Annotated in this window: 41 protein-coding genes and 1 pseudogene (1 of these 42 cut by a window edge); 15 read left to right on the top strand and 27 right to left on the bottom strand. The window is 57.5% G+C overall.

Annotated elements, in window-relative coordinates:
- Together ACIPF8_RS17165 and ACIPF8_RS17160 are read right to left on the bottom strand one after the other, a co-directional pair.
- Nucleotides 1-4,226, bottom strand: a 4,226-nt coding sequence (locus ACIPF8_RS17165; protein WP_400423452.1) for a beta strand repeat-containing protein, incomplete at its 3' end; no start/stop codon positions are given.
- Between the two features lie 21 nt (nt 4,227-4,247).
- A pseudogene (locus tag ACIPF8_RS17160) lies at nt 4,248-4,658 on the bottom strand (ESPR-type extended signal peptide-containing protein); the annotation flags it as partial.
- Nucleotides 4,659-5,283: 625 nt separating this feature from the next.
- Between ACIPF8_RS17160 and ACIPF8_RS17155 the strand changes: the two are divergent.
- On the top strand, nt 5,284-5,742 hold the full coding sequence (locus ACIPF8_RS17155; protein WP_400423319.1) for a DUF4148 domain-containing protein: 459 nt from the start codon (nt 5,284-5,286) through the stop codon (nt 5,740-5,742).
- Nucleotides 5,743-5,791: 49 nt separating this feature from the next.
- Here ACIPF8_RS17155 and ACIPF8_RS17150 read toward each other — a convergent pair whose 3' ends face one another.
- Together ACIPF8_RS17150 and ACIPF8_RS17145 are read right to left on the bottom strand one after the other, a co-directional pair.
- A complete protein-coding gene (locus tag ACIPF8_RS17150) occupies nt 5,792-6,451 on the bottom strand; it encodes a class I SAM-dependent methyltransferase (protein WP_400423317.1) in 660 nt (219 codons plus the stop codon).
- 26 nt (nt 6,452-6,477) lie between these two features.
- On the bottom strand, nt 6,478-7,731 hold the full coding sequence (locus tag ACIPF8_RS17145) for an NADH:flavin oxidoreductase/NADH oxidase family protein (protein ID WP_400423315.1): 1,254 nt from the start codon (nt 7,729-7,731) through the stop codon (nt 6,478-6,480).
- Between the two features lie 69 nt (nt 7,732-7,800).
- Here ACIPF8_RS17145 and ACIPF8_RS17140 point away from each other — a divergent pair, with 69 nt between their 5' ends.
- Nucleotides 7,801-8,214 carry a MerR family transcriptional regulator gene (locus tag ACIPF8_RS17140; protein ID WP_400423314.1) on the top strand — a complete coding sequence of 138 codons (414 nt, stop codon included), beginning with the start codon at nt 7,801-7,803 and terminating at the stop codon, nt 8,212-8,214.
- 107 nt (nt 8,215-8,321) lie between these two features.
- Here ACIPF8_RS17140 and ACIPF8_RS17135 read toward each other — a convergent pair whose 3' ends face one another.
- Nucleotides 8,322-8,795: a GNAT family N-acetyltransferase gene (locus ACIPF8_RS17135; RefSeq protein WP_400423450.1), complete on the bottom strand. Its 474-nt coding sequence runs from the start codon at nt 8,793-8,795 to the stop codon at nt 8,322-8,324.
- Between the two features lie 220 nt (nt 8,796-9,015).
- On the opposite strand from ACIPF8_RS17135, the gene gcvA reads away from it, so the two are divergent.
- From gcvA to ACIPF8_RS17120, 3 genes are all read left to right on the top strand, one after another.
- Nucleotides 9,016-9,918: a transcriptional regulator GcvA gene (gene gcvA / locus ACIPF8_RS17130; protein ID WP_400423312.1), complete on the top strand. Its 903-nt coding sequence runs from the start codon at nt 9,016-9,018 to the stop codon at nt 9,916-9,918.
- Nucleotides 9,919-9,995: 77 nt separating this feature from the next.
- Entirely contained in the window at nt 9,996-10,823 is an 828-nt protein-coding gene (locus ACIPF8_RS17125) for an EamA family transporter (protein WP_400423311.1), read from the top strand.
- Nucleotides 10,824-10,929: 106 nt separating this feature from the next.
- Nucleotides 10,930-11,826, top strand: a complete 897-nt coding sequence (locus ACIPF8_RS17120) for an oxidoreductase (protein ID WP_400423309.1) — start codon at nt 10,930-10,932, stop codon at nt 11,824-11,826.
- A gap of 148 nt (nt 11,827-11,974) precedes the next feature.
- On the opposite strand, the gene ACIPF8_RS17115 is transcribed toward ACIPF8_RS17120, so the two are convergent.
- The 5 genes from ACIPF8_RS17115 to ACIPF8_RS17095 form a co-directional block, all read right to left on the bottom strand.
- Nucleotides 11,975-12,361: a DUF4440 domain-containing protein gene (locus ACIPF8_RS17115; protein ID WP_400423308.1), complete on the bottom strand. Its 387-nt coding sequence runs from the start codon at nt 12,359-12,361 to the stop codon at nt 11,975-11,977.
- A gap of 33 nt (nt 12,362-12,394) precedes the next feature.
- Nucleotides 12,395-13,084, bottom strand: coding sequence for a hypothetical protein (locus ACIPF8_RS17110; RefSeq protein ID WP_400423307.1), 690 nt, complete (start codon nt 13,082-13,084; stop codon nt 12,395-12,397).
- A gap of 307 nt (nt 13,085-13,391) precedes the next feature.
- Nucleotides 13,392-14,240, bottom strand: a complete 849-nt coding sequence (locus ACIPF8_RS17105; protein WP_400423306.1) for a LysR family transcriptional regulator — start codon at nt 14,238-14,240, stop codon at nt 13,392-13,394.
- Between the two features lie 72 nt (nt 14,241-14,312).
- Nucleotides 14,313-14,483, bottom strand: coding sequence for a hypothetical protein (locus tag ACIPF8_RS17100; RefSeq protein ID WP_400423304.1), 171 nt, complete (start codon nt 14,481-14,483; stop codon nt 14,313-14,315).
- Entirely contained in the window at nt 14,480-15,046 is a 567-nt protein-coding gene (locus ACIPF8_RS17095; protein WP_400423303.1) for a DUF4865 family protein, read from the bottom strand. Before ACIPF8_RS17095 ends, ACIPF8_RS17100 begins: the two co-directional genes overlap by 4 nt.
- A gap of 240 nt (nt 15,047-15,286) precedes the next feature.
- Here ACIPF8_RS17095 and ACIPF8_RS17090 point away from each other — a divergent pair, with 240 nt between their 5' ends.
- On the top strand, nt 15,287-16,249 hold the full coding sequence (locus ACIPF8_RS17090; protein ID WP_400423301.1) for a sulfonate ABC transporter substrate-binding protein: 963 nt from the start codon (nt 15,287-15,289) through the stop codon (nt 16,247-16,249).
- Between the two features lie 17 nt (nt 16,250-16,266).
- On the top strand, nt 16,267-17,574 hold the full coding sequence (locus ACIPF8_RS17085) for an LLM class flavin-dependent oxidoreductase (protein ID WP_400423299.1): 1,308 nt from the start codon (nt 16,267-16,269) through the stop codon (nt 17,572-17,574).
- A gap of 42 nt (nt 17,575-17,616) precedes the next feature.
- Here ACIPF8_RS17085 and ACIPF8_RS17080 read toward each other — a convergent pair whose 3' ends face one another.
- Nucleotides 17,617-23,340 carry a putative Ig domain-containing protein gene (locus ACIPF8_RS17080; RefSeq protein WP_400423297.1) on the bottom strand — a complete coding sequence of 1,908 codons (5,724 nt, stop codon included), beginning with the start codon at nt 23,338-23,340 and terminating at the stop codon, nt 17,617-17,619.
- Nucleotides 23,341-23,990: 650 nt separating this feature from the next.
- Between ACIPF8_RS17080 and ACIPF8_RS17075 the strand changes: the two genes are divergently transcribed.
- From ACIPF8_RS17075 to ACIPF8_RS17060, 4 genes are all read left to right on the top strand, one after another.
- The gene (locus ACIPF8_RS17075; RefSeq protein ID WP_400423296.1) at nt 23,991-24,497 is read left to right on the top strand and encodes a phage tail protein; all 507 of its coding nucleotides are present in this window, start codon (nt 23,991-23,993) and stop codon (nt 24,495-24,497) included.
- A 34-nt stretch (nt 24,498-24,531) separates the two neighbouring features.
- Nucleotides 24,532-25,065, top strand: a complete 534-nt coding sequence (locus tag ACIPF8_RS17070) for a phage tail protein (protein ID WP_400423294.1) — start codon at nt 24,532-24,534, stop codon at nt 25,063-25,065.
- Nucleotides 25,066-25,137: 72 nt separating this feature from the next.
- Entirely contained in the window at nt 25,138-25,671 is a 534-nt protein-coding gene (locus ACIPF8_RS17065; RefSeq protein ID WP_400423292.1) for a phage tail protein, read from the top strand.
- Nucleotides 25,664-26,263: a GNAT family N-acetyltransferase gene (locus ACIPF8_RS17060; RefSeq protein ID WP_400423290.1), complete on the top strand. Its 600-nt coding sequence runs from the start codon at nt 25,664-25,666 to the stop codon at nt 26,261-26,263. The genes ACIPF8_RS17065 and ACIPF8_RS17060 overlap by 8 nt, the downstream gene beginning before the upstream one ends.
- On the opposite strand, the gene ACIPF8_RS17055 is transcribed toward ACIPF8_RS17060, so the two are convergent.
- The 9 genes from ACIPF8_RS17055 to ACIPF8_RS17015 form a co-directional block, all read right to left on the bottom strand.
- A complete protein-coding gene (locus ACIPF8_RS17055) occupies nt 26,256-26,546 on the bottom strand; it encodes a DUF6916 family protein (RefSeq protein WP_400423288.1) in 291 nt (96 codons plus the stop codon). The two genes, ACIPF8_RS17060 and ACIPF8_RS17055, sit on opposite strands and share 8 nt — an antisense overlap.
- 248 nt (nt 26,547-26,794) lie before the next feature.
- Nucleotides 26,795-27,469: a phytanoyl-CoA dioxygenase family protein gene (locus ACIPF8_RS17050; protein ID WP_400423286.1), complete on the bottom strand. Its 675-nt coding sequence runs from the start codon at nt 27,467-27,469 to the stop codon at nt 26,795-26,797.
- A gap of 59 nt (nt 27,470-27,528) precedes the next feature.
- Nucleotides 27,529-28,251 carry an amino acid ABC transporter ATP-binding protein gene (locus ACIPF8_RS17045; RefSeq protein WP_061533333.1) on the bottom strand — a complete coding sequence of 241 codons (723 nt, stop codon included), beginning with the start codon at nt 28,249-28,251 and terminating at the stop codon, nt 27,529-27,531.
- Complete coding sequence (locus ACIPF8_RS17040) at nt 28,238-28,990, bottom strand: amino acid ABC transporter permease (protein ID WP_400423284.1); 753 nt, start codon at nt 28,988-28,990, stop codon at nt 28,238-28,240. Before ACIPF8_RS17040 ends, ACIPF8_RS17045 begins: the two co-directional genes overlap by 14 nt.
- 39 nt (nt 28,991-29,029) lie before the next feature.
- On the bottom strand, nt 29,030-29,809 hold the full coding sequence (locus ACIPF8_RS17035; protein ID WP_400423282.1) for a basic amino acid ABC transporter substrate-binding protein: 780 nt from the start codon (nt 29,807-29,809) through the stop codon (nt 29,030-29,032).
- A gap of 386 nt (nt 29,810-30,195) precedes the next feature.
- Nucleotides 30,196-31,434 (bottom strand): DUF1501 domain-containing protein, encoded by a 1,239-nt coding sequence (locus ACIPF8_RS17030; RefSeq protein ID WP_400423281.1) that lies wholly within the window; start codon nt 31,432-31,434, stop codon nt 30,196-30,198.
- 30 nt (nt 31,435-31,464) lie between these two features.
- Nucleotides 31,465-33,015: a DUF1800 domain-containing protein gene (locus tag ACIPF8_RS17025; RefSeq protein WP_400423279.1), complete on the bottom strand. Its 1,551-nt coding sequence runs from the start codon at nt 33,013-33,015 to the stop codon at nt 31,465-31,467.
- 220 nt (nt 33,016-33,235) lie between these two features.
- On the bottom strand, nt 33,236-33,529 hold the full coding sequence (locus tag ACIPF8_RS17020) for a putative quinol monooxygenase (RefSeq protein ID WP_400423277.1): 294 nt from the start codon (nt 33,527-33,529) through the stop codon (nt 33,236-33,238).
- Between the two features lie 121 nt (nt 33,530-33,650).
- On the bottom strand, nt 33,651-34,676 hold the full coding sequence (locus tag ACIPF8_RS17015; RefSeq protein ID WP_400423276.1) for an NADP-dependent oxidoreductase: 1,026 nt from the start codon (nt 34,674-34,676) through the stop codon (nt 33,651-33,653).
- Nucleotides 34,677-34,940: 264 nt separating this feature from the next.
- Here ACIPF8_RS17015 and ACIPF8_RS17010 point away from each other — a divergent pair, with 264 nt between their 5' ends.
- The 3 genes from ACIPF8_RS17010 (at nt 34,941) to ACIPF8_RS17000 (ending at nt 36,486) form a co-directional block, all read left to right on the top strand.
- Nucleotides 34,941-35,588, top strand: coding sequence for a GNAT family N-acetyltransferase (locus ACIPF8_RS17010; protein WP_400423274.1), 648 nt, complete (start codon nt 34,941-34,943; stop codon nt 35,586-35,588).
- A gap of 79 nt (nt 35,589-35,667) precedes the next feature.
- Nucleotides 35,668-35,988 (top strand): Dabb family protein, encoded by a 321-nt coding sequence (locus tag ACIPF8_RS17005; protein ID WP_400423273.1) that lies wholly within the window; start codon nt 35,668-35,670, stop codon nt 35,986-35,988.
- Between the two features lie 111 nt (nt 35,989-36,099).
- Entirely contained in the window at nt 36,100-36,486 is a 387-nt protein-coding gene (locus tag ACIPF8_RS17000) for a hypothetical protein (RefSeq protein ID WP_400423448.1), read from the top strand.
- A gap of 36 nt (nt 36,487-36,522) precedes the next feature.
- Here ACIPF8_RS17000 and ACIPF8_RS16995 read toward each other — a convergent pair whose 3' ends face one another.
- The 5 genes from ACIPF8_RS16995 to ACIPF8_RS16975 all read right to left on the bottom strand — a co-directional run bounded on the left by ACIPF8_RS16995 (nt 36,523) and on the right by ACIPF8_RS16975 (nt 41,990).
- Nucleotides 36,523-36,966, bottom strand: a complete 444-nt coding sequence (locus tag ACIPF8_RS16995) for a hypothetical protein (RefSeq protein ID WP_400423272.1) — start codon at nt 36,964-36,966, stop codon at nt 36,523-36,525.
- 323 nt (nt 36,967-37,289) lie between these two features.
- On the bottom strand, nt 37,290-38,861 hold the full coding sequence (locus ACIPF8_RS16990; RefSeq protein ID WP_400423271.1) for a serine hydrolase domain-containing protein: 1,572 nt from the start codon (nt 38,859-38,861) through the stop codon (nt 37,290-37,292).
- A 183-nt stretch (nt 38,862-39,044) separates the two neighbouring features.
- On the bottom strand, nt 39,045-39,677 hold the full coding sequence (gene leuD, locus ACIPF8_RS16985) for a 3-isopropylmalate dehydratase small subunit (RefSeq protein WP_400423269.1): 633 nt from the start codon (nt 39,675-39,677) through the stop codon (nt 39,045-39,047).
- The gene (leuC, locus tag ACIPF8_RS16980) at nt 39,670-41,094 is read right to left on the bottom strand and encodes a 3-isopropylmalate dehydratase large subunit (RefSeq protein ID WP_400423267.1); all 1,425 of its coding nucleotides are present in this window, start codon (nt 41,092-41,094) and stop codon (nt 39,670-39,672) included. The genes leuD and leuC overlap by 8 nt, the downstream gene beginning before the upstream one ends.
- 17 nt (nt 41,095-41,111) lie before the next feature.
- Nucleotides 41,112-41,990 carry an alpha/beta fold hydrolase gene (locus tag ACIPF8_RS16975; RefSeq protein WP_400423265.1) on the bottom strand — a complete coding sequence of 293 codons (879 nt, stop codon included), beginning with the start codon at nt 41,988-41,990 and terminating at the stop codon, nt 41,112-41,114.
- Between the two features lie 92 nt (nt 41,991-42,082).
- On the opposite strand from ACIPF8_RS16975, the gene ACIPF8_RS16970 reads away from it, so the two are divergent.
- Nucleotides 42,083-43,006, top strand: coding sequence for a LysR substrate-binding domain-containing protein (locus ACIPF8_RS16970; RefSeq protein ID WP_400423262.1), 924 nt, complete (start codon nt 42,083-42,085; stop codon nt 43,004-43,006).
- An 86-nt stretch (nt 43,007-43,092) separates the two neighbouring features.
- Here ACIPF8_RS16970 and ACIPF8_RS16965 read toward each other — a convergent pair whose 3' ends face one another.
- Both ACIPF8_RS16965 and ACIPF8_RS16960 read right to left on the bottom strand, forming a co-directional pair.
- On the bottom strand, nt 43,093-44,451 hold the full coding sequence (locus ACIPF8_RS16965) for an MFS transporter (RefSeq protein WP_400423259.1): 1,359 nt from the start codon (nt 44,449-44,451) through the stop codon (nt 43,093-43,095).
- A 139-nt stretch (nt 44,452-44,590) separates the two neighbouring features.
- On the bottom strand, nt 44,591-44,898 hold the 3' portion of the coding sequence (locus ACIPF8_RS16960) for a hypothetical protein (protein WP_400423256.1). The gene runs 400 nt beyond the window's last position; 308 of the gene's 708 nt are visible here — the last part of the coding sequence; its start codon lies off the right edge, out of view — the gene reads right to left on this strand; it ends in the stop codon at nt 44,591-44,593.

Raw genomic sequence — 44,898 nt, 5'->3', positions numbered from 1 at the left:
GAGGTCGAAGTCGACAGTGAGGCAAGGTTGCTATCGGTTGTGCTCAGGCCAGTCGACAAGGAATTGATGCCGCTTGTTGCTGTACTCAAGCCAGTCGATGTCGAAGTCGACAGCGAAGCAAGATTGCTGTTTGTCGTGCTCAAACCGGTAGAGGTCGAGGTCGACAACGAGGCTACATTGCTGTTTGTCGTGCTCAGGCCGGTTGAGGTCGAAGTCGACAGTGAGGCAAGGTTGCTATCGGTTGTGCTCAGGCCAGTCGACAAGGAATTGATGCCGCTTGTTGCTGTACTCAAGCCAGTTGATGTCGAAGTCGACAGCGAAGCAAGATTGCTGTTTGTCGTGCTCAAACCGGTTGAGGTCGAAGTCGACAGCGAAGCAAGGTTGCTATTTGTCGTGCTCAAACCGGTTGAGGTCGAGGTCGACAACGAGGCCACGTTGCTGTTTGTCGTGCTCAAGCCGGTTGAAGTCGAAGTCGACAGCGAAGCAAGATTGCTGTTTGTCGTGCTCAAGCCGGTTGAAGTCGAAGTCGACAGCGAAGCAAGGTTGCTGTTTGTCGTGCTCAAACCGGTTGAGGTCGAAGTCGACAGCGAAGCAAGGTTGCTATTTGTCGTGCTCAAACCGGTAGAGGTCGAGGTCGACAACGAGGCCACATTGCTGTTTGTCGTGCTCAAACCGGTCGACAAGGAATTGATGCCGCTGGTTGCTGTGCTCAAGCCAGTCGATGTTGAGGTCGACAACGATGTCACGTTGCTATTGGTCGTGCTCAGACCTGTTGAGAGCGAACCGATTTGCGAAGTGACCGAACCGACCGAGGACGACAACGAAGTCACCGCAGTATTGGTTGCATAGAGCTGCGAACCATTGATGGCGTCGGTACTGGTGCCGCTGATCTGACCTGCTGCAACATTCGTAATTTGACGCTCAGAACCTGGAGCCCCTACGCTTACTACACTAGTCGGGCTGGCTCCGGCGAAATTGTATGTCTGACCACCAATCACAGCGCTAGCCGTAGGGTTCGGCGCAGCAGTCACCGAGCCTGCGCCAAGTGCCACGGCACCTGTGTTGTTCGCTAGCGCACCCTGACCGATCGCAACCCCGCCCGTCACAGTCGTGGAAGCACCATCGCCAACGGCGACGCTGCTAGCGCCGGATGCGCTCGCGTTCGTACCTGCCGCCAGCGAATTGATGCCAGTCGCGCCGTTGTTATTGTAATTACCTTGCTGTACACCGTTGTCGTTGACGCTGTAATAATGCGTGCGCGTCGTGGAGACAACAGTGGACAGGCTCGAGACGTTGCTGTTGGTTGAACTCAGGCCAGTCGACAGCGAAGTCACATTGCTGTTAGTTGTGCTCAAGCCGGTGGACAGCGAAGTGATGCCAGTCGAAGCCGAAGTCGACAGCGATGTCACGTTGCTATTGGTCGTGCTCAAACCGGTGGACAACGAAGTGATACCTGTCGAGGCCGATGTCGACAACGAAGTCACGTTGCTGTTGGTCGTGCTCAGGCCAGTCGACAGCGAAGTCACATTGCTGTTGGCTGTGCTCAAACCGGTGGACAACGAAGTGATACCTGTCGAGGCCGATGTCGACAACGAAGTCACATTGCTATTGGTCGTGCTCAAGCCAGTCGACAGCGAAGTCACATTGCTATTGGTCGTGCTCAGGCCAGTCGACAGCGATGTCACATTGCTATTGGTCGTGCTCAGGCCAGTCGACAGCGATGTCACGTTGCTATTGGTCGTGCTCAGGCCAGTCGACAGCGATGTCACGTTGCTGTTGGTTGTGCTCAAGCCAGTCGACAGTGAAGTCACATTGCTGTTGGTCGTGCTCAAGCCAGTCGACAACGAAGTCACATTGCTATTGGTCGTGCTCAGGCCAGTCGACAGCGAAGTCACATTGCTGTTGGTCGTGCTCAGGCCAGTCGACAGTGAAGTCACATTGCTGTTGGTCGTGCTCAGGCCAGTCGACAGTGAAGTCACATTGCTGTTGGTCGTGCTCAAGCCAGTCGACAGCGAAGTCACATTGCTATTTGTCGTGCTCAGGCCAGTCGACAACGAAGTCACATTGCTATTGGTCGTGCTCAGGCCAGTCGACAACGAAGTCACATTGCTGTTGGTGGTGCTCAGGCCAGTCGACAACGAAGTCACATTGCTGTTGGTGGTGCTCAGGCCAGTCGACAACGAAGTCACATTGCTGTTGGTCGTGCTCAAGCCAGTCGACAACGAAGTTACGTTGCTGTTGGTGGTGCTCAGCCCAGTCGATAAGGACGCTTCTGCTACCCGTGATGTGCTAATGCCTGTCGAAGTCGAAGTCGACAACGACGTAACATTGCTGTTAGTTGTGCTCAGACCTGTGGACAACGAAGTGATACCCGTCGAAGCCGAAGTCGACAACGAAGTCACGTTACTGTTGGTTGTGCTAAGACCAGTCGACAAGGACGCTTCTGCTACCCGTGATGTGCTGATGCCTGTCGAAGCCGAAGTCGACAACGAAGTCACGTTACTGTTGGTTGTGCTAAGACCAGTCGACAGCGAAGTAATGCCGGTCGAAGCCGATGTCGACAACGATGTGACATTACTGTTAGTGGTGCTCAAGCCAGTCGACAGGCTAGTGATATTCGAGCCGATACCGCTCGCCACGGAGTACAACTGACTACCGTTGATGGCATCAGTACTACTGGCACTAATCAGTCCAGCGGCAACATTCTGTATGCGACGCTCAGATCCTGCCGCACCGACACTTATTACTCCTGAGGTCGAACCAGCGCCGGCGAACGGGCCATAGGTCGTGCTGCCTATCGTGGCATTGGTCACACTACCGGTGCCGCCGGTAGCTGCCGATGCAGTACTCGTCGTGGTGGCCGATTGACCTAATGCGACGGAACCAGCAACGCTGGCGTTGGCCGAAACGCCAATGGCTGCGCTACCTGAACCTGAAGCAGTTGCTCCCTCGCCAACAGCCGTCGCGTAGTTGCCAGAAGCGGAACTGAAGTCACCAATGGCAGTAGAGTTTCCCCCGGTGGCGGAAGCGTTACTCCCAATGGCTGTATCACGAGCATTAATGGGGTTAACAGATCCTGAAACACCTGCCTTCGCATTTAAACCAATTGCTACACCTTCGCTATTGTATGCATTCGCACTATCGCCCTGAGCGATACTGAAAGCACCGCTGACGGTCGCACCACGTCCAATAGCAATCCCGGAGGTAGCCGTGGCGCCGACTCCCGACTGCCCGCCAATTGCAATGGCGTCGGAGGCTGCGGCGGATGATCCGCCAGTAACATTGGCGCCCAGTGCTGTTGCACCGGCTCCACTCGCATTTGCCGTCCGGCCTATGGCCGACGAATAGTCTCCGATGGAGGTGGCGCCGGATCCGATAGCAATGCTGCGATTGCCGGTCGCGTTTGCATTTGTCCCTAATGCCAAGGCATTCGTCGCACTGGTCCCGGTCGCCGCTGCATAGCCGATTGCCAGGGAAGTCGCCCCTGCAGCGTTTGAAAGAACGCCAAATGCAGTGGAGGCGGACCCCGTAGCACTGGCGCTATTGCCAAATGCCGTAGAGGGAGCCAACCCGCTTGCATCTCCCACCGCCAGTGAATTTGTCCCGAACGCCATATCGTTTCCGAAGGCGGCATTGGCGCCATTGCCGATCGCAACTCCTGCAGATCCCGCCGCCACCGATTTCGCGCCTATCGCCACTGCATTGCTGGCGCTCGCTTTGGCTGTGTCGCCCAACGCTATCGCGCTCGCTCCAGAGGCAACAGATGTATTGCCAAGCGCCACCGCTCCTTGTCCAATCGCATTATTCCCATTCCCAATCGCCACCGCGCCATTTGCGGCGGTAGTACCCGCTGCATTGCCGGCTGCGATATTGTTCGCGCCGAGGGTAACCGCACCGGTACCATTCGAAATATTAGGATCTCCGATTGCAACAGCTCCATTGCCAGTTGCATTCTGCCCCATACCGATTGCCACGGCGCCGCCGGTAGCAGAAGAGGCATTGGCCGTGGTTCCGGAGGTGCCAATCGCGATGTTTTGTCCAGTCGCTCCCGAAATTGCGCCGGCACCTTGCGCTATGCCTAAAGCCCCCTTAACCGTGGCGCCGGTGCCGATGGCAATCCCGGATGTCGCTCCCGAACTAACGACAGCGCGGCCGATTGCGACCGAAGTATCGGCCAGCGCTTGTGCGCCGACAATACTGTTGTTTCCATTATTTCCGCCGCCTATTGCGGTGGAGCCGACTCCTGTCGCCTGGGTGTCATTGCCGACAGCCGTGCTTCCTGTATTGGTTGACTTGGAACCCGATCCCAACGCAATCGCGCTCGTCCCGCTGGCCAGTGAATTTTGTCCAAATGCTTGAGAGTAGTTGGCTGCGGCGTTGGCATTATTGCCAACTGCGATGGAAGTGACCCCGCTCGCAGTGGCGGTGGAGCCGGAGTTGCCTGCGATTGCAATCGCTTGGACTCCGGTCGCATTGCCGCCGCCGGCGTTATATTGCGCATGGGCCACGTTAACACCTGCGCCAGTCAAGAAGACTGCCATCGCAATCGCTTTGGCCGTTGCCGATTTACTGCGCTTGCCACGAGCTGCCGTATTTTCGGACACAGCGACCCAAGCACCGAGTGCTTCGCTGTAGACGGTACGATAGACTTTATTCATGATTGGCTCTATTCAAAATTGTCAATAATTTTGGTGGCAAGTGTTAATGCTTCTGAGATGCAACTACGTGGCCACCTTGGCTAATTTCCGATGAATGAATTACTGATCCGGTTCATTTTTCGATTGGCCGGAATTTATCATCGCGCCTAGTTTTATTTTTTATTTATTGACAATCTTTAACACTCATTAACCATGTTTCACAAATAAGTTTCCCGACATTAATTGTTAAGTTAAATAATGTAAAAAATCTCTCATTTTTTATCTAAAAGCATTGAATACAGGCATCTTCATTGCTATAAACCAAGATTCGCCAACCGTTTAATGGGGTGAAAATAATGTGGGTTTTGTCCACTCGCCGCAAAAAAAAACAATACTTAACAATCAAAGCGCGGTGATCGCCACCTCTCTGGAAATTGCCTAACGAAACTCCTGAAAAGATGCTGGTTCCGCTGCATTTGGAAGAAAGGTATTTGCATCGTCTTTTGCTATCAATCCGAGGGGCTGGAAGGGATCACAACAGCGCGCCAAGATGCAATTCCGTGACGTTCCGGTTGCAAGCTGGCTGAGGTAAAAAATGAAGGGGTAACCATCGGCAACGAGCAGCGCGATTCTGGTTCGGTTGTTTTTGAGAAAAGGATTATTGACACATGACGAAATTGTCATCCGTGTGTCATCTGTTCGTTTGAAGCTGCTGCCTACACTGCTGGTCAGCGATGGCAAACATCAGCTTCCGGTCAAGCGCAAGGCGCGCATGCCGATTAGCGGTCGAGGCTGTCGTCAACCTTCAATTTTTAGGAGAAACACCATGCGTATCCTGCCAACAATCCTGGCCGCCCTCACTCTCAGCGCAACCGCATCGGCTTTTGCCGAAGCACCGTATCCGCCTGAACAGCCATTCACTTCCACGCTGAGCAGAGCACAGGTCAAGCAACAAGTCGCAGAGGCCCAAGCCCAGGGTGTGCTGGAGCAAAGCGATGCCAGCTATCCGGTGATTGCAGCCCCAAGCGCACCGGAACCGCAACGGATGACAGCTCAGCATAGCGAGAGAAAAGATGGGCAAGAAAGCATTTATTCAGGCGCATAAGCCTGATTGACTGATTGATTGAGGCGACCCCTGGACCCGGCTGATACGCTCAGAGTTTGCGCGCCAAGGTCAGGCCGTCGCCGATTGGCAACATCGACAGATCGATTCGATCATCCCGATGTAATTTGTCATTGAGTTGCTGTAGCGCCGCTGTATCTGCATCGGTCGCAGGACTGGCAACGCTTCCGCTCCACAGGACATTGTCGATGGCGATCAACCCGCCACGGCGCAACAGTTTCAGGCAACGCTCGTAGTACGCATCGTAGCTGCTCTTGTCGGCATCGATGAAGGCAAAGTCATATTCTCCGGCCGCGCCCGCCGCCAGGCGCGCATCGAGTGTCTCCAGCGCCGGCGCCAGCCGCAAGTCGATCTTGTGCGCCACGCCGGCCTCTTCCCAATAAGGACGACCGATACGCGTGTAATCGTCGCTGATATCGCAGGCAAGTATTTCGCCGTCATCGGGCAGCGCCAGTGCCACGGTCAGCGCGCTATAGCCGGTGAACACGCCAATCTCAATAGTCCGACGCGCCCCGATAAGCCTTACCAGCAAGGCCATGAATTGGCCCTGCTCGGGTGATATCTGCATGGTGCCGCGCGCATGCGTGCTGGTCACTTCTCGCAATGCGGCTTGCACCGGATGTTCGCGCAGCGAATGTTGCAGCAGGTAGTTGTAGACGGTATCGTCAAGATTCAGCGTGCGGCGGGACATGGTTCTTGCTCCTCTGGTTGGGAGCGTTAATTTACCATGGCTGCCGCCTCACGCGCTTGATGCCAGCGCCGGTAACGACGCGTCAGGCGACGTGTACGCAACTGGTCGATCAACAAGCTGACCGCAGCTGAGTGTCGGCCGACCGCAGTGCGCCCCGCCCCCAGGATACGCAAGCGGCGCTTGATCAGTGCCATGCGCGCCACCGCCGCCATGACCTGGTCTTTCCAATCAACCTGCGGGCTGTCCGCGCTTGGGCCGTCGCCAGACTGCCATTTCGCCGGCAAATCGGGCGCTATCGCCAGCGCGGTTGCCATGCCCACCACCGCAACGCCGCCCGCCAGCACTTGCTCCGCCACAGCCTTGCGGCGGATGCCGCCGGTGGTCATCAGCGGCATGCGGGCGACCGCTGCCAATTTCTGCGCGAATTCCAGGAAGTAGGCTTCGCGCGCCAGCGTACGGCCGTCTGCCGAACGCCCTTGCATCGCCGGACTTTCATAGCTGCCGCCGGATAGTTCGACCAGATCCACCGACAGTTCGTTAAGCCAGAGGATGACTTGCCTGGCGTCGTCTTCGGAAAAGCCGCCGCGCTGAAAATCAGCCGAATTGAGCTTGACCGCCACGCAAAACCCCGCCTGGACCCGCGCCCTCACCGCGCGCACGACTTCCAGCAGCAAGCGTGCACGGTTGGCCAGGCTGCCGCCCCATTGGTCGCTACGTCGGTTGGTCAGCGGCGACAGAAATTGCGAAATCAGGTAGCCGTGGGCAGCATGGATTTCGACGCCGTTGAAACCTGCCCGTTCGGCCGCTTGGGCAGTATCAGCAAAGCGCTCAATGATTTCCCTGATTTCTGCTTCCTCCATGGCTTTCGGCTGTACGAAGAGCTTGCTGTGCTTACCCATGTCGAGCGCCACCGCCGACGGCGCCCACGCAGTACCGCCCATGGCGGCCAAGATCTGGCGACCGGGATGGTTAATCTGCATCCAGACCTGCGCACCCTCGCCTTTCGCCACCTCCGCCCATTGCTTGAACGGAGCCAGCGGCGTTCCGGATTCCAGCACGACGCCGCCCGGTCCAGTCAATGCCCGGCCATCGACCATGACATTGCCGGTAATGATCAGGCCGGCGCCGCCCTGTGCCCAGGCGCGATATAGGCGAAGGATCGCCGAGCCTGGCAATTGCCCCTCGTCGGCCATGTTTTCTTCCATGGCGGCTTTGGCCAGGCGATTGGGCAAGACGCTGCCATTCGGCAGTTGCAAGGGTGAAAACAGGGCTGATGACATGATGAACTCCAATTCTGAGGGAAGAATGGGTGTATCCTAAGCTTGAAGTCAACTTGAAGGTCAAGCGATATGAAAATTGGTGAATTGGCGGAGCAGACCGGCTTGGCGCCGTCGGCCATCCGCTATTACGAACACAGCGGCCTGCTGCCGAAAGCCACGCGCGGCGCCAACGGTTACCGGGTTTATGCCGAAACCGCCGTGGAACGCCTGCGTTTGATTCAGATGGCGCAGAATCTGGGGTTTTCCCTGGACTCGTTGCGCAACGTGTTCGCTAGCGGTGAAGATTTTTCCAAGGAAGATCTACTCGCGGGACTGGATCGCCGGATGAGTGAAATCGAACAATTGATGCGCACCCTGCGTAACCAGCAGCAAGAACTGAGGGCCTTGCGCAGCACGCTCAGCGAAACCTGGGCCCAAGGTGAATGCTTCAAGGCCGCGGACCTGGGCAATGGCAAACTGGCAAAATCCCGGCAAGCCAGCTGATTTGGCGTCGCCGCTTCCTGGGTGCGACCTTATACCGCCCTCTTGAATGCGGCATAGGTCGCATCTTTCAGCGCCTGTTCAACCGCTTCACCGATCATTCGGTCATCTCATGTTTCGCACTTTAGTGTTTTCCGCATCAGTGCATTCTGAAGAGTTACGCCGCTGCAGATGGGAAACCTTCGCTCCACCACATGAAAACCGTGGAGAACAAAGAAAGGTTCTGCAGTCTTGCTCACCTGTGACGTCAGTTCGTCAACACCGAGTAACTTCGCTTCTTGATGGATACGCCTCATCAGCAGACTGCCTATTCCCTGACGCGCATGATCGCCAGAGACAAAGAAGTGGTCGATGTAGCCGCTCGGCTGAACGTCGGCGTAGCCAACGATTTCACCGTCAGCTTCGGCTACAAATGGGCGAATACCTCTGACGCGACTCACCCAGAGTTTAGGGTCAAGGTCAGAGGGAGCCCAGGCCTCGATTTGGTCGGGAGTGTAATCACGTGACGCGATTCCGTGAATCGCCGAGAAAAAGACACGGAATAATGCTGCCTCATCTCCAATTTTGAACCGTCGAATTTCCATGATTTTCTCGTAAAGCATCAGGCTCTGATCCAAGATGCGAGTTTGTCACATCCACAGCTTGAATATTTTAACCTCAGGTAATTTGCAGCTTGCTACCCGGCATGTGGCAAAGGGGAAAGGCATCAAGAAATCACCATTTTTCAGCGAATGGCTAGAATGCTCTATCATGAGCTTTTGCTCATAAAAGGCAATTTTAAAATACTCGCCGAGAGAAGATAAGATGAAAGATCTGCCTCCTACCGCTACGTTGCGCGCTTTTGAGGTTGCGACACGGCACACCACATTCACCTCTGCTTCCGAAGAGCTGCATGTCACCCAAAGCGCTGTCAGTCATCAGTTGAAGAATCTCGAAGAGATCTGGGGCTTGCAATTATTTCAACGGGGTAAATCCTTGAGCCTCACTCCCGCAGGAGCAGCGCTCGCGCCGATCGTGCGTGAATTCTTCATGAATCTGGAGGCAACGCTCTCTGACCTGAGGGAGCAAAAAGGCAGGGTTCGACTTAAAGTTAGTACGACTTACTCCTTCGCACTGAAATGGCTGCTACCAAGATTGCCGAGCCTGTCCCAACAGCATCCGGAAATTTTGGTCACGCTGGAAACCACCGACAAAGCCATCAACTTCTCTAGCGCGGAGGCCGATGTTGCGATCCGCTTCGGCAACGGGAATTATCCAGCACTCTACTCGGAGTTCATGTTCAGGGAGCAAATTTTTCCGGTTGCAAGCCCTGATCTGTTAAAACGCTTCGGGATGCCACGCACTCCCGCCGAACTGTTGCGCTACCCGTTGCTTACACGGGACGGCGCAGATCTGGTGCCGAAGTGGGAGGCCTGGTTTCAACACGTCGGACTGGGAATTTCCACCCTCAAGGAAAGCGTCAGATTCGCTGACACCAACATGACGATCGAGGCGGCACTGCTGGGCCAGGGAATCGCTTTGGCGCGCAGCGGACATGTCGAAACCGAAATAAGCGACGGTAGCCTGGTCAGGCTGTTTGACGTGCCGCTCCCTTCTCCGGTTGCCTACTATTTTGTCTGTCCTAAAGGAATTGAGGCGCAGCCTCATATCGTCAGCTTCCGCAATTGGCTACTGACGGAATCAGGCAAGGCTCAGCAAGGCTATTAATAGTGCATGAGGATTTACTCATCCTGCGATGAAGAGACTTCGCTTTAGTCAAAGCGCCGAGTTGATTAGTATGACGCATGCCCTTCCACATCATTTCACTCATACTTTTCGCAGCTCTCTTGCATGCCAGCTGGAATGCGCTCCTGCGCGGCGGAGCCGACAGGCTTTGGTCGATGACGATCATGTGCGTGGCGGTAGCGACCGCCAGCGCCGTAATCGCCTTGTTCCTGGCGCCTCCAGCCAAAGCCAGCTGGATGTATGCAGTGCTTTCAGCGGGACTGCATGTCGGCTATAACCTGTTCCTCGTCAGGACCTATCAGGTCGGCGACCTCGGGCAAACCTATCCGATTTCACGGGGCTCCTCCCCCCTATTAATTACCATCGCGGCGTCGGTTTTCGCCGGTGAGAGGGTGGGACTGGGTGCTCTGCTTGGAATTACCCTGGTGTCGGGTGGCATTATTTCGCTGGCCTTCAAAGGCCGCAGGCTTGCGGTTCCGAGCCTGCCGTATGCCCTGGGAACTGGATGTTTCATCGCCGCCTATAGCGTGATAGACGGCATCGGCGTGCGCTTGTCCGGCGCCCCGATGGCGTACACAGTATGGATGTGCGCCTTGTGGGGTATCTTGATGCCACCGGTATACATTGTCCTGCGCGGTGCGAACAGTTTATTTACTATCCGGCCCGGATTTATCACAGCCTTCATCGGTGGGCTGGTTTCTCTTCTGGCCTATGGAATCGTCATCTACGCCATGTCCGGCGCGCCCATGGGAGCGGTATCGGCGTTGCGTGAAACCAGCGTGTTGTTTGCGGCGTTGATCGGTTATTTCTTCCTGGGCGAGACACTCACTGTCCGGAAGATGCTGTCGTGCGCGGTGATTGCCGTCGGCACCATCATCATCGGCTGACCACCACATGGGTCAGAGGCACGTCGAAATATTGTAAGAAGCAATGAAGGCTGCCCGCAACCGCGCGGCTGGCAGGACAGAAAATGACTATCAATAAAGGATGGCAATGATGATCTCTGAAAATCCAAGCGTCGCCCTCGTTGGTCCGGGGGCAATCGGCACGACCATAGCGGCAGCGCTTCACGAGGTTGGGCGCACGCCGACGATTTGCGGCCGCTCGGCGCACGCGCGCCTGGAGCTGCGCTTCGACGGCGGCAGTATCGTTGTGCCGGGGCCTGTGCGGATTGATCCGGCCGAGATTAAGCACACGTTTGACCTGGTATTCGTCGCGGTCAAGTCGACGCAAATGGCGGCCGTAGCGCCGTGGCTTTCTGCATTGTGCGACGCAAAGACAGTTGTCTGCGTATTGCAAAATGGCGTTGAGCAGAAAGCGCTCATCGCGCCGTACTTGTCGGGCGGTCCGGTGCTGCCCTCGGTGGTATGGTTTCCCGCTCAACGCGAACCGGATGCCTCGGTGTGGTTGCGCGGCCATCCCCGCCTCACCCTACCGGACACGCCGGCAACCGGCGTGGTGCTTGCAGCCTTGAACGGCACACGGTGTTCGGTCGACGTAGCGGCGGATTTCACGTCTGTTGCGTGGCGCAAGCTTCTACAAAATGCGGTCGCGGGTTTAATGGTTCTGGCAGGTCGCCGTGCTGGCATGTTCTCCCGAACCGATATCACCGAACTGTCTCTGGCTTACCTACGGGAATGTCTCGCGGTTGCTCGTGCGGCGGGAGCAACACTCGGCGACGAAGTGCCGCAAGAGATCGTCGATGGATTTCATCGTTCCCCGGCTGACTTAGGCACTTCCATCCTGGCTGACCGACAAGCTGGTCACCCTCTCGAATGGGACTGCCGGAACGGGGTCGTGCAGCGATACGGTCGATTGCATGGCATTCCTACGCCGCTCAGCGATCTGGTCGTGCCACTTTTGGCAGCCGCCAGCGACGGCCCCGGCTAATATGCATCTCTGCGCCGAAGCTGAGCGGCGCTCCCCCAAAGATCGATTGTCGGTTCATGCTCACCCATCTAAAATGCTCTAAACGAGCGGGTAACCGCTTCATCACGGCTGGTACGGCTGGTTGATGCAGCACATCCAATTCTTACGGCTATTCAACAATAGTTCCTTGGTGATAGACAATACGCCATCCTCCAGGCGTGCGTCGCCACAGCGTAGTGCGACGGGTAGTTCGGGAATCTTGCAACAACGTGTAGGTCAGCAGATAGGTTGCAGGCGCAATTTCCTGGCAGAAGAAGTCTCGGGTTTCCCAGTTTTCTTCGATTGACTTGGCATGTCGTTCATCGAGAATATCCAGGACATGCGCTCGACTATAACGACGCCCAGACGCGCCAACTTCCCAAAACTCCGCGTCCATCATCAGATCAAAGTCGGCACGTGTTGTTCCATGTTCGGGCCGATGGAAGATCGGCTCTCGGGCGGCCAATTCGGCTTGCACAGTCATAAGCCTTGGTTCTGTGATTCGGGCAGGTTCCATATGATTGCCGTTAGCGCTAACGAAAGGCAGGCATCAGCCGACCGCGAATTTGCAAATTTCGCTCGAATACTCTCGGAGAAAAGCCTGCTTGTTGGGTAGTGGCTCTGTTGTGTGTGGCGGAGGAATGTCCATAAACGAAAAATGGCCGGCTCCTTCCGTGATGCGGACATCCACCGTATTCCAATCGCGCATGGCACGCGCCAGCCATTCGGTTTGGGCCGGAGGGGTCATGCTATCCGCCGAACCCACCCATGCCAACAGTGGAATTCGCACCGCATCAAGTGCTGCCGGGGCTTGGAAGAATCCCGTCGGTGGTGCCAAAAGAGCCAGACGAGCCAAGCGACTATCCTCTGCGATGTTGATGCGCTGACCAAGCTTGAGCCACATGTGCCCTCCCGCCATGGCGACGAGGGTGGCGGCACCAATCGAATGCCCCACTCCTATCGCTTTTGCGGACGGTGCAACGAAAGCGTCGAGCGCGAGGGACAGGCGCCTGGCCCGGAGGGTCAGTTCTTCCTCTCTTGGAGAAGTCGAAGCAAGCCGCTCAAAATGTGGTGCAACGACCGTGCAACCAGATTCAACCAAGGCGCCCAGGAGCGTAGAGTGACGCTCTGGCTGACCACCGGCTCCCACTGCGAAAAGAACCACCGGAGAACCTGCGGCGGCTTCGTGCACCGAGACCTGGAATGAGTCAGCTCCGTCTTGTAGCGTCTGCGTCAACATTGAAAATTGCTCCTGGCAACTGGTAGAACAGCGATCGAGCCAAGCTCGCGTCAAACTGGCGTTTCAGTAATACGAACGTGCGCATCGGTGATGTGGAAACCATGCTTTTCTATGTCGTCCAGACACTCTCCGGAGTCAACGCCCGGAGCATGTTTCTCCCGACTCAATTCCACTGAATCAAATTAACTCGCACATAATAATCTGGAACCAGCTAAATCGCCCTCAAAATCTTGTTGCTTAAACGGGAGTTTGCTGGAGTGAAGCGGCGCTCACGTCGCTCGCAATATCAAGAACAATCACGCGCGCTTCACTGCGTCGAGCGGATTGCCGTGACCAGCAAGCGCAAGGAATTGCGCGTGCGGGGATCGGAGACGTTTGAATGCAATACGATGTCGCGCGATGGCAATGGCGGCAGGCCGAGTTGCGGACCGAGGTCGATCGTTCCGGCTGGTGCGACGCGACGTCCCAAGGCGGCGACTGCGAGTCCGGCCGAAATCGCTGCGCCTATGGTGTAGATGCCGCCGCCGACGAAGACTTCGGTCCACGCTACGCCGCCGCTGGCCAGCGCCGCGACAGCCATGCTGCGTACGCTACAAGGTTCGGCCTGGGTCGCCAGGCGCAGTGGTTGTCCTGGGTAGTATTCGAAATCGGGAACGCCCATCCAGCCGAATTCTTCTTTGAGAATCACATCGCCATCCAGTCGCCGGTTGTCCTGGCCCAGCACAATAGCGGCATCTAACGCGCCTTGATCGAACGCTTCGATCGCTTCGCGTGAACTGGCGATACGCATTTCTATGACCAACTCCGGCTCGGAGTTTTTCATGCGTTTGAGCAGGAGCGGCAATTCGGCGCCGACCACATGATGGCTGATACCGACCACCAGGCGCCGCGGTTGCACGGCGAATGCGCCCAGCGCGCTTTGGTGAGCGGTTAATAGCGTCCGTGCCGATCCCAGGAAAGCATTGCCTTCAGCAGACAGGCGCACCAAGCGCGGCGTGCGCTCCAGCAGCCGGCGCCCGATGCCCTCCTCCAGGCGCTTGATTTTCAGGCTGACGGCCGACTGGGTGGTGTCCATCGCCTCGGCGGCGCGGGTGAAGCTTTTGAGATCGGCCACCAGCACAAATGCCTGGACGGCTTCGAGATCGAGTGCTTTCATTGGATAACCATTAGAAAATCGATTTATAGGACTATCTATCCATACGATTTTCTCATGATTGTACGATCTTCGTCAGGTTGCCAGAAATAGACGCGCCAGTGTCGCCATGATCGCCGCAAGGCAGACAATCATGGCGGCCGTGATAAAAAATCCGGCGAGATGGGCGGCCACTACCGTAGCGCCTGCCAGCGGCTGTTGCGCCGCCAAGCCGATTCTGCCGCAGCGCTTTCCGGCGGGTGTCATGGTAAGCGGCTCAGGCCGGGCTTGGCCAGATACAGCACTTCATACACCGCTGCACCCTTGGCCAAATCCGGCGCCTGGGAAGATATCCTGAAGCGGATCAAGCGCCAGGCGCTGACATCCACTACCGTCCACACCGCAACGGTGTCAGGCTGCGCGGCGATCCGCCGGTTGCGCTCCTGCTCCCCCGCCAGCACCGCTGCACGGTCTGCTGCGGCATCGAGCGGACTTTCTTCCCGATACAGCGACGACGCCTGCTGCGCCGGCCCGGCACGAGCGTCCAGCGGCAGCCAGTTTTCCACCTGAGGCCGGCCAAAGGAATCGATCACGCTTTGGAAGCGCTCGCCCATCAGGAATTTTGCGGTCGCGTCGGCTTCTTGCCACAGGTAGACCGCTCCATACAAGTTGCCTGCTGCGCCGTTCTGGCCACGTTCCTGGATAACGAATGCCTTGAAAATCATCCCTTCGACGGCGTCCCAGAGCGGGCCGCGTGCGGCAGCGCGATCCCTCATCTGTTGCATGTTGTAGTCGGCTGGCAGTCTGTGTGAATACTGTATTGCAAACATGGCATTTCTCCTTGGTTGAAGTAGATGAACCAAGCTTACGCGCACGCAGCCATTCAAAAAAGCCCTTAATCAAGATATCTGTGATGCGATTTTTAAATCATTGATATGCACAAATCCTTTATACAAAAACCAATTTAGCATCGTCAAAACTATTCGTTCCCCGCGCCGGCTCCTGCAACTAGCATGTTCAGTTCTGCAGCACACATCGCTGCGTACAGATCTATCAGGGAACAGCCACAAATGACGACCATATCCAACAAGCGCCGCCTGCTATTACAAGGCTTGGCTGCGAGCGCCGCAGCAAGTACATTGCCCGCCTTTGCCGCCGAAGAGCGCACCTTGCGCATCGGCTACCAGAAATTCAACACGCTCAATATCCTCAAAGGCAGCGGCAACCTGGAAAAGGCCTTGCAACCGTTAGGCTGGAAAGTGAAATGGTTTGAGTTCGCCGCCGGTCCACAATTGACTGAAGCCCTGAACGGTGATGCCATCGACTTCGGCCATGCCGCCGACACGCCGTCGGCCTTTGCCAACGCGGCGGGTGTCAATGCCGTCTATCTGGCCGCTGAACAACCGTATCCGAAGGGCATCGGCATTTTTGTTGCGCAAGACTCGCCGATCCGTACAGTTCAGGATTTGAAAGGCAAGAAGATCGCCCTCGGCCGTGGCTGGAACGTGCAGTACCTGCTGGTGCGGGCGCTGGAAGAAGTCGGTTTGACTTATGCCGATATCGTGCCGGTGTATGTCACCAATGCGGCCGATGTGCGCGCCACATTCCAGTCCGGTAATGTGGATGCAGCCACCCTGTGGGACCCTTATCTGGCCGGCCAGCAGATTTCGACCAGCCCGCGCATCCTGCGTGACGGCACCGGCCTCTCCAACAACCGCACCTTTCACCTGGCCAACCCGGGCTTCGTCGACCGCAACAAACAGATCATTCGTACGCTATTTGCGGAACTGAAAAAAACCAACGCCTGGGCGCAATCCCATCCGCAGGAAACCGCTGAACTGCTGGCGCCGCAACTTGGCGTCGATGCCAAAGTGTTGCGATTGGCGACGGAGCGCCGCAACTACACTACCGTGCCGGTCGACGCCGGCATCGTCGCCGAGCAGCAGCAGATCGTCGAAGCCTTCTACAAACTGGGGTTGATCAAAACCCAGGTACAGGTCAAGGACAAGGTTTACGCTGAAGTCTTGCTGTAAGCGGATCGGGACACGCCATGCAAATGCATTTCGCCGCCTTCCTGATCGCCGGCAACGCCGCTCACAGCCAGGTACTGTGGCGCCATCCGGAGAGCAATCCGGGTGGTTTCCTGAAGCTCGACTATTACGCCCACATCGCGCAAACCCTGGAACGCGGCAAGTTTGACTTGTTGTTCTTCGCCGACCGGCTGGCGGTATCGACCCGCTTTGGCGGCGACCATCGTTACGGCGTCGGCTATGGCGACCAGGATGCGACCCGGCTCGATCCCTTGCCGGTACTAGGCGCGCTGGCGGCGCTGACGTCAAAGATCGGGCTCGGCGCCACCCGCTCCACCACTTATTCGCAGCCGTACAGCCTGGCGCGCGAGTTCGCCACGCTCGATCATTTATCGTCTGGGCGCGCCGCCTGGAACGTGGTGACATCGGTCAACCAGGGCGAAGCCGACAATTTCGGCTTGCGTGAAACCCTCGGCCACGATGCCCGCTACGACCGTGCTGACGAATTCCTCGACGTGGTGCATCAGCTGTGGGGCAGCTGGGCGCCGGATGCGTTGTTGCTGGAAGCCAGCAGCGGCCGTTATGCCAATGCCGATCGAGTGGCGGCAATCAGCCATCGCGGCCGCTATTTCAATGTACGCGGCCCACTGAACATTCCGGCGACGCCGCAAGTCGGGCCGGTGATCATCCAGGCCGGATCGTCCCATCGTGGCCAGGATTTTGCGGCACGTTGGGCCGAAGTGGTGTTCGGCATCCAGCCGGATCTGGCGCGCATGCAGCGCTTCTACAACGACTTGAAGGGCCGCGCCGTCAAATTCGGGCGCAAGCCGGGCGATATCAAGGTGCTTACGGCGCTGATGCCGTTCATCGGTCGTACCCGTGCCGAAGCCGAGGAAAAACAGGCGCGGCACAATGCACTGGTCGATCCGATAGTCGGACTGTCGACCTTGTCGAGCCACATGAATGTCGATTTTTCCGGATACGCGCTGGATGCGCCGATTGCCGACCTGGAAGTGGCCGGCATGCAAGGCCTGTTCAGCCTGATCCGCGAGTTATCCGCCGAACGCCAATTGACGCTGGCCGACGTCGGCCGCCTCTACGCCAGCGGAGTGCTGGTGCCGCAAGTAGCAGGCACCGCCGCCGACATTGCCGACTGGATGGGACACATCGTCGGCAAGCAAGGCGCCGACGGCTTCGTCATCACACCGGTGCACCTGCCAAGCGGCTTCGACGACTTTGTCGAGCAGGTGGTTCCAGAGCTGCAGCGACGCGACCAGTTCCGCCTCGATTATCGGGGCGACACCTTACGCAGCTATCTGCAGGATTGAGCCGCTTAGCAGCAATCCTGCATCTCTCCCTGCCACATTTCCTCAGTTCAGCGGCACCGCTACGCTAAACATGATCGACTGACTGCGGCCATTACCAACGTTAATGTTGCTGTTGTAGTCGACGGTAAACGTCATGCCGTTCGACAGCAACAGCCTGGCGCCAAGGCCTGCGGCCCAGTTGCCGGTGTCCTGGCTGCTGGTGTGAATCACGTAGGCCGGCCCCGCCGCTGCCAGGTCGGCATACGCCAGCGTGGCATCGTCCGCCCCTTGGAACTGGTGACTGAACTCCAGCCTGGCGCGTGGAATCCAGGTACCGATGCGGGTCACATACTGCCCTTCGGCCCTGACACCCAGCGTGGCGCTACTGGTGCGTACGGTTTGCTTGAAGTAGGTCAATGCATTCAAACCCGCCGCTGTTTCCGTATATTGATCGAGCGTGGCAGACATCAACTCAAGGCGACCGTATGGCGACCACATCCAGCCATCGTTCCGATATTCAACGCCCGTAACAATAGCGCCGAAGATCTGGTCGCCATGCCGCAGTCCGGTAGCGAAACCGCCACCGTCAGTGATATAGCGGGTGGCATCGAAATTCAATGTGCCGTAACCCAGCACGCCGTCGATGAATACGTTCTTGGCCGGCCGCAAGCTGCCATACACCGCGCCCACGACACTTTCTGCAGTGCTCTTGGTGCCGTTATTGCCGACATCGCTGCTGTCGCGGCTGAAGCCGCCGCCGATACCGATGCTGGCAAGGTCATTGATGCGATAGTCGCCACCGATGCTGACGCCGTTGGTGGTGAAGCGGAATCCGTCCTGGCGGCCATTGACATAGTGCTGACCAAAATCGACCGCGCCGCCCATCCATAATGACAACGGCTGCTTCTGTCCATCCTGATGCACCGGCATGTCAGGCAGGTCGCTGATGGTTTTTTGGGTGTCGTTTGCGGCCAGCGTCTTGTTGCCGCCATAAGCGTTACCCCAGCCGCCGAGACCATTGCCGCCCTGCCCGCCAACCTGCTGCGGCCAGCCGACCTTGCGCATGTTCGGTTGCAACGGCCCGCCTAACAGGCGATCCGTATCGTCGTTTTGCCAGCGCGCCACATCGTCTGCCGGTTTGCCATCCTGAGTCGGCGGCGTCAGGCTGACGCCGAAACTAGAGCGGCCCCAACCATCGCCATGCAAGCTTTCCAGGCGTCGCGTGAAATTGGCGGTCTGGGCGCTGGCAAAGCGCCGGGCGCTGTCCGCCTGGGCAGCCAGCAGACCGATGACTTCAGGATCGGTCGACATGTCGCGGCGCGGTGTCACGGAAACATTGACGCTACCCGGCGCCGATGTAGCGAAGGCATTGCTCAACGTGTAATTGATCACGGCCGGGCCGGCAAAGGTGCCGGCGGCGGTGAAGGTCATCTGGTAGGACGACTTGCCGGCCGTGCCGACATCCCGAATCGTTGCGGTGCCTGCCGTCGTCGGCGTTATCGAAACCACTGCGGCGCCAGTGAACGGGCCGCCGCCAGCGCCGGCCATCAAGTCAACGCTGACTGCCGCACCGGCGCTAACCGTGGCGCTATGGACGCCCGCCGTCGGCATCGGATTGACGCTGACGGTCGCCGTCACCGGAGCCGATGCGCCGAACGCATTGGCCAAGGTGTAAGTGAACTTGATGTCGCCGCTGCTGCCAACCACCGATGTATAGACGATGTCGGTCCCGCTCACCGCTGCAGTGCCGGCGCTCGGTGGCGTCACGATGGTGACGCCGGTGAATGGGCCGCCGCTGGCGCCATTAGCTGCGTGCAGCGTAACCGGCTGGCCAGCCAGGATGGTCGCGCTCTGCGCCACCGCTACCGGCACCGCCAGCGGCGTCACGTTCAGCGTCACCGTGGCAGGCGCTGAGCTGCCTCCCGGCCCGGTTGCGGTATAGGTCAGGCTGTCGCTGCCGAAGTAATTGCTGGCCGGTGTGTAGACTACATTCAATCCATTGACAGTCGCGCTGCCGTGGCTTGGCGCGGTGGCGATCGCAATGCTGCTAATCGGGCCACTATCGTTGGCGGTGACATTCACCGTCACCGCCTGGTTGGCAGTGGTGACGGCCGTGTCGTTGACCGCCACCGGTTGCGCCTGGCCGACGTTCAAGGTCATGGCTTGCTGTCCGCTGAAATTATGCGCGTCGATAGCACTGACCGTGAATGGAAAACTGCCAGCCGTCGTCGGCGTACCGCTCAACAACCCGGTGCTGCCGTTCAATGTGAGTCCGGCCGGCAGGCTGCCGCTGGCCACCGCATACGCATAAGGCGCGACGCCGCCGGCAGCAGTGAACTGCTGGCTGTAGACAACGTTGACCTTGGGCGCTGCAGCCACGGCGGCATTCAGCGTGATACTAGGAGCGCCTACGTTCAGTGTGTAGTTATTGGTGATACTGAACGGCGCGCCGGTACCGGTGCTGCTGTCGCTGACCCGGACACTGAAAGTGAACGTGCCACTTTGGTTGGTAGTGCCGGACAGCACACCGGTGCTTGTGTTCAGCGTCAATCCGCTCGGCAAGGCACCGCCATTGATTGAAAAGCTATATGGCGCAGTACCGCCGCCAGCCGTCAATGTGGCGCTATATGGCGCTTCGGCAGTCGGGTTAGGCAAGGTTGCCGGATTCAAGGTCACGCTGGCGGCGGCAATCGTCAAGCTATATGCCTGACTGCCGCTGAAGCTGTTGGTATCCTGCGCCTTCATGGTGAAATTGAAAGTACCGGCCGCAGTCGGCGTGCCGGCCAGCACGCCAGTCGAGGCATTCAGCGCGATACCAGCCGGTAGCGCACCGCTGGTGATGCTGTATGCGTAAGGGCCGGCGCCACCCGCTGCTTGAATGGTTGTCGCATAGGCGACTGCGACAGTACCGCCGCTGACTGTACCGGGAGACAAGCTGATGGTCGGCGCCGAAACAACCAGCGCATAGCTCCTTTGCACGCTAAATGGCGCGCCGGCCCCGGTACTGCTGTCGGTTGCTCGCACAGTGATCGAAAAACTTCCTGCCTGCAAGGTAGTGCCGGACAGTACGCCGCTGGCTGTATTCAGGCTGATGCCCGATGGCAGGCCGCCGGACACCACCGCATAACTGTACGGCCCCGTGCCGTTGCCGGCGGTTAAAGTGACGCTGTACGGAGCTGCGACGCTCGCCGCCGATAATGTCGATGGATTCAATGTCAAACTCGGCCCGCCAACGGTGATGGTGTAGGCCTGGCTGCCGTTGAAATTGTTGGCATCCGTGGCCCGTACAGTGAAATTGAAACTGCCGGCGGCAGTTGGTGTGCCGGATAGCGCACCGCTGCTGGCATTGAGCGAGACCCCGGTCGGCAACGCTCCTGCGGTGACGGCGTAGCTGTATGGTCCGACACCGCCGCTTGCGCTCAGCGTGGCGGAATACGATTGCGCCACCGTGCCGCCTGGCGTACTGGCAGGCGTGAATGAGATAACCGGCGCACTGATCTGCAGCGTATAGCTGCCTGTGACTGAGAACGGGCCAGTACCGGTCGAGTGATCGGTCGCCGTTACGTTAATCGGGAAACTGCCGCTTTGCGTCGGCGTTCCTGATAACGTCCCAGTTGCGGCATTCCAGCTCAGCCCGCTGGGCAGGCTGCCGCTCAACACGTAGGTGTATGGTGCGACACCGCCGCTGCTTGAAAACGTCTGTGAAAACGCAGCGCCGTAGAGCGGCGTCAAGGTCGACCCGGCTGGTGCGATGCTGAGGGTTGGCGCGGCGACGGTCAGCGTAAAGGTTTGCGATTTCGTAACCGGTCCGCTGCCGCTGCTGCTGTCGGTTGCCGACACCGCCACCGAGAAACTGCCGGCGGCAGTCGGCGTGCCAGAAATGGTCAGGCTGCTGGCGCTAGTTCCGGTTACAGTTAATCCAGATGGCAAACCAGTCGCGCTGTAGCTGGAATAAGGTGCGGCGCCGCCAGCCCAAGTCAGGGTCTGGCTGTAACTGACGCCGTCGGTTGCTGACCAGGAGGCGGATGGCGTAATCGTCAGCGTCGGTGGCGATACCGTCACCGTCACTGTGGCAGGACTGGAGGTGCCGGCGCCATTGGTGGATGTATAGGTGAAGGTATCGCCGCCGATATATCCGGCCAGTGGCGTATATGTGATGCTGGTGCCGCTCGCTGTAGCCGTGCCGTGTGCGGCGGCCGACGCCACTGCCACCGAAGTTGGCGCACCTCCGCTCAAGTTCAATGTGATCGGATTGGCAGAGCTGCCATAGGCAACGGTGGCACTGACGGCGCCCGCTACAGGCAGACCGGCATTGACGGTTACAGAATAGGCGCGCGAGCCGACATACGGACCGTTACCGGTTGAACTGTCGGTAGCAGTGACGGTGAAGTTGTATGGCCCCGCTACGGTGGGCGTTCCGCTCAGCGCACCGCTTGATGACAACGTCAATCCGGGCGGTAAGGTGCCAGAGCTAACGCTGTAGGTATAAGGGGAGATGCCACCTGTGGCTGTGATGATTTGACTGACAGCGGTACCGACTGTCATTGTCGGCAAAGTAGGCGGCGACAATGCAATGGTCGGTGCATTGGCCGTCAGCGTGTACGCCCGCGCGCTGGTATACGGGCCGCTGCCTGTAGAGCTGTCGGTTGCAGTGACGGTGAAATTGAAGGAGCCACCAGAAGTTGGCGTACCTGAGAGCACTCCCGACGACGACAGCGTCATTCCCGTCGGCAATGAGCCGGACGTAATAGCGAAACTATATGGCGCAGTACCGCCACTGGCAGTCACGGTCTGGCTGGCATAGGCAACACCTACTGTAGACGCCGGCAGTGTCGGCGGGGTGATGGTCATCGCCGGTGCATTGATTGACAGCGTATAGGCCCGCGAACCGGGAACGGCATTTTGATCGGTAGCCCGCACCGTGAAATTGAAGCTACCGCCGGCAGTCGGCGTGCCCGACAGGACACCAGCACTCGTCAAGGTCATTCCCGCCGGCAGCGCGCCCGCGGTGAGCGCAAAAGTGTAAGGCGCAGTGCCACCACTGGCGGACAAGGTCAGCGAAGGCGCGTTATACAAGGCGCCAACATTGCCGGCACTCAGCGTGGATGGGCTCACGACGACGACGGGTGTGGCGTTGATGGTAATGGTGACATCGAAAGGTACCGGATACGGCCCGCTGCCGGTAGTGCTGTCGACGATGACGATTGATGCGGTATAGGTGCCGGCGGTGGTCGGCGTACCTGAAATCACGCCGGTCGACGCCAGGTTCAATCCCGGCGGCAAGCCTTTTCCGGTAACTGTCTGCAAGGTATAACTGTAGGGAGACGTGCCGCCCGAACCGTTCAATTGCTGGCTGTACGGAATACTCACTGTTCCCGCAGGCTGCGTCGTAGGCGATATCACCAGTACCGGCGGCGGCACGGTGAAGGAATAGGACTTGGTTGTGGTCAGCGCTGTTGGTGTGGTGGAATCATGGACGCCGATCGTCACGGACCCCGGGCCGGTGTAAGTTGAGGTACCGGAAATCACGCCCGTTGAGGATAAAGTCAGGCCGGTAGGCAAGCTCCCGGAGCTAATCGAGTACGTATAAGGCCCTACCCCACCTGAAGCACTGAGGGTTTGACTGTAGCTGACGCCAACCGCGGGATTAGTCAAGCTCGCCGGCAACACTGTTATCGGCGAAGTCGACGCCTGGATCGTCACGTTATAGACAATTTCGCCGTCCGAATCATCAAACACAGCAAAGGTGTCGGACAATGCACCGTCGCCATTATTCGTGTATTGCACGACGTTAAACTGCACTGGATCCAACAAGACACCATGCGATGGCGCAACCGCTACTCCGGAAAGCCCAAGTGTCGCGCATGGCAGACTTTGATTGTAAACACCGCCCGAGGCAACCGTGATGGCTACCGGTGTCGGACATTCCGTGCTCGGTTTCGCATACGCCAGATTGCACATGCCAAGAAGCAGCGTATACAGCAAGCTGGCGAACGCGCGCGGAAGCCAGTCCCGGCTGCGCGCAGATGCCCTTCGTCCTTCGATAGTTCCCCGTTGATCTGATACAGAACCGGTTGCGAACGATGACAACTCGCAACTACCGGCACAAGCGTGCGGACGCAGCAACATGATTTCTCCCTGATGTTTTTTTTCGTATTCGTGCGCTGTTTTGCGATGGTTATCCACCGCTTTACTCAATGCTCGACAAAGAGTCTTTTCGCTCTTTTTGCTTGCCATGACGGCTATTGACGCTTACCTTTTGGCAACGTATGCTAACCCGAATGTAAACAAAATTAACAATAAGAATTGTTGTTTATTGCTAACTGTTGCTTTAAATACACAATCAACACAGTTAGCGTCCGCTGTGCCACCATCAGTGCATTACCACATCAATCTTGGGAGAGAAAACGATGGCTGAATGTTACGTTGGACAGATTATGTTATCCGGCTTCGGTTTTGCCCCGCGCGGCTTTGCGCTCTGTAACGGGCAGTTGCTACCGATCAATCAAAACCAGGCACTGTTTTCCCTTCTCGGTACCATGTACGGCGGCGATGGCCGCGTCAATTTTGCCCTGCCCAACCTGCAAGGCAGCACACCAATACATACCGGCCCTTCGGTTGATCCATCCTGGCAACCGTCTACCTATACCCAAGGCCAGCCCCTCGGCCAGGAATCCGTCACGCTGCTGCAAACGCAGTTGCCAAGTCACACCCACGTACCCAATGGCACCACCACAGCAGGCGCGGTCAAGAATCCCACCAATACGCTCTACGGCGGCAGCGGAACTGAAGCCATCTATGCGCAAACCAATGGCACGCAGGCAGTGCTGGCGCCGCAAACATTGGCTGCGACCGGCGGCAACGGCCCGCATGAAAACATGCAACCGTTCCGGGTCTTGAATTTCAGTATTGCCCTCAGCGGCGTTTTCCCATCGCGCAGTTAGTCGTTTCCCTCGCAACCTTTAACGGAATAAAGCCATGACTACACCCTATGTAGGTGAAATCCGCCTGCTCGCCTTTCAACGCGTGCCCACCGGATGGTTTGCATGCGACGGCAGCCTGAAATCGATCGCCGACTATCAAACGCTGTTCGTGTTGCTGGGAACAACTTATGGCGGTGACGGCGCCAGCACCTTCGGCGTGCCGGACATGCGCGGCCAGGTGCCGCTGCATCAAGGCACCGGTACAGGCCTGTCGACGCGCGTTCTCGGGCAACAAGGCGGTACCGAAAACGTCACATTGACGACCAGCACAATACCCGCCCATACCCATCCGTATAGCGCCACCAGTCTGGAGGCAACTGCCAGCGCCCCAGCGGCAACGGTGCAACTGGGCGCTGCTGCCGCCAGCGACAAGATGTATGCCAGCAGCATTACGGGACTCACTCCCTATGTGATGTCGCCGGCGTCGACCAGCAGTACCGGCGGAAACCAGCCGCACGACAACACGATGCCGACGTTGACAGTGTCATTTTGCATTGCCTGGGCAGGGGTTTTTCCGTCGCAGTCATAACAGCCAGAGCGCCTGCCATGTTGCATTACACATCGCCGGCGCAGCCATCAGATAAGACGAGGAGAGAGTATCGTGACCACACCATTCCTGGGTGAGATTCAAATTTTCGGTTTCAATTTTGCGCCTGTCGGCTGGGCGCAATGCAATGGCGCCATATTATCGATCAGTCAAAATAGCGCGCTGTTTTCGCTGATTGGCACCTACTATGGCGGCGACGGTCGGACCACATTCCAGTTGCCGAATTTTACCGGCCGCGCGGCTTGCAGCCAGGGACAAGGACCCGGCCTGACGCAACGTAATATCGGCGACACTTTTGGCACGGAACAGGTTAGCCTGCTCCAGGCAGAAATCCCGGGTCATAGCCACGCCGCCAATCTGTACCACCAGCCCAACACAACCTTGCAGAGCAACACACCTGCCAACGGTTATGGGCTGACCGGGCCGGCAAGCACTACGCCATTTGTGCAGAATGCCACCGCCAATGCCACCTTCGCACCGACCGTCGTCGGCCCAACAGGTGGCGGCCTGCCGCACGAAAACCGCCAGCCGCTGCTGCCTCTGAACTTCTGCATCGCGCTGCAAGGTGCATTCCCCGCGTTTGACTGATCAAGGTCCAGGGCACGGTGCGCTGCCGGCATTTCCGGCTGGCGCAGCCCTGGAGTCCCCGACTGCCCTGCAACAGCGCGGCATCCGGCTGCGCCCTTGTGCGGCCGGGGATATCAGCTTCCTGACTTCCCTCTACCGCCAATTGCGCGCCGCAGAACTGGCGCCGTTACCCTGGCCGGACGCACAAAAACATGCCTTCATCGACAGCCAGTTCGCGCTGCAGCACCGGCATTACCTGACGCATTATCCAAATGCCGATTTTTTGCTGATGGAATGTAATGGCGAACCGATCGGGCGCCTTTATCTGTCGCGGCAAATGCCGGAATTCCTCATCATCGATATCAGCCTGGCGCCGGAGTGGCGCAATGGCGGCGTCGGCACGGCGCTGATTCGCCACGCACAAATGCTGGCGCAGAATGCAGGAGCCGGATTGAATTTGCACGTAGACCAGCGCAACAATGACGCACGCAGGTTGTACGAGCGTCTCGGCTTCATCGCAACCGACATGGAAGGCCTTTACATCGGCATGCGTTGGCCGATGTCAAACGACGCGCAAGACGGCGAGGAAACCCGGGCAAGCCAGGTTAGTTGAACACCGCCTGATAAAGAAATCCCTGGTTATCGCGCGCAACCGGCACCAGGAAAATCCCGACTTCACCGATGGCATCGTGCTGCATCCGATAGATCTTTTGCGTCAACAGGATAGGCGAACAATTCCGGAACAACAAACTGAATGGGGAGCGCAGCATCCCCTGCAAGGTCGGCGCCGCCAGCGGCCGGACTTCAATCAGCGTGAAAGCGGCATTGCCATCGTCAGGTGCGACAAATGTGTCGTTCAGACGTGCTGCGAAATGTTCCTGCGTGAGGATATCCATAAAGCCATTGAATTGACAGCGTTGATCGAGGTCCGCAGACTGGATATTGAGGCTGTATTGGCAAAGACCTATACAGCCTCATCGGCTCATCAGCGCACTCCGCCAAATGCAGAAGCGAGACAGGATGAACCTCTCCTCATTTTAATGGATTTTCCGATCGGCAACGCTGTCTGCCACGGCCTATCAGCAACTAATTTGCGAATACGAACACGCGAAATACCTCGTATGCAGTCATAACGGGAGCAAGCTCAAACGGCATTCCGCCAGCCCAGTCTATATGGCAAAGTCCGCGGACCGTATACAAAGTGCAGGACACGTCTCTTACTATTTCCCGACGCCTTGGAAGACGCATGCAGCAGAAGTGGCCTCATGACTAATGCGCCGCCTTTTTCAACGAGACATGGAATCTCGCCCAATCGATCCCGTTCGGCCAATGCCTCGCTCAACGGGACACGCCCCTGTTTATGCGATCCAGGGACCACCTTCAACGGCCCATCATCGACGCCACATGCATCGATATGGAGTCGCACCGCCACCAGTTGTTGCAGCACGCTCATCGGTGGCTGAACGAAATGACCACCTTCTTTTTCCGACCATCCCGTAAACTCCAGATGATCAACCTTGGCCGCCACCGGTATGCTCAAATCCTGATGCAGAGGGACGAGCCAATTTTGTCCAAGCGATTTTTCAAAAAAAGTGCACTGTACGGCGACAGGGTCGGCAGGCAGGACCGCAGTAATCATTGGATGCGCACGAACAAACGCCGCCAACTCCATACACCACGGAAAATCGAGCAATTGTCTGGTTCCAACGCCCTTGACCATCAGCCCGGAAAGTAATTGTTCCAAATCTGCGCAATCACGCAGACTTAGCATTGCGGGCACAGTCATGAAGCCAGCGCTATCAAATGAGTCTATTTTCAACTCCCTCTACGCGACATCGGCGATACGTTCACCGCCGATATCGTTTGACGCCTAGGCTGTTACAACACCTTGCACAAGAAATCGCGGGTACGCTCGTTGTGCGGCGAACCCAGCACCTGTTCCGGTGGCCCCTGTTCCATGATGACGCCCTGGTCGATGAAGAACACCCGATCGGCAACTTCGCGCGCGAAAGCCATCTCGTGCGTCACCACCACCATCGTCATGCCTTCTTCGGCCAGCGCCTTCATCACTGCCAGCACTTCGCCGACCAGTTCAGGATCGAGCGCCGAAGTCGGCTCGTCGAACAGCATGACCTTGGGCTCCATGGCCAGCGCGCGCGCAATCGCCACGCGTTGTTGCTGGCCGCCTGACAACTGGTTGGGAAAAGCGTCAATCTTGTCCAGCAGGCCGACCTTTTGCAGCAGTTTTTCCGCCACCAGCACCGCCTGCGCCTTGGACATCTTCTTGACCTGCATCGGCGCCATGATCAGGTTATCGAGCACCGACATGTGCGGGAACAAGTTGAAGCGCTGGAACACCATGCCGACGCCGGCACGCATCGCGTTGAGATCGATGTGCGGATCGTTGACCTTGATGCCGTCGACCAGAATCTCGCCGCCGGAGGCTTCTTCCAGGCCGTTCAGGCAGCGCAGGAAAGTGCTTTTCCCCGAGCCTGACGGACCGATCACGCACACCACTTCGCTTTCCTCGATATCGCAATCGATACCGCGCAAGATGTGCGCGCGGCCGAAGTTTTTCTGCAGTTGTTTAACGTGTATCACCCTTGCCATACCTTTTCTCTAAATGCTGAACGAAAGCCGACAACAGCAATGTGATGCCCCAGTAAATCAGCGAAATTGTCAAATACGGTTCCCAGTAGCGCGCATAGGCGCCGGACACTGTGCGTGCCGCGTAAGCCAGTTCTGCCAGGCCGATCGCCGAAGCCAACGATGAGTCCTTGACGATGGCAATCGCGTTGTTGCCCAGCGGCGGCAGCATGCGCCGGAACGCCTGCGGCAGCACCACCTTGCGCAGCGTCTGCAGATAGGTCATGCCGAGCGAACGCGACGCTTCGCTCTGGCCGCGGTCAATCGATTGGATACCGGCGCGGAAAATCTCCGACACATACGCGCCCGAGTTCAGTGTAATCGCCAGCACCGCCGACAGGAATGCGCCGTATTGCGAGCGGACTTCCCGCGCGATGTCGCCGCTAAGCAGCAAGCCGCCGTTGGGATTGATCAGCAACGGCATCAACGCAAAGTGAATCAACAGGATTTGCACGAACAGCGGCGTGCCGCGGAAGAAGCTGACATAGAAACGCACCGGCCATTGCACCGCATAGCGCAGGAAATATTTCATGGCGCCGTGCCGTGCTTCGGCCACGCGGCCAACGCCCAGCAACAGCCCCAGGAAAGTACCGGTAACCACGCAAATGACCGCTACCTTGAGCGTCATCAGCGTACCTTCGATGAACAAAGGCAGGTATTCGCCAATGATCTCCCATTGGAAAGAAGCAAACATAAATGTATTCCGTGTAAAGTGAATCAGGCCCTACGCGGATTACTGCAGCGGCAGTGTCGGCACGTTGTCGTCAAACCATTCCTTGTAGATCTTCGCATAGGTGCCGTCAGCGACGATCTTCTTCAGGCCGGCATTGATCTTGTCGAGCATGACCTTGTTGCCCTTTTGCACAGCGATACCGAAATACTGGCGTTTGAACTTGGCGTCGCCGATGACCTTGAATTTCTTCTCTGGATGGCTCTTGATGTAGAACTTGATCACACCGACATCGCCAACCGCGGCATCAACGCCGCCGCGATACAGCTCTTCCAGCATCAGCGGTGTGTTGTCAAAACGATGGATGGCGGTATTGTTCTTGCCGATTTCATCCGACACCGAAATATCGCCGGTGCTGGAATTGACAACGCCAACCTGCAATTTCTTCAGATCAGCCAGGCCGGTTACTTTCGGGCCATCGCCAACGATGATGACCTGGTCGGCCGGGAAATACGGCAGCGAGAAATCCACCATCTGGCTGCGCTTGTCGGTAATCGTGATACCGGAAATCAGGATGTCGCGGTCGCCTTGATTAACAGTGGCGAAGATACCTTCCCACGGTGTGCTGACCAGCTTGATCTTGAAGCCGGAGGCATTGCTGATTGCCTTGATGATGTCGATATCGAAGCCGACCAGCTCTTTCTTCGCGTTCTCGAATTCGAACGGGCGATAAGTGCCGCCGGAGCCGACCACATAGGTTTGCGCATCGGCGGCGTGGGCTGATACGACTGGCAACGCAAATGCCAGAATGCTGGCGAGCACCGCAAATTTCTTTAGCGACATGGATGATTCTCCTGGTGATGATGTGTTTAAGTTGATCGTTCGTTGCAAGCTCGCATCCCCGCAAACTGCGAGCCATCGCGGGCAAAACCCGTCGCGTGCAACATGATCGCGGCTCACCGGCGATCCGTCAACCGGCGACAGCGCTTAAATTCATACGATTTTGCCACCGGCAGCGCACAAATTCAGACTCATCCGATTTACCCTATCGGTGACCTCGGCCTGCGCGCAACATGAAGGAGCAACATGCGGCGATATACATTTCCAAAAGGAAATGAAATATTCGATGAATATTAAGCAGATAGCGTGCCAGGCCCGTATTGATGGCCGCGCTGAGGGAGAAAATACAAGCGGACGCATTACGTCGAATGCGCCGCAATGTGTGCCTGTCAGCCGAGCATGAAATTCAATCTCGGATTGGCTGCCGGCATTGCCGGAAATACCTGTACAAGCTGGGCATCAGTCAAGCGCAGATGCCGCTCGGAAATATGCGCCAGCACCGAACGGAAATCAGTAGTGACCGGCAGATCACGCCCTTCATGCAACTGGCTGTCTGCCACACCCTGCCACTCACCAAGCACTTTGCCGCCGGCGACTCCGCCACCAAGCACCCACATCACATTGCCATGTCCGTGATCGGTGCCGCCGTTACCGTTCTGGCGCGCGGTGCGGCCGAATTCAGACATGACGACGATGGTAGTGTCGTCGAATACCGGCCCCAGATGCTGCGCCAATGTCGCCAAACCCTGGCCCAGCGGCTCCAGGCGATTCGCCAGCTGCCCCTTGCCATTGCCTTGGTTGGCGTGGGTATCCCAGCCGCCCAAAGCAACGAAGGCAATCTGGATTTTAGGATCGTTACGCATCAATGTCGCCAGCCGCGCCGCATCGTTCGGGAAGCCGTTGGGCAATGGCGCACCGCCATCGGCAACCTGCATTTCATTTTTCATCGCTGCCGTCATGACTTCCTTGTGGGCGTCCCTGGCGTCCTGATAGGTACTGGCAAATTTATCGCTGTGCTGGTACATCTGGTCGAAAGCACTGCCGATCTTCGGCCGGTCAAGGATCGACTCCTTGGTGCCAGCCGCACCCGCAGCCAGGTTGGTCGCAGGCGCGCTGCCGGCCAGGATGCGCGGCATGATCGGGCCAATGCTGATGGCCCGGGTTGGCGATGCAGTACCAGGCAACGCCGTCAACAGGCGATTGAGCCAGCCGTCCTGCGTCGATTTCTTGCCTGGGGTGCCGGATTCCAGATAATCCTGGGCATCGAAATGCGAACGGGTCGAATCCGGCGAACCGGAGGCGTGGATGAACGCCAGCTTCTTCTGTTGCCACAGTGGCTGCAGCGAAGCCAGCGCCGGATGCATGCCGAAATAGCCGTCCAGGTCGATCGCGCCATTGTCCCGCCCTGGGCGCGCCAAACCGATAGTTGGCCGCAGCCGCGCATAATTTGCATCGCCATAGGGTGCAACAACATTGAGGCCATCGACCGCGCCGCGCAACATCACCACCACCAGCTTGCGCTTGGTTACACTGCCGTCGTCGCTGACTGCAGCCCAAGCGTGGCGGCCCACCGGGATCACCAAGCTACCGCCCAGCGCCATCAGTTTCATTAGGTTTCTACGGTTCATGGCATTCCTCGATCAACAATATGATGTGGCTCAGTGCTGCATGAAGTCAGGGCTACCCAGCACCATCGCCGCCCGCAATGCCTGGGGATTGCTGTCGATGGTGGCGCGCGTCTTGCCCGAAATGCCTGGGCCGATCGCATCGAGCAGAGATGCCACTTCCAGCGGTTGCGACTCTGCCGCAGGCACAGCACTATCCTGCTGCGGACCAACCGGCTTGGTGAGCGGCAAACGCCCTGCCGCCAGTGCCGTAGCAAACGTAATGCGCCGAGTCAGCGCATCCGGATTGAGCCAGGCGCTTTCCGTATTTTTGTAGCCATCTGGCGTTTGGCATCCGTATAGCGGCATGCCCAATTGATTCAAGGCGCCCAGCAGTGGGCGGACATTGGTGATTGGCACTTGCGCTGCACGGGCCGCGGAAATCACGAACTGGTATGGCGTTTTGAACTTGGCGCCGACACTGCTCGCAGCCATGAATTCCTGGCTATGGAACAAGGTTCGCAGCACTTCGCGGATATTGCCGCCGGTTGCCAGATAACGTTTGGACAAACGTTCCACCAATTCTGACGGCGGATTGTCTTGCACGAAATACTGCGCCAGCTGGAAGCTGAGGTGATGAGCAGTGGCCGGACTCATGGCCAACACGTCCAGCGCAAACTCGCCTTCACGCTGACCTTGGGATGCGACATGGCGACCAAGCCATTCCTTGTCGCCAAGGTCGTGGCGCTGCGCATCGAAACGGAAAGTACGGTTGTTACGCACCAGGTCGCGCGGCTCGAAAGTCCAGCCAGTCAGCATGCGCGCCAATTCTGTGACGTCTTTCTGGGTATAGCCGCCATCGACGCCCAAGGTGTGCAATTCCATCAGCTCACGCGCGTAGTTTTCGTTCAGGCCGGTGGCTTTCGCTTTCACTCCCTGCGCTGCATTGCGTCGGAATTGCGGCGGCTGGTAATCGGCTGATGTAGACAGCCAGTTGTCCAGGTAAAACAGCATCGCAGGATGCTTGGCGGTGGCGCCCAGCAGGTCGCGGAACGATCCCAGCACATAAGGGCGGATAGCGTCACGCTCGTAGCCGCCGATCAAGGCGCGGTCCAAGCCCTTGCCCGCATAAACATTGAAGTGATTGAACCAGAAATCAACCATCACTTCTTCCAGCTGGCGCGGGCTGTCGATGGCGCGAGCGATGCGCGCTTCGGCATTCTGTTCAGTGATCCTGCCGATTACTTCGCGCCGCTTTTGTTTGGCCGCGTCATCACCATCGTTGGCAGCCTTACGCACCGCCAGAAATTCCGCCAGCACTTCACCTGCACTTTCGTTGCTCACCTCAAGCGCATTGAGTCGTGCGGTCAATGCGGCCGGCAACGGAATGTTTTCCGGCTGCAGCTGGCTGTCGATATAGCGGTCAACCCCCATCTGCTTGACGTGTTCGATATCACCCGGCTTAGGTCCGTAACCTAGGCGGTCCAGGACATGCAGCGCTTGCTGGTCAACAGACAATGGCGCCGCAACTGCGGCCAGGGAACCCGCCGAAAACAGTACTAGAGCAGCAATGCGGATCGGCAGGCTCGATATCTGCAATGTCATGGACGGCTTTCATTTGAAATTATGGGAGAGATCTTGCAACTGTTTTATTAACCCACTTTGATAGTTACCCTGCTATCGCCAATATGTATCGGATGTAACCAACTGTAAAAATACGCGTTGTCGCCATGTCGCTACGAACGTACAGAACATGGCCGGCATTTGAGCGCGCAAACAGCCCCTCACAGCGTCTGCGCGCCGGATTACGGTGTTTTCGGAGATGTTATTTGGAAGCCAGGATATCGAGCGGCTGAATTGTCGGCGGTTCGGCAAACAATTCGTTGGCCCTGGCCATCAGGGCCGCGGCCACCCTTCCTGTCAAATGCGCCTGTCGCCCGGCGTCGTCCGGGAAAGTGTCGAAAATGCCATAAACCGAAGGAGCCAGCTTGAGCGCATACCAGGTAATGGTCGCCGGTTCCTGTAGCACCACCGGCAAACCATCGCGCAGAAAGGTTTCGACATCATTTTCCTTGCCCGGCTTGGCCTGTAGCCGAACGAACAATCCCACCTTGACCATGATCGGTCTCCTTTAGTGATGCGCTAACGCTCGACAGCAACGATATCAGCCGGGCTGAGTGTTCAGTCTAGCTGTCCGGCAGCGCAATACAACGTCATTAACGTCGACCGGACAGGACGGCCTACACGCGCACCAGCAACTTGCCGAGATTTTTCCCTTCGAACAGGCTGTTGAGCGCCTCCGGCAATTTGTCGAAACCATCGACGTAAGTCTCCTGATAGACGATCTCGCCGCTTTTCACCCACGGCGCCACGATCGCCAGCATCTCGTCCATCCGATAGGTGAAATCACGCGCCAGGATGCCCTGGATTGTGGCGCGCTGGAATAGCATGTGCTGCAGGAAGCGCGGCCCCAGATCCGGCGTATCGAGGCCGCCGTCATATTGGCTGATGGCGCCGCAAATGATGATGCGGGCACGCCGCTTGATCAGCGGAATCACTGCATCGGTGATCGGCCCGCCGACGTTATCGAAATAGATATCGACGCCGCCGGTCGCCGCCTGGATCGCCGCGCTCAAGGCTTCAGGCGTGGTGTGCGCACGATAATCTACTGCAGCATCGAGCTTCAGCGTCTCGGTCAGGAAACGGCATTTTTCCGCGCCGCCGGCAATGCCGACCACGCGGCAGCCGGCGCGCTTGCCGAACTGGGCCACCAGCGAACCGACCGCACCCGCAGCACCCGACACCAGCAAGGTATCGCCTGGGCGCGGCCGCCCTGCTTCGGTCAAACCAAACCAGGCCGTCCGTCCCGGCATGCCCAGCACGCCAAGCGCCGTCGACACCGGCGCCGCGCTCGGATCGAGCTTGGTCAGCTCACTGTGGTGGCAACGCGCAAACAGTTGCCAGCCGCTATACGCGGAAACCCAGTCGCCGACCTGGAACAGCGGGCTGGCCGAAGCCACCACCTCACCCACCACGCCGGCGCGCTGAACGATGCCGAGCGGATGCGGCACATCGTAGGTGTTGCGTTCATGCTGCTGGATGCGGATGTACGGATCGACACTGACGATCCGTGAACGCAGGATCACTTCGTTGGTGGCGAGATTGCCGTCCAGTTCGGTTTCACGCAATTCATAGTGATCGTTGCTGACCCGGCCATCCGGCCGTTTGACGTAAAACCACTGGCGGTTCTGGTATTTGGTTTGCATGTTGGAAGCTCAATTGGATTCAGGTCGCCAGTGTAGCCAAATTGTAGAAAACGCGTTGCCGGCCCGCGCAAATTGCAGAGTGACGAAGTGCGATTGACGTCTCGTCAAAACCACGCCGCGACTCAAATTGTGTTTAAATATTGCAAAATGGAAATGGCAATAAGATCGACCTCACGATCGAAGAAACGACCGTGTTCAGGGCCTGCGTTATCTCGTCATTACACATTGGCCATGCGAAGCAAGGGATCGAAATGGAGAACAGGATTGGAAAATAATCAGTGTGCGTTTAACCAGATGGCCACTGCAGAAGCATGGGCGCGAGGATGGACCCTGACGAGGGGGAAGTCTCATCCGGTAACTCAAACGTATGGATGCAAAATTGACTTGGGCGCGCCCAACCACCTGGAGCGCCATGTGGTCACCAATTTCGATGCGCAGGCTTTGCATGCGCTAACCACCAGCTTAACGGTCCCGGGGACGTGGCTGAAAGTTTGCGCAAGCCCAGAAACGGTAACGCCTTTTCTGCGTGATATCTGGCAGGTTCAGCCGCCTGAATATTTGATGGCTGTGGCATTGCGCCAAGCCGCCGTCATTGCACACAATGATTACCGGCTATCAATTCGTACAAGCGGCGCGGTCACCGATGCGGAGTTCACAGACAAGGATGGGCAAGTGGCGGCAAAAGGACGCGTTGCGCAAAGCAATGGCTGTGCAATCTTTGACCAAATAGTCACTGAGCCGGAGCATCAAAGAAAGGGGCTGGGGCGCATTATCATGACGGCGCTGAGCAATCATTCCATTGCCAACGAATCAAATACAGGCGTCCTTGTTGCCACTGAAGATGGCCGTGCGCTGTATACGTCTATGGGGTGGACGGTTGTTTCCCCGGTCACTGCAGCGGTCATTGCGTAGATTTGAACGGCCACTCTCGGATGAATTAATTGGCTGACGCCAGCTAAAAGCAAGCTTTGAAGAAATATAGGGAAAGATGATGAACACAGTCGAACGCACAATGAAAATACGCCATCTGGTTCTTCTGCGCTTCAAACAGGACACTTCCGCAAGTGAGCAAGCGCATTGCATGCGCGACTTCGCCAAGCTTGCCGATTTGATCGAAGGCATTGTCGCATTCGAACACGGCGTCAATACTAGTCCGGAAGGATTGAATAAGGGCTACACCCACGCTGCGACCATCACGTTTGCCAGCCACGCGTTCCGCGACGCATATCTTGATCACGACGCACACCAGGCTTTCGTGGCTCGCTTGAAACCTTGGCTTGATGAGGTTTTGGTGTTCGATTACGACATTTGATTTTCACAAAAGACGCAATTCGGCCATCGCGGTCGGTTAATTGTTCCTGACAAACGGATGGCTATTCACCTGTCCATAAGAAGGACTGCTTTTGTTTTAGATTGCATCGCCATGTTAAAAATAGATTTTTCTACCCTATCGCAGCTGGCAGTCACATCTGCCAAGGTTACCAAGAAATGTAGCTGTAGCAGCGTGTCTTTAGCCGCTTGGCAAAAGCTGCCAAACTCTCTTGAGTTGAACAACTTCGAAGAGGTCGGCACGCTGATGGATGACCCTTATGATGAACCGAGCTTCGTGGAATACCATCCAAATGGCACGCGATATGACAGTGAGGATGCTCCCATTGCGCCGCGTTACTATCCATGCAATCGCAGCCAACTGGCGCGCTGCGTAGCCTGCGGTCGATATTTCCTGCGATATAACGAGGCCGGAGGCTACTTTACTGAATTGCGTATCCGCGCCTTGAGACCGGAATTACTGGTAGATGCTTTGCTTTAAATGACGGCTTGGATTCCCAATGGGAAATTTCACTACTCAAATACCGAGTGCTTTTCGCAATGCCGCTGCCACCTTGTCAACATGCCCTTCCTGGCAATCGTAAGCAGCCAACTGCCCCGCTTTAATCAGTGCGATGCCTTCTGGCGTTTTCGCCATCCTGTCCAAGACACTGAAAGTCATTGCGCCGTCCTGATGAGGCAATCCGGTGATTTCGACAAAAAACACTTCAAATGCTTCTATGCATTCTTCGTCGGAAAGACCAACTGCCGAACCGCAAAACTTAACGAACCCCTTGAAAAAAGTCATGATGTCGTTCACGTTCTCATTGAACAATTCCGACGATATCGAATGAACAGACATACCGAAAATCGTGGCTGCATACTCGGCGACCCTGGCGTAGTCTTTATTCTTCTTCGGCGCCTCTTGCAAACCTCGCAACAAAGCGCCGGCCAAATCACTCAACTCAGACTTTTCGTTCATCTCACTCTCCTAGGGAATACGTGTGGGCCGCGTATCTGGCTGCGGTCACGTTGGCGTTTAGGCAAACATTGATGCCGATGCAAGAATCGCCTCGCCAAAATGAAGTCTAGGAGGCGCGCCGGCTAGCGTCTGTTCGTTATCACACGTAGCGAGGCCGACGCTGGAGAACTTTAATCAGGCTCGGAGGCTCGCGCCATTTCTGGCGGGAAATGCCCCTATTTGAAGCAATAACTGCGGTATGGCTCCCACCGTATTTGGCCAGTTTCCGTCATTGGACGTTGATTTGAAGATTGTTGGCAATTCGCGGATTAGGTCTCGCCGAGTCAGTCACCCTGTTCGCCATCAACAGATCCTTCCAGGCCGTCTCCTCCGTCAACTGTGCGGTGAGCATTCAGCTTCTTGCCGTTAAACGTGAGAACAAGTTTTTTCTGTTCACCGTATCCCAAATCTTGCGAATCGATCACGAAGGTCTGTCTGTCCAGCCAAGTTCCTTTAGCGATCGTGATGCGGCCCGGATTAGGGTCAGAAAGAATTGGGGAACCTTTGCGATATAGGCCGTCAAGTCCGATCTGCACCTCATACGACCCTGAGTATTTAGCCGGCGCATAAACTTCGAATTCAATATGCGGCTGTGAGTCATCTAGAAATAGCGTTAGCGATCTTATACCGAGATTGTTGTCTGGAAATTTGTAGATCTTGCCTGAGATAGCCGAGGCAATCTCAGACGTGGGGCCGACGGGCGTCGGCTTCTCGACAGCGACATCCTTGATCACATTGGCAAGCCGATCCGCGGCGCCTCGGTTTAGCGGCAGCGCCGAATCAGACTTGACAGCAGCAGAGACGGCATCGATCAGCGCGCCATATCGCATCTGCTTTCTGGCGGTGGTCACCACTACAATATCCAGGTCGGGAAACACCACGATTAACTGGCCGTTCTTGCCGTTCGCCATGTAAGCGCGCTTGTCGGGGAATATCCAGAAAAAATTCGAGTAACTCTGATTGGGATCGGAGGACGCGCGCATATTCACGATCCTGTGATTTAAAACATCCGCCCAACCGGGTGGAAGCAGACGTCTTCCCTCCCATTCGCCGTGGCGCAAATACAAATAGCCAATCTTCGCCATGTCGCGCGGCAGCAAGTACAGCATCCCCTCCCCTATGGTGAGACCTTGAGGATCGCGGTCCCAGTGCCACTCAACGATGCCGAGTGGATCAAAAAGCTTTTCCCTCGCGTAATCTTCAGCCAGCTTGCCCGTAAGTGTCGTGATGATCGCGGAAATGAGATCCGGGCTGCCGTTGCTATAGTTGAAAACCTCTCCCGGCGAATGCGCCATGGGACGATCCAGAATGAATTGAATCCAATGGGAGCTTCGGTACAGATCCCACATGGATTGCTGTTTGCCGCCCTCAAATCCCTGATCCCAGTCGAGTCCGGAAGTCATGTCCAACAGGTTTTGAACTGTGATGGCTTTTTTCCTGTCATCGACATTTTCGACACGGCGATTGGCGAAAAAATCGAGCATGGGATGATCGAGACGATCGAGCAAACCATCCTTGTAGACCATCCCGAGAAGAGTGCTGGTAACCGCTTTTGTGGAAGAGAACATCTCGTGCGGAATATCCGCCGTGTAGGGCGCGTAATAGGCCTCCGTGACAATTCGCCCATGACGCACGACGAGGAGACTGTCGAAGCTATTGCTCGCCCCATAGGCGACAAGTTGAGCTAGGGCCGAGGAATCCATGCCTTGCTGTTCCGGCGAGGACGTCAGCCAAGTTTTAGTTGGCCAAACCGATTTAACAGCGTCCCCCGCATAAACGGCTTCACTGTGAGCCAAGCTCAACAAAATCGCCAGGCTCAGCACCGCACTCAAATGGAAAAGTCTTTTGACTTGCATGAGAATCAACTCTACGTAATGAGTGACGGGGCTTTATCATAACAATATCTTCGTGCTGTAGCCGGTATAGAGCGTATGGCGTAACCGGCCGCCAGTGCTGCTGCAACCAGGCATCGCATCCCACTGACAGCCGTACAGACCCAGGAAATTAGGCAGGCTATTGGAGCCGTCCCCAGATTGGTATCAGGCGTGTACTTCCCCGTTTTCCGGCAACACCTTTGCCCAGCCACAGGCGGCATCGTGCTTTGCCTCGAACGCCTCTATTTGCGGCAGCATGTGCAGCGTCGCTCCGACCATATCGAGCCCCTCGACGATCATCTGCTTGTGTCGCGCCGCCAGCGTAAAGTCGAATGTTTGCGAACCACACTGCAACTGCATTTTTTCCAGATCGATGCACAGATGGTGATTGCTGATGGCCAGTTCTTGCAGCAGCGTGGCAATCTGCTCCGGTTCCAGCGCGATCACCAGCAAGCGATTATTCAACGCATTACTGAAAAATATCTCACCAAAACTCGGCGCAATCACCGCTTCGATGCCCAGTTGCTGCAAGCCCCACACTGCATGCTCGCGGCTGGAGCCGCAGCCGAAATTGGGGCCGCCGATCAGGATGCGTGTGTCTTTGAATTCGGGGCGATTCAGTACGAAATCGGCGCGCGGCTTGCCGTCTGGCTCGAAGCGCAGGTCGAACAACACGCCTTTGTCCAATCCTTCCTTGGTGATGGTGCGCAGGAATTGCTTGGGCATGATCTGGTCGGTATCCAGGTTGTCGATCAGCAGCGGTGCGGCGATACCTTCGATGCTTGTCTTGTCATGCATGTTCTTTCTCCAGGGTGCGGACATCGCTGATGCAACCGCTTAACGCCGCGGCAGCGGCCATCGCCGGGCTCATCAGGTGGGTGCGGCCACCCCTGCCCTGGCGGCCCTCAAAGTTGCGGTTGGTGGTTGACGCGCAGCGTTCGCCTGGGGCCAGCACGTCGTCGTTCATGGCCAGGCACATCGAGCAACCCGGTTGACGCCATTCGAAACCGGCGTCGATGAATATCTTTGCCAGGCCTTCCTGTTCCGCCTGGCGGCGCACCGCGCCCGAACCCGGGACCACCATCGCCCGTACTGTCGGTGCCACCTTGTGGCCGTCAACCAGAGCTGCGGCGATACGCAAATCCTCGATGCGGCCATTGGTGCAGGAACCGATAAAGACCCGGTCTACCGGCAGGCCGAGCAGCGAATCACCGGCTGACAGGCCCATGTATTGCAGGGCCTGGGAAATGGTGGTGCTGGCCTGTTCATCGGCGGCCTGTGCCGGATCAGGTATCGCTGCGCTGACCGCTATCGCCTGGTCGGGGCTGGTGCCCCAGGTCACGAACGGCGTGACCTCCTGGGCTGAGAAAACATGCTCGACATCAAACGCAGCGTCTTCGTCGGAAAACAAATTCTCCCAATCGCCAAGCGCCTGCCTGAAATCCGCGTCGCTCATATCTCTTGCTTTTTCCCTGACGTAGGCAAAGGTAGTCTGATCAGGCCGGATCAACGCTGCCCGTGCGCCCGCTTCCACCGCCATGTTGCACAAGGTCATGCGCGCCTCCGCCGATAGTGTGGCAATGGTCGAACCGGAGAATTCCACTGCAAAACCACGCGCACCCTGGGCGCCGATGCGGGCGATGATCAGCAGGATCAGGTCCTTGACCGAGGTGCCCATCGGCAGTGCGCCGTCAACCTTGATATGCATGTCTTGCGCCAGCCGGTAGACCAGGGTCTGTGTCGCCAGGATATGCTCGACTTCGGAAGTGCCGACGCCGAAGCCCAACGCGCCGAGCGCGCCATAAGTAGTGGTGTGGCTGTCGCCGCACAGCACCACCATGCCGGGCCGGATCCAGCCGTGTTCGGGGGCGATGATGTGTTCGATGCCCTGCTCTTCGTGGTTGGTGTCGAACAGCTTGATGTCGAAATCGCGGCAATTGCGCTTCAAATTGCTGGCTTGCAGCGCCGAAGGCGGATCGACGATGACCCGATTGGCGACGCTGACAGGATGAGTCGGAATGATGTGCGAGACCACCGCCAGTTGTTGTTGCGGCCGCAGCACCCGGCGATTTTTTTCGCGCAGGCTGCTGAATGCCTGCGGGCTGGTGTATTCGTTCATGATGTGCAGGTCGGCGTACAACAGCACGTGCTGTTCGTCGAGCCTGGCGACGGTGTGCGAATCCACCAGTTTTTTGTAAAGCGTACGTTGTGACATGGTATGGCCTCTGCCGTTCAGGCGGCAAAAAATGGCAGCACTTCTGCCAACAGCGCGTCCGGCGCTTCCTCGGGAATATAGTGGCCGCAGTCAAGCGCCTTGCCGCTGACCTTGGCGGCCAGGCGCTGCCATTCGTGCAGCGGTTGAAAACATTGCTCAATGACGCCGTGCGCGCCCCAGAGCACCAGCGTTTCGCACTGTATCTTGTTGCCTTGCGCCAGATCCAGGCGCTCGTGTTCAAGGTCGATACCTGCGCTGGCGCGATAGTCTTCGCAGATGCCGTGGATGGTGGCCGGATCGCTGAGGCAGCGCAGGTATTCGGCATAGGCTTCCGGCGTGAACGGCGCCAGACCGGCGCTGCGGCCGCCGATCGTGTACTTGAGGTAGGCTTCCGGATTGCCGCCAACCAGCAATTCCGGCATCGGCGCCGGACGGATCAGGAAAAACCAGTGGTAATAGGCGGTGGCGAAAGCCATCGAAGTTTGCTCGTACATGGCCAATGTCGGCGCGATATCCAGCAGCACCAGTTTGCTGATTGCCTGCGGATGATCCAGCGCCATCCGGTAAGCCACCCTGGCGCCGCGGTCATGCGCCAGCAACAGGAATTGTGCGTATCCCAGCTGCGCCATCAGGTCGATCTGATCCTGGCCCATCGTGCGTTTCGAATAGTTGCTGTGATCGGGCAGGCCGACCGGCTTGCCGCTGTCGCCGTAACCACGCAAGTCGGCCGCGATCACGGTGAATTGCTCGGCCAAGCGCGCCGCTACCTTGTGCCATATCGCATGTGTCTGCGGATGGCCGTGCAACAACAGCAACGCCGGCCCGCTGCCGCCACGAATGTAGTTGATCTGGGTGCCATTGACTTCCGCGATACCGCGCTCGAATCCGGGAAACATTATTCATCCTCCTGTGGTTAAGGCGATTGTATAACCACGAACAGGATTTATAATTCATTAATATTGACTCTATTATTTCTTTTGATTTAATAATGAACACGATCTCGGATATCGCTTTCTTCGCCATCCTGGTCAAGGCTGGCAGCCTGGCGGCGAGCGCCCGCGAACTCGGCGTCACGCCGCCGGCGATCACCAAACGGCTGGCCAATCTGGAACAACGCCTTGGCGTGCGCCTGCTCAACCGCACTACCCGGACCATGAGCGTGACGCATGAAGGTGAAATCTACCTGGCCGACGGTAGCCGTATCCTGGCTGATATTGAAGCGTTGGAGCGCACCATCGGCAGCAGCCGCGCCATACCGAAGGGCTTATTGCGGATCAATGCCAGTTTTGGCTTCGGCCGCAAGCATATCGGCCCGGCAGTCTCGGCATTCAGCAAGCGTTATCCGGAAGTCGAAGTCCAGCTGCATTTGTCCGATCGCCCGCTGAACCTGGCCGATCAGGCTTTCGACGTCGGCATCCGCATCGGCGAGTTACCGGATGCGCGCATCATCGCCCGCAAGATCGCCGCCAACCAGCGGCTGTTGTGCGCAAGCCCGGGCTATCTGGAACTGCATGGCGCGCCATCGACACCGCGTGACCTGCAAAAGCACAAGTGCATCGTGCTGCGCGAAAACGACGCCGCCTATGGCACCTGGCAACTAAGCCGCGGCAAGCGCCAGGAAACCGTCAAGGTGCGCGGTACATTGAGCAGCAACGACGGCGAAATTGCCTTGGAATGGGCGCTGGCAGGACATGGCGTCCTGATGCGATCGGAATGGGATGTGGCGCCCTACCTGCGTTCTGGGCGGCTGCGTCAGGTACTCACCGAATGGACACTGCCGGATTCCGATATCTATGCGGTGTATCCGGAGCGGCTGAACCTGTCCGCCAAGGTAACCGCCTTTGTCGATTTCATTACGGAACGTTTCAACCCGCCTCAGGCGGGAAAGAAAGACCTGCGACACACCTGGTGACAATTGATGCATCCCGACTTGCTCTTGAAGTGTTGACCGCAAGCCGGGATGTCGGCGTCGCTCCGCCTCAGCGGAACGACAGCCGTTTACTCTTCCAACGGCGACCTGCCGGTTTCACGCGCTGCAAACAAAGCCACGCCGGTAATCGCCAAAGCCGCCAGCACATACAGCGAGATGGCTGTGGTGCTGTGATAGGAGCGGAACAGGCTGGCGATGATCAGCGGTGCGAAACCGCCGCCGACGATACCGGCCAGCGTGTAAGCCAGCGAAGAACCGGCGTAACGCACCCGGGTCGGGAATTGTTCAGTCACGAATGCCGCTTGCGGACCGTACATGATTGCGTGGATCACCAGGCCGCCAATCACCGCCAATACGATCAGCAACGGTTGTGCGCTATCGAGCAACACGAAGAACGCGAAGGCCCAGATCGCCCCAAGCACCACGCCGATGGCATACACAGGCCGGCGGCCGATGCGGTCCGACAACGCGCCGAACACCGGCACTGTCAGCGCATTGCAAGCGGTGCCGATCATGATCGCGGTCAGCGCCAGAGTACGCGACAGGTCCAACACGGTCGTCACATAGGTCAAGGTGAACACCACCACCAGCGCATACAGCACGTCCGAACCGATCCGCGCGCCGCCGGCGATCAGCAGACGCCGCCAGTGATCGCGCAGGACATCGCCGATCGGGGTCTTGGCCGTGGCGTGTTTCTCATCCAGTTCCTTGAACAACGGCGTTTCCTCAACCCCGCGCCGAATCCACAAGCCGAACCCAACCAGCAACAGACTGGCAATGAATGGAATGCGCCAGCCCCAGGCGAGGAAATCGTCCGGCGACACCAGCGCAGTGATCGCAGCAATGAAGCCAGTCGCCAGCAAGGTGCCGAAGGATGGCCCAACCTGGGTCCAGGAGGCGTTGCGGCCACGCTTGTCTTGCGCACCATGTTCAACTGAAATCAGCACCGCCCCGGCCCATTCGCCGCCCAGCGCCACGCCCTGTACGAAACGCAGCGCAACCAGCAGGATCGGGCTGAGGATGCCGACTGAAGCATACGTCGGCAGCAAGCCCATCAGGCCGGTGGTAATTCCCATTAATACCAAGGTCACGACCAGCACGAAACGGCGTCCGAGCTTGTCGCCGAGATGGCCGAACAGGACGCCGCCGATTGGCCGCGAAATATAGCCGACCGCATAGGTCGAGAACGCCAGGATGGTGCCCGATAAAGGGTCGAATGATGGGAAGAAAAGATGGTTGAAAATCAATGCAGCGAGCGTGTTATAAACCGTGAAGTCGTACCATTCCAGCGTGGTACCGATCATGCTGGCGGCGGCCAGCCTGCTGGTCATGCTTTTCTTGGCAGGCGCGCCATGCGCCCCCTGCTGCGCGGGCGCTGACAATGCTGCCTCTTCAGCTTGTAATGCAATTGAATGTTGATGACTCATCTAACTTCCCTCCATGAACCTGCTATCCCCAACCGCAGCGGCATGTCTTGCGAACGATTGCCGCTGCGATGCGTTTGACCTTTGTCTGGCCTCTTGTATTTCCCCTGACCGAAACCGGCCAGGGTCGATGCGCGGTCTTTTATGCCGCTTGATCGAGTAATTGCCAGCTCAGTTGCAAAATGGCATGACCATCCAGTTCGCCGCCGATCTGTTCCGCCGCCAACCGCACCGCATTGGCCGCCGCCGGTTCCGACGATGCCTCAATCAGCAGGATCGGATCGAGCACACGACCGTTGGCATTTTCCGCTGGCAATGGCGTGGACAGTGCGACATCTGGCGTCAACAGGCGCGAGGCCACTACGCCATCCAGCGCTAGCAATTTTTGGCCCAGCTTGGCCACTGCCGCCGGATCGCGGCCAATCTCGTTGTTACCGAGCCGCAAAACTG

The organism is Collimonas sp. NPDC087041 (assembly GCF_044745265.1).
Lineage (GTDB): Bacteria > Pseudomonadota > Gammaproteobacteria > Burkholderiales > Burkholderiaceae_D > Collimonas.
The sequence above is the reverse complement of the archived record's forward strand: the minus strand, read 5'-3'. Positions and strand labels throughout refer to the sequence as shown.

Coding starts and splice junctions, on each gene's coding strand:
- ACIPF8_RS17000 (WP_400423448.1), top strand. CDS start 36,100: ATGTTAAAAATAGATTTTTCTACCCTATCGCAGCTGGCAGTCACATCT.
- gcvA (WP_400423312.1), top strand. CDS start 9,016: ATGAAAGATCTGCCTCCTACCGCTACGTTGCGCGCTTTTGAGGTTGCG.
- ACIPF8_RS16965 (WP_400423259.1), bottom strand. CDS start 44,451: ATGAGTCATCAACATTCAATTGCATTACAAGCTGAAGAGGCAGCATTG.
- ACIPF8_RS17135 (WP_400423450.1), bottom strand. CDS start 8,795: ATGGAAATTCGACGGTTCAAAATTGGAGATGAGGCAGCATTATTCCGT.
- ACIPF8_RS17005 (WP_400423273.1), top strand. CDS start 35,668: ATGAACACAGTCGAACGCACAATGAAAATACGCCATCTGGTTCTTCTG.
- ACIPF8_RS17120 (WP_400423309.1), top strand. CDS start 10,930: ATGATGATCTCTGAAAATCCAAGCGTCGCCCTCGTTGGTCCGGGGGCA.
- ACIPF8_RS17100 (WP_400423304.1), bottom strand. CDS start 14,483: ATGACACCCGCCGGAAAGCGCTGCGGCAGAATCGGCTTGGCGGCGCAA.
- leuD (WP_400423269.1), bottom strand. CDS start 39,677: ATGCATGACAAGACAAGCATCGAAGGTATCGCCGCACCGCTGCTGATC.
- ACIPF8_RS17055 (WP_400423288.1), bottom strand. CDS start 26,546: ATGGATATCCTCACGCAGGAACATTTCGCAGCACGTCTGAACGACACA.
- ACIPF8_RS17125 (WP_400423311.1), top strand. CDS start 9,996: ATGCCCTTCCACATCATTTCACTCATACTTTTCGCAGCTCTCTTGCAT.
- ACIPF8_RS17035 (WP_400423282.1), bottom strand. CDS start 29,809: ATGTCGCTAAAGAAATTTGCGGTGCTCGCCAGCATTCTGGCATTTGCG.
- ACIPF8_RS17015 (WP_400423276.1), bottom strand. CDS start 34,676: ATGCAAACCAAATACCAGAACCGCCAGTGGTTTTACGTCAAACGGCCG.
- ACIPF8_RS17075 (WP_400423296.1), top strand. CDS start 23,991: ATGTTATCCGGCTTCGGTTTTGCCCCGCGCGGCTTTGCGCTCTGTAAC.
- ACIPF8_RS17105 (WP_400423306.1), bottom strand. CDS start 14,240: ATGAAAGCACTCGATCTCGAAGCCGTCCAGGCATTTGTGCTGGTGGCC.
- ACIPF8_RS17025 (WP_400423279.1), bottom strand. CDS start 33,015: ATGACATTGCAGATATCGAGCCTGCCGATCCGCATTGCTGCTCTAGTA.
- leuC (WP_400423267.1), bottom strand. CDS start 41,094: ATGTCACAACGTACGCTTTACAAAAAACTGGTGGATTCGCACACCGTC.
- ACIPF8_RS17085 (WP_400423299.1), top strand. CDS start 16,267: ATGCAAATGCATTTCGCCGCCTTCCTGATCGCCGGCAACGCCGCTCAC.
- ACIPF8_RS17140 (WP_400423314.1), top strand. CDS start 7,801: ATGAAAATTGGTGAATTGGCGGAGCAGACCGGCTTGGCGCCGTCGGCC.
- ACIPF8_RS17095 (WP_400423303.1), bottom strand. CDS start 15,046: ATGTTTGCAATACAGTATTCACACAGACTGCCAGCCGACTACAACATG.
- ACIPF8_RS17150 (WP_400423317.1), bottom strand. CDS start 6,451: ATGTCCCGCCGCACGCTGAATCTTGACGATACCGTCTACAACTACCTG.
- ACIPF8_RS17090 (WP_400423301.1), top strand. CDS start 15,287: ATGACGACCATATCCAACAAGCGCCGCCTGCTATTACAAGGCTTGGCT.
- ACIPF8_RS17110 (WP_400423307.1), bottom strand. CDS start 13,084: ATGTTGACGCAGACGCTACAAGACGGAGCTGACTCATTCCAGGTCTCG.
- ACIPF8_RS16990 (WP_400423271.1), bottom strand. CDS start 38,861: ATGCAAGTCAAAAGACTTTTCCATTTGAGTGCGGTGCTGAGCCTGGCG.
- ACIPF8_RS17030 (WP_400423281.1), bottom strand. CDS start 31,434: ATGAACCGTAGAAACCTAATGAAACTGATGGCGCTGGGCGGTAGCTTG.
- ACIPF8_RS16970 (WP_400423262.1), top strand. CDS start 42,083: ATGAACACGATCTCGGATATCGCTTTCTTCGCCATCCTGGTCAAGGCT.
- ACIPF8_RS17145 (WP_400423315.1), bottom strand. CDS start 7,731: ATGTCATCAGCCCTGTTTTCACCCTTGCAACTGCCGAATGGCAGCGTC.
- ACIPF8_RS17070 (WP_400423294.1), top strand. CDS start 24,532: ATGACTACACCCTATGTAGGTGAAATCCGCCTGCTCGCCTTTCAACGC.
- ACIPF8_RS17020 (WP_400423277.1), bottom strand. CDS start 33,529: ATGGTCAAGGTGGGATTGTTCGTTCGGCTACAGGCCAAGCCGGGCAAG.
- ACIPF8_RS17040 (WP_400423284.1), bottom strand. CDS start 28,990: ATGTTTGCTTCTTTCCAATGGGAGATCATTGGCGAATACCTGCCTTTG.
- ACIPF8_RS16995 (WP_400423272.1), bottom strand. CDS start 36,966: ATGAACGAAAAGTCTGAGTTGAGTGATTTGGCCGGCGCTTTGTTGCGA.
- ACIPF8_RS16975 (WP_400423265.1), bottom strand. CDS start 41,990: ATGTTTCCCGGATTCGAGCGCGGTATCGCGGAAGTCAATGGCACCCAG.
- ACIPF8_RS17115 (WP_400423308.1), bottom strand. CDS start 12,361: ATGGAACCTGCCCGAATCACAGAACCAAGGCTTATGACTGTGCAAGCC.